Source organism: Acinetobacter sp. YH12218, from assembly GCF_013417925.1.
Taxonomy (GTDB): Bacteria; Pseudomonadota; Gammaproteobacteria; order Pseudomonadales; family Moraxellaceae; genus Acinetobacter; species Acinetobacter amyesii.
In genome coordinates this window covers 1-42,489 of the sequence record NZ_VPDB01000029.1, presented here as the reverse complement: position 1 = coordinate 42,489, position 42,489 = coordinate 1, and the positions used below count along the sequence as shown (strand labels likewise).

39 protein-coding genes are annotated in these 42,489 nt (G+C 37.9%); 9 read left to right on the top strand and 30 right to left on the bottom strand.

Annotated features, from left to right (window positions below; all coding sequences use genetic code 11):
- The 5 genes from FTV03_RS09775 to FTV03_RS09755 all read left to right on the top strand — a co-directional run.
- A partial coding sequence (locus FTV03_RS09775) for an IS3 family transposase (RefSeq protein WP_032049021.1) occupies positions 1–488 on the top strand: 488 nt, incomplete at its 5' end.
- Between the two features lie 132 nt (positions 489–620).
- On the top strand, positions 621–1,130 hold the full coding sequence (locus FTV03_RS09770; protein ID WP_257220731.1) for a hypothetical protein: 510 nt from the start codon (positions 621–623) through the stop codon (positions 1,128–1,130).
- A 25-nt stretch (positions 1,131–1,155) separates the two neighbouring features.
- Positions 1,156–2,697 (top strand): TnsD family Tn7-like transposition protein, encoded by a 1,542-nt coding sequence (locus tag FTV03_RS09765; protein WP_180041275.1) that lies wholly within the window; start codon positions 1,156–1,158, stop codon positions 2,695–2,697.
- The gene (locus FTV03_RS09760; protein WP_180041273.1) at positions 2,690–4,279 is read left to right on the top strand and encodes a Tn7-like element transposition protein TnsE; all 1,590 of its coding nucleotides are present in this window, start codon (positions 2,690–2,692) and stop codon (positions 4,277–4,279) included. Before FTV03_RS09765 ends, FTV03_RS09760 begins: the two co-directional genes overlap by 8 nt.
- An 88-nt stretch (positions 4,280–4,367) precedes the next feature.
- Complete coding sequence (locus FTV03_RS09755) at positions 4,368–5,738, top strand: phosphomannomutase CpsG (protein WP_180041271.1); 1,371 nt, start codon at positions 4,368–4,370, stop codon at positions 5,736–5,738.
- Between the two features lie 102 nt (positions 5,739–5,840).
- On the opposite strand, the gene FTV03_RS09750 is transcribed toward FTV03_RS09755, so the two are convergent.
- From FTV03_RS09750 to tviB, 30 genes are all read right to left on the bottom strand, one after another.
- Positions 5,841–7,283, bottom strand: coding sequence for a capsule assembly Wzi family protein (locus FTV03_RS09750; protein WP_180041269.1), 1,443 nt, complete (start codon positions 7,281–7,283; stop codon positions 5,841–5,843).
- A gap of 183 nt (positions 7,284–7,466) precedes the next feature.
- Entirely contained in the window at positions 7,467–8,483 is a 1,017-nt protein-coding gene (gene galE, locus FTV03_RS09745) for a UDP-glucose 4-epimerase GalE (RefSeq protein WP_180041267.1), read from the bottom strand.
- Positions 8,476–10,143, bottom strand: coding sequence for a glucose-6-phosphate isomerase (gene pgi, locus FTV03_RS09740; protein ID WP_373685133.1), 1,668 nt, complete (start codon positions 10,141–10,143; stop codon positions 8,476–8,478). Before pgi ends, galE begins: the two co-directional genes overlap by 8 nt.
- Before the next feature lie 5 nt (positions 10,144–10,148).
- A complete protein-coding gene (locus FTV03_RS09735) occupies positions 10,149–11,402 on the bottom strand; it encodes a nucleotide sugar dehydrogenase (RefSeq protein ID WP_180041263.1) in 1,254 nt (417 codons plus the stop codon).
- A 12-nt stretch (positions 11,403–11,414) separates the two neighbouring features.
- Positions 11,415–12,290 (bottom strand): UTP--glucose-1-phosphate uridylyltransferase GalU, encoded by an 876-nt coding sequence (galU, locus tag FTV03_RS09730; RefSeq protein WP_180041261.1) that lies wholly within the window; start codon positions 12,288–12,290, stop codon positions 11,415–11,417.
- A gap of 24 nt (positions 12,291–12,314) precedes the next feature.
- Entirely contained in the window at positions 12,315–12,935 is a 621-nt protein-coding gene (locus tag FTV03_RS09725) for a sugar transferase (RefSeq protein WP_180041259.1), read from the bottom strand.
- Between the two features lie 17 nt (positions 12,936–12,952).
- Complete coding sequence (locus FTV03_RS09720) at positions 12,953–13,780, bottom strand: glycosyltransferase (protein WP_180041258.1); 828 nt, start codon at positions 13,778–13,780, stop codon at positions 12,953–12,955.
- A gap of 4 nt (positions 13,781–13,784) precedes the next feature.
- Positions 13,785–14,822 (bottom strand): glycosyltransferase family 4 protein, encoded by a 1,038-nt coding sequence (locus tag FTV03_RS09715; protein WP_180041279.1) that lies wholly within the window; start codon positions 14,820–14,822, stop codon positions 13,785–13,787.
- 5 nt (positions 14,823–14,827) lie between these two features.
- Complete coding sequence (locus FTV03_RS09710) at positions 14,828–15,862, bottom strand: EpsG family protein (RefSeq protein WP_180041256.1); 1,035 nt, start codon at positions 15,860–15,862, stop codon at positions 14,828–14,830.
- 5 nt (positions 15,863–15,867) lie between these two features.
- Positions 15,868–16,530, bottom strand: coding sequence for a glycosyltransferase family 32 protein (locus FTV03_RS09705; protein WP_180041254.1), 663 nt, complete (start codon positions 16,528–16,530; stop codon positions 15,868–15,870).
- A 9-nt stretch (positions 16,531–16,539) separates the two neighbouring features.
- Entirely contained in the window at positions 16,540–17,430 is an 891-nt protein-coding gene (locus FTV03_RS09700; RefSeq protein WP_180041252.1) for a glycosyltransferase, read from the bottom strand.
- Positions 17,427–18,380: a glycosyltransferase family 2 protein gene (locus FTV03_RS09695; protein WP_180041250.1), complete on the bottom strand. Its 954-nt coding sequence runs from the start codon at positions 18,378–18,380 to the stop codon at positions 17,427–17,429. The genes FTV03_RS09700 and FTV03_RS09695 overlap by 4 nt, the downstream gene beginning before the upstream one ends.
- A gap of 1 nt (position 18,381) precedes the next feature.
- Positions 18,382–19,638, bottom strand: a complete 1,257-nt coding sequence (locus tag FTV03_RS09690) for an O-antigen translocase (RefSeq protein ID WP_180041248.1) — start codon at positions 19,636–19,638, stop codon at positions 18,382–18,384.
- A gap of 1 nt (position 19,639) precedes the next feature.
- Entirely contained in the window at positions 19,640–20,755 is a 1,116-nt protein-coding gene (locus FTV03_RS09685) for a DegT/DnrJ/EryC1/StrS aminotransferase family protein (RefSeq protein ID WP_180041246.1), read from the bottom strand.
- 2 nt (positions 20,756–20,757) lie between these two features.
- Positions 20,758–21,609 (bottom strand): WxcM-like domain-containing protein, encoded by an 852-nt coding sequence (locus tag FTV03_RS09680; RefSeq protein WP_180041244.1) that lies wholly within the window; start codon positions 21,607–21,609, stop codon positions 20,758–20,760.
- A 1-nt stretch (position 21,610) separates the two neighbouring features.
- A complete protein-coding gene (rfbA, locus tag FTV03_RS09675; RefSeq protein WP_180041242.1) occupies positions 21,611–22,483 on the bottom strand; it encodes a glucose-1-phosphate thymidylyltransferase RfbA in 873 nt (290 codons plus the stop codon).
- The gene (gene rfbB / locus FTV03_RS09670) at positions 22,483–23,541 is read right to left on the bottom strand and encodes a dTDP-glucose 4,6-dehydratase (RefSeq protein WP_180041240.1); all 1,059 of its coding nucleotides are present in this window, start codon (positions 23,539–23,541) and stop codon (positions 22,483–22,485) included. The genes rfbA and rfbB overlap by 1 nt, the downstream gene beginning before the upstream one ends.
- Positions 23,542–23,645: 104 nt before the next feature.
- On the bottom strand, positions 23,646–25,505 hold the full coding sequence (locus tag FTV03_RS09665; protein WP_180041238.1) for a nucleoside-diphosphate sugar epimerase/dehydratase: 1,860 nt from the start codon (positions 25,503–25,505) through the stop codon (positions 23,646–23,648).
- A 61-nt stretch (positions 25,506–25,566) separates the two neighbouring features.
- Entirely contained in the window at positions 25,567–26,736 is a 1,170-nt protein-coding gene (locus tag FTV03_RS09660) for a DegT/DnrJ/EryC1/StrS aminotransferase family protein (protein ID WP_180041236.1), read from the bottom strand.
- Between the two features lie 19 nt (positions 26,737–26,755).
- Positions 26,756–27,415, bottom strand: a complete 660-nt coding sequence (locus tag FTV03_RS09655; RefSeq protein WP_180041234.1) for an acetyltransferase — start codon at positions 27,413–27,415, stop codon at positions 26,756–26,758.
- Positions 27,408–28,016, bottom strand: a complete 609-nt coding sequence (locus FTV03_RS09650; RefSeq protein ID WP_180041232.1) for a sugar transferase — start codon at positions 28,014–28,016, stop codon at positions 27,408–27,410. Before FTV03_RS09650 ends, FTV03_RS09655 begins: the two co-directional genes overlap by 8 nt.
- Before the next feature lie 153 nt (positions 28,017–28,169).
- Positions 28,170–28,709 carry a serine O-acetyltransferase gene (locus FTV03_RS09645; RefSeq protein ID WP_180003610.1) on the bottom strand — a complete coding sequence of 180 codons (540 nt, stop codon included), beginning with the start codon at positions 28,707–28,709 and terminating at the stop codon, positions 28,170–28,172.
- A 32-nt stretch (positions 28,710–28,741) separates the two neighbouring features.
- On the bottom strand, positions 28,742–29,881 hold the full coding sequence (locus FTV03_RS09640) for a glycosyltransferase family 4 protein (protein WP_180041230.1): 1,140 nt from the start codon (positions 29,879–29,881) through the stop codon (positions 28,742–28,744).
- On the bottom strand, positions 29,878–30,972 hold the full coding sequence (locus FTV03_RS09635; protein ID WP_180041228.1) for a glycosyltransferase: 1,095 nt from the start codon (positions 30,970–30,972) through the stop codon (positions 29,878–29,880). The genes FTV03_RS09640 and FTV03_RS09635 overlap by 4 nt, the downstream gene beginning before the upstream one ends.
- Entirely contained in the window at positions 30,969–32,087 is a 1,119-nt protein-coding gene (locus tag FTV03_RS09630; protein ID WP_180041226.1) for a glycosyltransferase, read from the bottom strand. Before FTV03_RS09630 ends, FTV03_RS09635 begins: the two co-directional genes overlap by 4 nt.
- Before the next feature lie 31 nt (positions 32,088–32,118).
- Complete coding sequence (locus tag FTV03_RS09625; protein WP_180041224.1) at positions 32,119–32,667, bottom strand: acyltransferase; 549 nt, start codon at positions 32,665–32,667, stop codon at positions 32,119–32,121.
- A gap of 120 nt (positions 32,668–32,787) precedes the next feature.
- Positions 32,788–33,381 carry a DapH/DapD/GlmU-related protein gene (locus FTV03_RS09620; RefSeq protein WP_180003620.1) on the bottom strand — a complete coding sequence of 198 codons (594 nt, stop codon included), beginning with the start codon at positions 33,379–33,381 and terminating at the stop codon, positions 32,788–32,790.
- Positions 33,381–34,553 (bottom strand): oligosaccharide flippase family protein, encoded by a 1,173-nt coding sequence (locus tag FTV03_RS09615; RefSeq protein ID WP_180041222.1) that lies wholly within the window; start codon positions 34,551–34,553, stop codon positions 33,381–33,383. The genes FTV03_RS09620 and FTV03_RS09615 overlap by 1 nt, the downstream gene beginning before the upstream one ends.
- Before the next feature lie 10 nt (positions 34,554–34,563).
- Positions 34,564–35,586, bottom strand: coding sequence for an NAD-dependent epimerase/dehydratase family protein (locus tag FTV03_RS09610; RefSeq protein ID WP_180041220.1), 1,023 nt, complete (start codon positions 35,584–35,586; stop codon positions 34,564–34,566).
- Between the two features lie 15 nt (positions 35,587–35,601).
- Positions 35,602–36,879 (bottom strand): Vi polysaccharide biosynthesis UDP-N-acetylglucosamine C-6 dehydrogenase TviB, encoded by a 1,278-nt coding sequence (tviB, locus tag FTV03_RS09605; RefSeq protein ID WP_180041218.1) that lies wholly within the window; start codon positions 36,877–36,879, stop codon positions 35,602–35,604.
- A gap of 409 nt (positions 36,880–37,288) precedes the next feature.
- On the opposite strand from tviB, the gene FTV03_RS09600 reads away from it, so the two are divergent.
- From FTV03_RS09600 to FTV03_RS09585, 4 genes are all read left to right on the top strand, one after another.
- The gene (locus FTV03_RS09600; RefSeq protein WP_218950641.1) at positions 37,289–38,365 is read left to right on the top strand and encodes a polysaccharide biosynthesis/export family protein; all 1,077 of its coding nucleotides are present in this window, start codon (positions 37,289–37,291) and stop codon (positions 38,363–38,365) included.
- Positions 38,366–38,451: 86 nt separating this feature from the next.
- The gene (locus tag FTV03_RS09595; RefSeq protein ID WP_180041216.1) at positions 38,452–40,590 is read left to right on the top strand and encodes a polysaccharide biosynthesis tyrosine autokinase; all 2,139 of its coding nucleotides are present in this window, start codon (positions 38,452–38,454) and stop codon (positions 40,588–40,590) included.
- Between the two features lie 186 nt (positions 40,591–40,776).
- Entirely contained in the window at positions 40,777–41,490 is a 714-nt protein-coding gene (locus tag FTV03_RS09590) for an FKBP-type peptidyl-prolyl cis-trans isomerase (RefSeq protein ID WP_180041214.1), read from the top strand.
- 54 nt (positions 41,491–41,544) lie between these two features.
- Entirely contained in the window at positions 41,545–42,237 is a 693-nt protein-coding gene (locus tag FTV03_RS09585) for an FKBP-type peptidyl-prolyl cis-trans isomerase (protein ID WP_180011068.1), read from the top strand.
- Positions 42,238–42,489 lie beyond the last annotated feature (252 nt).

The following is a 42,489-nucleotide window of genomic DNA, read 5'->3' as shown; positions in this document are numbered from 1 at the left end:
CGTATATTCAAACTCATTCAGGCTGGGTCTATACCGCCTTTATTATTGATGTGTTTTCACGAGCAATTGTTGGATGGAAAGTATCTACACGGATGAATACAGATATGGTGCTCGATGCATTGGAGCAAGCATTGCATGATCGCGGCATGCCAAAGAATGTGATTCATCATTCCGACAGAGGTGTGCAATATCTTTCCATTCGCTATACCAATCGTTTAGAAGCAGCAAATTTACGAGCATCAGTCGGTACGACTGGTGATTCATACGATAATGCTTTGGCTGAAACGGTGAATGGCTTATACAAAACAGAGGTAATTGAATATCTAAAAGCAGATTGGCAAGGTTTAGCAGATGTACAACTTGCGACACTAAACTGGGTAGATTGGTTCAATAAAAAGCGTGTACACAGTGCACTGGGTTATGTATCGCCTTTTGAGTTTGAAGCAATGTACTATGATAAGATTAACCCGTTAGGTCAGGTGGCCTAACTTAAATAAAAAAGTCTCCGACAAACCCGGTACGGTTCACAGATTCATGCAATCACCATTGGTCTGGAAAAAATTACATCTGAACTTTTTAAAAAAGTCTACGAAGAACAATTACAGCCAGTCCACGATATTTTGGATGCACTCCGCTCAGGCAACCCCACACGTATTGCACGGTATTCTGACTTAACTATCCCTCAAGTTCAAATTGAGGAATATGTTGAACAACACCGTTTAAAAGCTGCATTAAAAACGGAAATACAGCGTAAAGATCTAGGACCACATTATTCCACACTTATAGGTATGCTAACGGCCTTAGGTCACCCCGCTGCTACAATAGATCTGCATGTCACTTCTGCATTAAAAAAATATCCAAACGAGAACTTACAGGTACTACTCCAGCATATTTTGGAAGTATTAGACGGCTCTGTAGCAAAAGATAAATTGGACCAGCCTCAGACCACAACTTCGGTAAGAAAACCAAGAACATCACGCAAAGTCATGAAAGCAGAAGAATGGAAGAGCACTGAAGCCAATGACTTACGGAATTTTTTCAGTCAAGCACAAGAAAAGGAAGTAGATGTTTATGAGCTATTAAAATCATCTCACTATTTGTTTGATCCCACCTCTCCTGTGTTGCATTAAACAAAAAATAGAGAGTAAGTGTATTATGATTTCAAATTTTCCAATACCATATCCAGATGAGTTAATTTACAGTGTGATTGCACGTTATGCTATTCACAATGGAATTTTAAGTCCCAAATACCTTACTGAAGAATTATTCAATAATAGAAATTTGACGCCAACTTACGATTTACCATCTCATATAGGAAAATTGGCTAGTTATTTACCCGATTGCTATGATGCACTCTATTTAATCAACCACCACACCTTATTACCAATTTATCAACCATTTCAACCTGATACAGTGATGCGTTATGCTGTACATGTATTACAGGGTGAACAGTATCAATCATTACATACCAAGTTGGGAAAAAATGCGTCGCGAATCAAATCTGTGAATTTTTTTCGGTTCTGTCCGCATTGTTGGCAAGAACAGATGGAACAATATGGTGAAGTGTATTGGAAACGTAGCTGGCAGATTACAGGATATGAATATTGCATAAAGCATGAATCTGCCCTTTTTGTCAGCTCTGTTCCTTGCAATGGGCTAGACCGAAGATTTTATAATGCTCATTTAAATGTCCTTATTGACTCCTCACAACTTTTTATTAATTCACAAGACTTAAAGCGTCATCTAGAGTTAGCAAAAATAATCGAGGATCTACTTATTCAATCTAGCCATAATGCAGTACAAGATGTTTCGATTTTATCAAATGCCTACTTCAATCTATTGAAAGACAGAGACTTACTGTCAGGTCAAAAAAATATCAATTACGAAAAAGTCCGTCAGCTTGTTGTCGATTATTGGGGCGAAAGTTTTCTTCAATATTATCAATTAGGTGATCTGAGCTCTGAGAACTGCTGGCTCAAGAATATCTGTAGAAAACATCGTAAAGCATTTTCTTATCTTGAGCATCTCATCGTATTAAAGGCACTTGTTCCCGAACAAAGTCCTATTTATACATACCAACAGTATTTGGATCTAGCGACAGTAGGTATAGAGGAACAAGCCATTCCTGTCACTGTAAAACACAAAACTTACCAAGTCCTGTCAGATGATCAACTGAAATGGATACAATTGATTCAGGATATGTCAGTCAAACTAGCTCGTAAACATGATGGTGCACTGTACGCACGTTTATATCGCAATCATAAAGATTGGCTGTTACAAATCAATCAAACCGCTATCATGACACCACTCTCTCTACCCAAACCACGTGTCGATTGGAGTATTCGGGATCGTCAGTTTATGAAACAATTGATTAAAATACGTGATGAATTATTAGAAGACTTAGACTCCCCACAATGGACCAAAAAGTTTTTAATTAAACAACTTGGGCATGTCAGCCTAATTGAAAAAAACTGGCATTTTCTGCCGTTGACCAAAGCATTTTTGGAGCGCTACGCTGAGTCGGTGGATTGTTATCAAATACGTCGTCTGACACGAACATATATTCGTCAACAAACTGAGAATAAATACTATCCACCGAGTGTTTTTTTACGTGTATCAGGATTAAGTGAGCAGCGATTAACGCCAGAAGCACGTCGATTTTTTAATAATATTTGGGAAGAAATAAAAAATGAGTGATTGTTCAACCGACTTTTTACCAAAAGAGATGATTTACTATACTGCGACAAAAATTAGTCGACGCGGTCAAACTCGGTTTGATATTGATACTCATTTGTTTAACCCTATTATTAACCGTCCTATTCAACTTAAATTACCGATTGAGAGTGTTCTTCTATACCGCTATAGAACCCAAATTGATGCCTCTCCTACAAAATTATTCACTCACACACTTGAACATGTAAATTTCACAACATTTAGAACTATTATTTTACCGGAGGGTGAGGATCAAAAAATACATGAAGGCCGGATATGTTTTGAATTTAATTACTACTCAACAGTTTTAAAGAAAAATATTACTATTCAAATACCTAAGCTTATCTTGGCCCGCGATTTATTTTTCTCTCATCCTTATTTAATTCGGGCGGCACTTTTTGCAGAAAATTATTCAACCGATGTTTTAGTGGATAGAAATGATGAAAAGGCTATTCATATTAATATAGCAAAAAACAAAAAAATTATGAACGCAGATGTCTCTGATCCTCATTTTTTGAAGAAGCTCGCTTTAATTTTATTACAGCCTGATTTAAATAAAGCCTTCCTTAGTATTTATCAGAAAACAATTATTGATCAAAAAGGCGCTAAAAGTTTTAATTTTGACATGGAAGTGCCTGATCTTAAAAATATTGATCTAACAGTAGATGGAATTTATGATAAAGAAACAGGTATTTACAGAATTGAGCGCATTACATCTTTCAAAAATCTTGATACAGCTATCAACCGTCCTATTCAATTTCATTTCACTTCAAAAAAAATCATACAACAGGTCAAAAATGCTCAAGGGCAAGGTTCAAACAAACCAAAACCAGCGAGTCAACCTAAAGAGAAATTGAATAAAAATGCTGAGGCAGATATCGATAAACTACTGGCCAAGCTAAGAAACCTACCTGGAGAAATTTATACAATTGAAGAATTAAAAATTTCTTTAGAGACACCTCCTGCTAAAACTGTAGTACGTAAAAGACGAAAGCAAATGGATAAAGATCAAAATCAAGAAGAAGGATTTGCTGGTGGAGAAGGAGATATAGAGGGTACAGTGTCTGGATTTACAACAGAATCAGAAATTCAACTAGAGCGAGTCACTTATAAAGACTTGATTAAACTATTGGAGCAAATTGAAGAAAAGGGATATAAAACCAAAGAAATCAAGAACTCACCTTTTAAAATATATAAACGTTTCAGAGGCCATAAGTTTGCAAACAATCAATTACGCTACTTTTATGTCTATAAAATTTTTAACATAGAAAATAACCATCAATTTTATTTGTGTGAAATTGATACTTCAGATGGTAAAAAAAATATCTCCACCTTATTACTCCCATATGAAGAAAAAACTCAACGATTAATTGAGACAGATTTGGATATATTAAACAATTCGATACTGTCTCAATCACTCAGTTGGCCTAAAAAGTTTCTATCTGAGATAAGAGGTATTACTGCCTTTACTACAATTAATCATCCTTCTAAACAGAAACAACTAGAAGATGTAAATTATTACGCTGACTGGGCTCAACGAATCTTAGCAAAGGTAAAATCAATATAAAGGTTAAACAGTATCTTGGCATATAGGAGCGATTTTCCTTCTATAATCATACCTTCCTTACTTCGCAGGAATTATTTCGAGAATTTAGATGACACAACTTACTTGTTTTAAAGCCTATGACATTCGCGGCAAACTTGGTACAGAACTCAATGAAGAGATTGCTTATAAAATTGGCCGTGCCTATGGGCAAATTTATCAACCTAAAACAGTGGTTGTGGGCTGCGACATCCGTCTCAGCAGTGAAGATTTAAAACAAGCCACCATCAAAGGTCTGAATGATGCGGGTGTTGATGTATTAGATTTAGGTATGACGGGGACTGAAGAAGTCTATTTCGGTGCCTTTCATCTAGATGTTCAAGGTGGGATCGAAATCACGGCAAGCCACAACCCGATGGACTATAACGGCATGAAATTGGTCCGCGAAAATGCACGTCCGATTGGAGCCGATTCAGGGTTAAAAGAAATTCGCTTATTGGCTGAATCAGGCAACTTTAATGAAGTTATCACTAAAGGCAAAACTGAAAAATACAATATTCTTCCTGAATATATTGATCATTTAATGTCTTATATTGATCCTGCCAAAATTCGCCCACTCAAATTAGTCATGAATGCTGGTAATGGTGCTGCGGGCCATGTGGTCGATGCCATTGAAGTAAAGTTCAAACAACTTAACATTCCTGTTGAATTTGTGAAAATTCACAATGATGCTGATGGTACTTTCCCGAATGGTATTCCCAACCCGATTTTAGTTGAAAACCGTGACAGCACCCGTAATGCGGTGATTGACCATCATGCAGATATGGGTATCGCGTGGGATGGTGACTTTGACCGCTGCTTCTTATTTGATGAAAAAGGTCAATTCATTGAAGGCTATTATATTGTCGGTCTATTGGCACAAGCGTTCTTACTGAAACAAGCTGGTGAGAAAATTGTGCATGACCCTCGTCTGGTTTGGAATACCTTTGATGTGATTGAACAATACCAAGGTGAAGCGATTCAGTCTAAATCAGGGCATTCATACATTAAAGAAAAAATGCGTGAGCACAATGCAGTGTATGGCGGTGAAATGTCAGCACATCATTACTTCCGTGATTTCTCTTATTGTGATAGCGGTATGATTCCTTGGTTATTGGCAATTTCTGTACTCTCAGAAACCCAGCAAACATTGTCTTCACTGGTTGAAGGTATGATTGAAAAGTTCCCTTGTTCGGGTGAAATCAATTTTAAAGTTGCGGATACTCAAGCCACCATTCAAAAGATTTTTGATCACTTTGCCGATCAAAATCCTGCGATTGATGAAACAGATGGTGTCAGCCTAAATTTTGGTGCATGGCGTCTAAATGTACGTGCTTCCAATACTGAACCTTTATTACGTCTCAACATTGAAAGCCGTAAAGACCAAAATCCAAAACCAATGCAAGACTATGTGGATGAATTAACACAGTTGATTCAAGGGTAAATTTTTCTGCATGCTAATAAAACTATTCAACTTATCATATAGGTTGAATGGTTTTATTTTTTAGCTGAATTCCAGATGGGTTCTCTAAAAACTGACAGCGTATTAAAATAATGAGCGATCCAATGGAATTTCGACTCCGATAGACACTCCCGCATCTTGACCATAGACATCAGAATCACTCACCCATCCATTGATTTTCAATGGCGCATTCGGTTTTAAGTAATGTGTCCAAGTAAGATCTAAAGCTTTAATTTCATCTTTTTGAGTAAATGCATGATTATTTATCGAGTTTGATTGATTAACTTTTGCCACCATTACTCGCCCATTTAAGCGATTCATAACATCAAAGCGAATGTCTCCACCGAGACTTAGCATTTGACCATCCCCGCCCATGGCATGCCCTAACGGGAAGCCGTGTTGATAATAGCCATCTTGATAAATATAGTGATTATAGGAAATACCTTGTACGTCTCCATTGGTTCGAGTATCAGCCCATTCTGCATACACCTGCAGAGGTAAATTATTCAATTGTGAAGAATAATCGACACCAGCTAAATACATTTTTTTTGAAGGAAGAAGCCCAGCTTCATCTTCACCTACATATTGCCCATAAAGGCTAATCGGGACACCACTCCAGTGGTTTAAATTAAGGCGTGCATCAAAACCCGCAATTTGATTAGACTTATCTAGATCGCCATCATAAAAGTTGTCATTACCTTTAATTGCATTCCATAATGAGTCAAAACTTTCTGAGCGCCCCTCACCTCCCCATTGAAGAATTCGAGAAGCGCCTAGCTCCAAGTAAGGCAATGGCTGTGCAGTTAGACGCAGCCCTAATAGTTTGGCATCTGGAATCGCACTGTAGTCATCTAATTGACCTGCAAAAGCTTGATATTGCCAAGGTCCAATCCAAGACAACCACTTTGTTTCAAAGGCCTGTTGTTCCGCTCTTTGCATAGTAAAACCATAAACAGGGCGACTCGCATCACCACGGATTAGGCTTCCTTCATGTCCAGGTCCCCAATATGTTGGGATTTGTCCCGCAATCAACCATTGATTCCACAATTTTCCTGCAATATAAGAACCTTCTAAATTGACATCATGTCCATGGTCAATGATTGGATCTTTTTCAGCATTGACTCGCAGTCTTGCATCCCACAGCTTTCCACCTGCATTCAATTCAAGTGCGGCTTGATATTGCGATTTTTGCTCATCTGCAAATTTTTGCGGGATGTTTTGTGGATCTGTTTCAGCAAATAAAGCGAGCTTAATAGAGGTATTTTCTGCTTCTAAATTTGCCATAACCGAATTGACAACTTTCTGCTGAGCATTATTTTCAATTTTGGCAGTAGATAATGCACGCTGAATTTCTTCACCACTCAATGGCCAAGTCGAAGTGCTGATTTGAATCACACCTTGTTGGTTCAGCCAATTTAGATCTGTACGTAGACCATCATTATTCAAAATGATCCCTTGAGCGTAAACCGGCAGAGCTAGAGAAGAAAAAATGGCAAATGATAAAACCCTAAGAGATTGATATTTCATATATTATTTCAGTCAATTTATCTTTCACATATGATAACGATTTTTTTCAAACAAAAGATAAGATCTATCATCATTTTTGCACAATCAATACATGATTCAATACTTAAGTTAAATAGTTAGAAGTATGACAAATACAAAATTTGCCATACTGTCTTTAATGAATTTACACACTAAATTTAAATCTTAGTTGTATCCATTTGGATTTTGCTTTTGCCAGTTCCAGCTATCCTTCAACATATCTTCTAAACCATATTGAGGCTGCCAATCTAACTCTGCGACAGCACGGGCATTATCAGCAAATGAAGTTGCAACATCACCTTCTCGACGAGGTACATATTCAAAAGGTATCTCAACACCATTCACTTTTTCAAAAGTATCCCGAATTTGTTTTACTGAAATCCCATTGCCTGTACCAATATTCCAAGCGCGGCATCCTTGCGTTTTTAAACGATGATTCAATGCGCATAAATGTGCATTGGCCAAATCAACCACGTGAATATAATCACGCACACCTGTACCATCTACCGTGTCATAATCATTGCCAAAAATTGACAACTTATCACGACGGCCGACTGCCACCTGTGTGACATAAGGCATCAAATTATTGGGTATCCCTTGTGGGTCTTCACCCATTTGACCACTTTGATGTGCCCCTACTGGGTTAAAATAACGCAGCAAAGCGATTGACCAACGCTCATCTGCAGCTGCTAATTTTTCTAGTAATTGCTCGACAATCAGTTTGGTATAGCCATAGTTATTACTTGGCATACCTGTAGGCATGGTTTCATTTAAAGGCGAAATATTGGCTTCATCATAAACTGTTGCCGATGAACTAAAGACCAACTTAAAGACTTGAGCACGCTCCATCGCTTTAACTAAGCTAATAGAACCTGAGATATTATTTTCAAAATATTTTAGAGGCTCTTTTTGGCTTTCACCCACAGCTTTTAAACCTGCAAAGTGAATCACAGCATCAATAGAATGATGCTGAAAAATTTGATCTAAAATTTGCTGATCGAGAATATCACCTTCAACAAAATCTAATTTTTTAGCTGCCAACGCTTGAACACGTGCTAAAGATTCGACAGAACTGTTGGATAAATTGTCCAGTACAACAACGTCATGCCCTGCGCTCAAAAGTTGAATACAAGTATGTGAACCAATATAACCTGCACCACCTGTTACTAAAATTTTAGCCATTGGTTTTTCCTAATAATATTTGTAGTAAGCCTTGCGTTGAACCATCTAAATCCGCAATATCCTTTCGATCACCATTTAATATTGGAAGTAGCTGATTGGCAATTTCTTTGCCTTTTTCTACACCCCATTGATCAAACGGGTTAATGTTCCAAAGCACCGACTGTACAAAAACTTTATGTTCATACATTGCAATCAACATGCCCAAACTATATGGATTTAGCTCTTGCAATAAAATGGTTGAACTTGGTTGATTGCCTTCATATTGTTTATATTCCGGCAAATCTTGTACTTCTTGTTGATTTAAAGCTTGATTACCAAATGCCAGTAAGCGCGATTGAGCCAAACAATTGGATAAGGCCAAATGATGCTGTTCCACCAGCGCCTCTGCATTATCGACATAGGTAAATTGTTGGGCCTGATAACGCTGCACTGGCGCAATAAAATCACAACTCACTGCTTGACTGCCTTGATGCAGCAATTGGTAAAAAGCATGCTGCGCATTTGGTCCCACTTCCCCCCATATAATCGGGCAAGTATCCCAGTCCACTTTTTGACCATTACGCTGAATCGATTTACCATTCGACTCCATTTCCAACTGCTGTAAATAAGAGGCGAAATATTTCAAACGCCCATCATAGGGCAGCACTGCATGAGTCTGAATATCAAGGAAATTATTATTCCACGCACCCAATAAGCCCATTAATACAGGAATATTGTGTTCGAAAGGTGCCGTCTGAAAATGCTGGTCTACCGCATATGCGCCAGCTAACAGTTGTTTAAAGCCATCAACTCCAATTGTCAGTGCAATCGGTAAACCGATACATGACCAAAGTGAATAGCGACCGCCGACCCAATCCCAGAGCAAAAATTGGTTTTCGGCTGCAATACCCCATTCTGTCATTTTATCTGCTTTGGTAGATACGCCAATAAAATGATGCTTTAAAATTTGTGATTCTTGTCCAAGTGCTTTTTCGAGCCATAATCGCACCGTTTGCGCATTGGATAAAGTATCAATGGTCCCGAACGATTTTGAAGAAATAATAAATAGCGTGGTTTCGGGGCGAAGTTGATGCAATAAATCTGAAAGCTGGCTACCATCAATGGTCGAAACAAAATGTACATCGAGTGGCTTATATGTGGATTTTTTGAAATCAGATAAGGCATGGCTCACCATCAGTGGTCCTAAATCTGACCCTCCGACACCAATATTGACCACATCTTGAATGACTTCACCAGTTGCGCCGCGGCACTGGCCAGCATGAATTTTTTCTACCAAAGCATACATACGCTCAAGTTGTGTATGCACTTGTTCTGCTAATTCAGGATGAGACTGATCATCTTTAGGTAACCGTAGCGCCCAATGCATGGCTGCACGCTGTTCGGTATAGTTAATTTCTTCAGTAGAAAATAAACGCTTTATCCACGACGTTAAATCTTGTGTCTGTGCCCACTGGACTAGATTTTTGACAACGGGCTGATTGACTCTATGTTTACTAAAATCAAAAACCACCGGCTCTAAAGGCACAGAGAATTTTTCGAATCGCTGAGGGTCTTCAGCAAAGAGTTCTGTTAAATGCTTATTTTCAAATTCAGTTTTCAAACTATGAAGACTGCCTAAAACTGAATCTAAATGTTCGACCATATAGGGTTGAGTTTTCATAGCCATTAACGTCCTACCCCCATATATACAAAACCTTGAGACTTCACATATGCTGGATCATAAATATTGCGCCCATCCAAAATAAGCGGATGCTGCATGGTTTTAAGCAATTCGGTATAATTTGGACTCCAATATTGTTTCCATGCAGTCAATAAACACAAAGCATGTGCATCTTGCACTGCCTCATATTGCTCTATGCAATATATAAGATCAGGTCGCTCACCATATATTTTTTTAATTTCTTCCAAGGCTTGAGGGTCGTGTAATTTAACTTTTACACCTTGAGCCCATAGTGCTGCCAACATGGCATGAATAGGAGATTGTTTCGTACTAGACGTTTTTTCTTTAAATGCAGCACCCCATATCGCAACAGTTTTCCCTTTTAAATCACCATGATAATAATTCCACAATTTGCGGAATAAAACTTCTTTTTGCTGCTCATTAATATCCCAAACTTGAGCAAGGAGCTGGCTATTTGCGCCCACACCTGACACCGTATGCGTTAGGGTCTGAATATCATGTGAAAAGTTTTCTCCACCAAAGCCTGCCCCCGGATAGAGATAAGATCCTCCAATACGATTATCCGCAGCCATCCCCTGACGAACTGACTCAATATCAATGCCTAATTTCTCAGCAACCATTGCCAAGTCATTGATATAACTAATTCGTGTCGCCAACATGCCAGAGATACTCAACTTGGTAAATTCAGCATCTAAAATGGGCATAAATAAATATTGCTGCTGACGTGGGAATAAAGGGCGTAAGAGTTCCTTAATTTTAATTTGAGCAACATCCGATGCAGCCCCAACAATCAACTGCTTGGCTTGGGCAAAGCTTTGTAAAGCGTTTCCTTCCTGAATCATGTCGGGTAAATAGACCCACTCATCTTCATGCAAAATTTTTGCAAATTTTTCTGTCCCATGCAGTCCTAGAGTAGACGCATTAATCATCAGTTTGGGGTGAATAATGGGGCGTTGCTTGATTACCTTGAGAATTTCGATACATTGCTCTTCTTCGGCAGGGTTAAAACTGAAGAAATAGGCATCTGCATCTAATGGAATATCATTAAAGTCGCAGTATTTTAAAAAACTACTTTGTTGTTTGTTGAGTAGATTTTTTACAGCTTCATCTTGCATATACATTTGTTCGCTTTCATACGTTTTCAGTGGTTCATACCAAAAAACGTGATGACCGCATTCTGCTAGCAAAGCAGCAAATACACCTGAAAAAAGTGTTTGTCCAAATACTGCAACCTTCATATCAATCTCTTTTTATAGTTTTAGTTCTTTGATCAGCGCTTTAAATTCCTCACCTAATTTTGGATGGTCTACACCATAATGTAAAACTGCTTTGAGATAGCCCAGTTTACTGCCGCAATCAAAAGTTTGACCTTTCATCCGATAGGCTTCCACCGTATCGGTCGCTTGCAAAGCTGCAATTGCATCGGTCAGCTGAATCTCATTACCTGCACCTTTAGGCGTATTTTCGAGCAATTGCATGATTTTAGCCGGTAAGATATAACGTCCAACGACGGATAAATTGGATGGCGCAGTGCCGACTGCCGGTTTTTCGACAATGCCTTGCATGACGATGCTATGCCCTTCTTCAGGTGTAGAAGCAACATCTACAATACCGTATTGATCTACCATGTGATCTGGTACAGCTTCCACCATAATTTGTGATGCATGGGTTTCATCAAAACGTTGAATCATGAGACTTAGATCATTATTTTCAGATGGATCTTTGACTAAAACATCTGGCAATAGCACAGCAAAATCATCATTACCCACGACAGATTTTGCACAAAGGACAGCATGACCTAAACCAAGCGGTTGAGGCTGACGTACACTGATTACACTCACATGGGGAGGTAAAATCTCGGTAATTTCTTTAAGCAAATCAAATTTCTTTTTATGTTCTAGAGTGGTTTCCAGCTCAAAGTTACGATCAAAATAGTTTTCAATGGATGCTTTTGAGGAATGGGTAACCAGAATAATCTGTTCAATACCAGCAGCAATTGCTTCTTTAATTACATATTCAATCGCTGGTCGGTCAACCACGGTGACCATTTCTTTAGGAATAGATTTACTGGCAGGTAAAAAACGCGTACCTAAACCTGCAACTGGGAGAATGGCTTTTTTGATCATTACAAATAGTTCACTAATAAAAAATTATGACTTAATTTCATCTTTAATTTTTTCAGGATCATTTCCTTGAAATAAAGAAGGGCCAACATGACCCGGTGCATTAATACCTTCGCGTTTGGTCATCACACCGACTGTTTTGAACATGATTTTAAAGTCAACCAAAGTATTATGGTTATCCACATACCAAACGTCGCATTTAAAACGTTCTTCATAATCAAGTTCATTTCGACCACTCACCTGTGCTAGGCCTGTCATCCCAGGCTTAACTTCCAAGCGACGAGCTTGTTCTGGTGAATATAATGCTACAAAGTCTTTAAGCATAGGACGTGGACCAACAATACTCATATCCCCTTTTAAGACGTTTATGAGTTGTGGCATTTCATCTAAACTTGTAGAACGAAGTTTTTGTCCAAAAGGTGTTATACGCTGTTCATCTGGTAATGGATTGCCTTCTTTATCCACTGCATCTTTCATCGACCGGAACTTAATCATTTTAAAAAGCTTGCCGTCTTTACCAGGACGTTCTTGCAGAAAAAATATTGGAGAACCTAAGTTTTTACGGACCTTAAAAGCAACCCAACAAAAAATTGGTGATAAAAGGACGAGTGCTATTAGTGCGATAACAAAATCAACTAAACGTTTCATAATTAAAAATACCACTCTTATTTATGAACTTTTTTTCGTAGAAAAGTATTATAAATTTTACCTAGCAATGAACTAGGCATCAGCCTAAAAGCAGACCTTATTAGGAAGAGAATATTAGCATGTATTGGGTTTTGAATTTTGAGTTCTTTTTTTAAATTTAGTAATTGTTTTTCACTTTTAATATATTCGTAACCTTTACGGCGCGCATGCATTCCATTGTCAATTCGCGCATAAACGAGTACATCAGGCAAATTCTGAACTTTATAGCCTTTAGCAATGACTCTAAGAAATAAATTATAATCTTCCATCCAAAGATGATGTTGATAACCGCCAACTTCAATAATTTTAGGCCTTCTATATGCAATAGTCATGTTATTAAATGGACTTTGCTTTTTTGCATATTCCCTTAAAGCCAAATTATCCAAAGGAACAATACGCATACCTGATGGGGATGTTATATCATCGACAAATTCGGTAATTTGCCCCCCTAAAATGACCAACTCACTGTCTGCTTCAAAACATTTAATCTGTTTCTCAAAACGATCAGATACACTTATATCATCAGTATCAACTATAGATACAATTTCGTATTGGCAATTTTGAAGACCGATATTTTTTGCTTTCCCAGTACCTACATTATCTTGGAGCTTAATTATTCGTAAAGTTTGTTGTAAACGCGCCGACCATAGCGCAATTGACTCATATAGCTCAGTTGTTAGAGGGCCATCTTCCACCAAAACAATTTCTGTTGGTTTTAAAGTTTGCTGATCCCATATACTTTTCATACAAGCATTAAAATGTTCAGGCTTTTCTTTATAGTAAATAGATATTAAAACCGAGAACATACAATTAACCTTTAAAAATTTGTTCCGACCAAAGATGTAAGATTTTTTCAGGTTGATAATTTTCTGCGTTCTTTAAAGAATTCTGTGAAAATTTAACCAAATCCAATGGAGAACTAGCAAGTAAAAGAATACGATCTGCTAGTTGATCTATATTTTGATCCTCAACCAAATAACCATTCACTTTATCTTTAATAATATCACTTGGTCCATTAGGACAATCGTAAGAAACAATAGGCAAACCGAAACTTTGGGCTTCAATCAAAACCATAGGTAAACCTTCATATTTTGATGACATCACAAAAAAACTAGATGCTTCATAAACACTCCTTATATCAGAGGTAGCTCTTTTTAAATGAACATTTCCAATCGCATTTGACTGAATATATTCATCCAACAAAGCTTCATGCTCACCCTCACCAAAAATAGAGAGCTGCCACTCAGGAAGTTGATCGAATATTTTCCCCCATGCTTTTAGCAAATGGACATAGTTTTTTTGATCAGTTAATCGCCCTATTGCAACTATTTGCTTTTGTGTTCGATTTACCGTATTAACGACTGGAAAAGGTGAAAAGTTTGGTATAACCACTACATTGCCATGAAACTCATTAAAGTAGTCTTTATCTCTATTTGTTAAAGTGACAACTTGATGTATTCGCTTGTAAAACATTTTGCTTACGATCTGAACAATTTTAGGCCTACTAATGAAGGATACATGTTCTAATGTTACAAGCTTTTTGACATTAGGAATAAGTGCGCAGAGTAGAGACAACTTACCCATATTATGAACAATGACTGAATCTGGTTTTTCCTGTGCAATAAAGCTCACAAGCCCCTTATAAAATTGGTATCGCGAACCCGATATTTTTTTCACTTTTATCTGTGGATTAAGTGCATAAGCAACTTCACTATAATCAGCATCTCTGTTAATAATAGTGACTTCATATTTAAGCTCTTCAACTAGTTGATTTGCAAGTATACAAGCCACTCTCTCACTACCAGAACGATTTTTGAGTGAGTTGATAATAAAATTAACCCTAACCATTGTATTCAACTTAAAACTCTTAGATATGAACTAGAAAGGTGTTCAGAAGCTTGGAAAAACCATGTTATATACGCTATGAAAATAAAATATAAAAGCATAGATGCATAATATAATCCTCTACTCAACCTCGCCATCAAAATTATAGGTAAAATAAAAACTTCCGTATATAGGAAAACATTTGAGAGTCTCCCACTTACGATTGCGAAATCATAAAAGCCTAGTCTCAATGTCAGCCCAACTGTAAACATATAAATCAAGAAAACATATAACTTATTATGGAGCAAGCCTTTATCTGTGAAAAATAAAAAAAATAAAAAAAGAAGGTAACCTTTTAAATTTGAGAGTGACAGAAACCCGACTTCACCTCCATATTCAACTGTTTCGGAATATGATTCTAGGCGATCAAAACTATTTACCATATAGCCCTTAAGAAAAACACGTATAAAAATAAAACCGAGTATTAAAATCAATAAGTTTAAGAGTCTAAATTTAAACAATGATGCTGAAATATCAATTTTTTTGATTAAAAAATAATATAACAATGCAACGATTGAGAAAGCAAAAGAAATTTGATGAAATAAAATTGCAGTTGCAAATAAAATTAGTGAAGTAATTTTTTTATTACTTAATAAAAGTAAAGAGGCGTAAACCGCCAAAGAAACAGCAAGTGCTTGTCTTATTTGCATAAATTGCTGCATAAAAAAGTAACCTGTCGGCAAATAAAAAGCCATTACATGCAAATAATTGATATTAAGCAATCTAGATGTTTTATAAATAATAAAGAAGATTATTAATGAAAATAATGAAAATAATATAACATCACTCTGAGTGAAAAGTGACACTATTTTTGAAAACAACCCCCAACCTAATTCGACACCAGTCTGCTCATAATAACCTGTATAACTTGTCAAGTCATAAAAATCAACCGTCTTAAACAGTCGATAATATACAGCTGAATCTGGCGTATCCCCCCTCACTCCGACAATAAAAGCCAAGGGAATTAGTACAATAAAATAAAATAGATTCCTATTTATTTTCATAATCTTCAATACTCATTACTGAAATAGTATTTTTTTATTTTGTTAATAACTCTATCAAAAAATGAAAACTTCCAAGAATATCCCCAATGATGTATGCCATATGTTTCATCTACGATTTGATTAAACATAAGCTGTTTTACCGGCTTTGATTCATCAAATGGATTATAAGGATAAAATGAATCTGATTTTAATATTTTAAAGTTAGAAAACTTTGAATCATTGTAAATTTTTCCTAAAATTTGAGGCATTGCAATATACATCGTACTATTTTGATCATAATATTTTAACATTTTATACATCAAAATATTTCCCTTGAGTGATCCAATAGCGCCACAACTCACCTTACTCTTGTCTGAATCTTCATAAGCAGAAAAAAAGTCATATATCAACAAAGGACTTAAATCCCGAATTATTTCCATGTCCGTATCTAAATAAACTCCACCATATTCATAAAGTGCATAACAACGAACATAGTCAGCTGCAAAAGCATATTTTTTATCTTGTAATGCTTTTTTTACAAATGGGTGGTCAATAGGAGAGTTCAATTCATTCCACTCTTTAATTTCCCAATCTGGCAAATATTTTTTCCAACTTAAGATGCATGCTTGGATTAATGCTGATTTTTCTTGATCACCAAACCAACAAAAATGAATCACTTTAGGTATCATATATACCTCCTAAAACCAATCTTTCATTTTCACAAAAAAATATTTGCAGTAAACCAGAAACCCTCTATTAAAAATTACTGAAGGATTTTCCATTATATATTCCAATAAAAGCTTTAAGGATAAAGCTTTATTCTGCTGCCCTGTCCAAACGATATAAGTCCATCTTAGCTTGCTATATGCTTTATCATATAAATTATGTCCTTTATAAAAACTCAGCGTCTTCATATTGTTATCATAAATAAATTTAGAGTTCTTGGTGGTATTATTGGAGTGTATTCTATAATTTGCAAATGTGTCTGATAAACAATACACACTTCCTTTCTCTGCCATTTTCAACCACATATACCAGTCCTCAACCAATATATCAGGATTATAGCCACCGACTTCATCTAAAGTCGACTTTCTCATTAGCTGAGTTGGTGCATAGAATTGACATTCATTCAAAAATATTTTATCAAAAGCATATTCTTGCTGCTTCAATTTATCTAATTTTTTAATATTATTATTTTCATCAATATAATTTGCACTACCAAAAACTGCTGTAGTTTTTGGATTTTCTTCCATATATTTGACCTGCAAGTTAATTTTATTTTTTAAAATAATATCATCTGAAGCCAATGCTGCAAAATATTTACCTTTACTCCAAGCAATAGATTCATTTAAAGTTGCGCTCAATCCTTGATTAGGGCGATTTCTAAACTCAAATCGAACGAAACGTTGCTCACAAGCAGGGAGCATTTTTTCAATAATTTCAACAGAACTATCTTTAGAACCATCATCAATAATAATGAGCTCAATATTTTGATAAGTCTGGTCAATCACACTTTGAATGCTGTCTCGAACAAATTGTTCGTGGTTATAACAAGGAATAATAATAGAAACTAACGGAAAATTACTCACTGTACAAAATACCTCATTATCACTAATATTAGAAACTGAATTCTACGTTTTGAACTCAAATCACCAAATAAACTATTTCTCCAAATAAATTTAGTTGCATCGCTAATTGCGGACTTCCAATTTTCGATATTCTTCAGCGATTTACGGTTAAAAAATAAATATTTTCCTGCTTCCCATGCATATACAATAATAACTGCAGGACTTACCTCACTTTTATCTTTCGAGGAAAGTATTTTATACAAAATTATTGAATTAAAAATTTTCTTATATAATTCTTTATTGATTCTCTTAGTGGTAGACTGTAGATTATTATTATAAAAATATATACCATCTGAAACTTTTATGAGACGCGAATAATAGAATGCTAAACGTGTTATCACCTCATCATTATTTATATAGTTTTTGGTATTCTTTTCTTCATAATCTATGTATGCACACATTAAAATATCTTTTCTATATACTCCTAGCCCATGTACTCCCCACCTTTCTAAGGAGTTCTTTAGTGCATCCCGACCACAAAAAAATGATTTACTCGTATAATAGATAAAATCATTTAAAACTACCTCTCCATTAACTTCACTTTTATACTTCAAGTTGAAAAGAACTATGTCTACTTCAGTATTGAAATTAGTCATGGCTTCGTTTATAGCATCTTTAGAAAGCTCATCATCACAATCCAGTATTGCAATAAAATTTCCTGATGCGTGCATCACACCGTTCTTTCTAGCGCTAGCAGCCCCTTGATTTTCCTGATTTATTAGTCTAATTTTTAGATCTGGATATTTCGCAGCAATCTGAACAATTATATTCTTAGAGTTATCCGTAGAACCATCATTTACAAAAATAGCTTCTATAGCTTTATAAGTTTGACTTTGAATAACATCAAAACATTTCTCAATATTTTTCTCTTCATTATAGACTGGAATAATGATTGAACATAATTGATTCACATTAATACTCCATACTCTTAAGTTTAATGTTTGAAAATAAACCGCATACTAGCCAGTACATCAAACAATTTATAAAAAATGCAATTGCAATACCTTCAAAGCCAAAATATAAAATCGATAAGTAAGTTATTGGAAGTATACTTAGAGCAAACACTGTTTCTGTAATAACAAACAACCCCGTCATCGCTTTACTTAGCATCATGAAGCTAATAATCCAACTTGCAATTTTAGTCACATCACCAACTAACTGCCATGTTAACAATTCAAGCATTGGCATAAATTCATCTGTAAACAAAAACTTAACAACTATTTCTTTAAAAAGATAAATGAGAATAGACGATATAATCGCAACAGGTAAAATAACCTGATAACCTAAAAACACTTCCTTTTTAACCTCTTCATATTTTTTTAGTTCAGACAGTCTAGGTAGGTAATACACACCGAGGATCGTAGAGGCAAATAACAAGTAACCATTACTTAATCTTGTCATTGCATCCCAATACCCTGCATAAACTAAACCAAATTGCTCAATAACCATGTTTCTAAGCAATATTTGTGCAATATTGCCAAAAAACACACTTACAAAAGCCATTAATGCAAATGCTGCTAACTTCTTAGCTATATTCTTCTCGACTTTCCCAAAAAAACTTTTTAGATTAAACCACTCCAACTTAGAGCATAAAAACATCGTTACTAAAAAAGCGAGTGATTGATAAATTGACAGTGCGATCAATGCGCCATATAACTGATAATAAATCGCTAAGAGGCTTGTGATAATAAGTGAAAAGATACTCCCCGCAATATTAGCTACCACCATCTTTTTTACTTCTTTTACGCCATTCAGAATTGCCAAAAAGAAAGAGTTGAACGTAAAAAATACTAGAAAAATTGCAAACCAAACTAATACTTTAGAGTATTCATTAGAATGAAAAATATAAATGGCTATCTGATTTTTAAAAATCAAAATCAATAGCGCTGAAACTGTACTAAAAATTAGGATTAAAGTCCCTGAGGTTCGCCAAACTTCTATTTGCTTTGTTTTTTCTTCATGATATTCAGCTGTATATTTTATTATAGCGGTATTAATTGCACTTCCAGCAAAGGTTGTTATCATTTGAATAAAATTTTGGAATTGACCAATAGCAGCATAACCAGCAGGTCCGACGTATACGGCTAATATTTTATTCAATAAAAACATTGTGGCTGTTTTGATTAAAACAGCCACTCCATTTAGCACACTGGTCTTAAGCAAATTCATTTTAGGCGTTAAAACTATTACAAAGCTGAATTACTTTTTCTACATCTTCCAAACTCAGCGTTGGCCCCATAGGTAAGCTTATTACTTCATCATGAATCTTCTCGGAGATCGGATAACTCAAATTATTCCATTCTTTATAAGCCTGTTGCTTGTGTGGGGGAATTGGATAATGGATTAACGTTTGTACGCCATTTTCTGCTAAATATTGCTGTAATGCTTCTCGATTTCTTGAACGAACGACAAATAAATGCCAAACATGTTGGTCATATTGAGACACATCTATATCAGACAAAGGCAAGCTCAATTCAGGGTTTTTAATCCCCTCAAGATACATTTTTGCAATTGTACGACGATGTTTCACTTCTGCATCTAAATGTTTTAATTTGACATCAAGCATCGCTGCTTGAATTTCATCTAGTCGACTATTCACACCTGGAACTAAATTTTTATACTTTTCATGCGAGCCATAGTTACGCAATGCTTTTAACATGTTCGCTAATTCTGCATCATTCGTAGTAACTGCACCTGCATCACCCAATGCACCTAAATTTTTTCCAGGATAAAAACTAAAACCTGAAGCATCGCCCCAGTTTCCTGCTTTTTTACCTTGTATTTGTGCCCCATGACTTTGTGCGGAGTCTTCTAAAACCAATAAATTGTATTGTTTAGCAATTTGCATAATTTCTGGCATTTCTGCCAATTGACCATATAAATGGACAGGTAAAATCACTTTAGTTTTAGTCGTTATTGCTTCTTTTATTTTTATAGGATCAATATTGTAGGTAGAAATATTTGGCTCAACTAAAATTGCAGTCAAGTTATTTGCTGTAATCGCAAGAATACTAGCAATATAGGTATTTGAAGGAACAATCACTTCATCACCATCATGAAGCTTACCCAGCTCTTTCCAAGCACGTAAGGTTAAAATTAATGCATCTAAACCATTGGCCACGCCAATTGCAAATTTAACCCCGCAATAGTTTGCAAAATTTTGTTCAAACTGTTCTAGCTCATTTCCACCAATATACCACCCAGAATCAATAACTCTCGTGCAAGCCGTAATTAACTCTTCACGATACTGCTGATTAATATTTTTTAAATCTAAAAAGGTAATCATTCTTATATATAACCTTTAATTATTGCAGGGTTGCCTATCACTATTGCATTTGCGGGAACATCTTTAGTCACCACAGCACCAGCACCAATCAGTGCATTTTGGCCAATACGAATTCCAGGTAAAATGGTGGCATTGGCCCCAATGCTCGCACCCTTTTCAACAATCGTTTGAGAAAACTCTTCTGGATACTGCTTTGAACGGGGTTTTTTATCATTTGTAAACGTAACAGATGGGCCAATAAAGACGTTATCTTCTAGTGTGATCCCATCCCATACATAGACGCCTGATTTTATGGTGACATTGTTACCAACGATGACATCATTTTCAATGAGAGTATGCGCACAAATATTACAATTTTCACCAATTACAGCATGCTGTAGAATGACGCTAAACTGCCAAACTTTGGTTTTCTGTCCAATTCTTTGGGATTTCACGTCTGATAAAGGATGAATAAAAGGTTTATGTACTTCTTTTAAAAATTCTTGATAATCACGAATATAATCAGATTCAGTAAAATGCTCACTTGCCAAAACAAGTAGAACACAGTCCTCAGAAAAATCATGCATTTCCCGCCAGATCAATCCTTCAATAACCAAACCTTGGGTCGGGTTATCTAAAATAACTTCTTCTTTATTAGAGCCATTTTCCAGAATAAATCTGCAACTACCTTTTAAACATATTGCAACTTGTTTGAGATCAATATGAGCATGAAATCCACGAGGTTTATCTACTGTATTAAAAATATAATATAAACGCTTAACTTCAAAGGGAATGGACTGATTGGACTCAATAGCCACTAACCCACCACGGTCATCACCAAAGTTCGGTAAGTCAATTAATTCTACAAGACTCATCTTATTCAGCTACCAAAGAAATCAAATATTGACCATAGTCATTTTTACTCATGCTTTGCCCAATTTTTAACACTTGCTCTTTACTCAACCAACCTTGATTAAAAGCAATTTCTTCAAGACAAGCTACTTTATAACCTTGGCGTTTTTCTAAGGTCTCTACAAATTGTGCTGCTTCAAGCAAACTTGCATGTGTACCTGTATCGAGCCATGCAAAGCCTCGACCCAATAGCTCAACACTTAAGTCACCCCTCTCCAAATACATTTGGTTCACTGTCGTAATTTCTAATTCGCCACGCTCTGAAGGTTTAACTTCTTTTGCAATTTGAATCACATCATTGTCATAAAAATATAAACCTGTCACTGCAAAATTTGATTTTGGTTGCTTAGGTTTTTCTTCTAATGAAATTGCGCGTTTATGCTCATCAAACTCAACTACACCAAAACGCTCAGGGTCTTTTACTTGATAGCCAAAAACTGTAGCGCCTTTTTGGCGAGCTACAGCCTGCTTCAGCATTGGTGTAAAGCCCTGACCATAGAAAATATTATCGCCAAGTACCAAGCACACATTGCTATCACCAATAAATTCTTCGCCGATAATAAACGCTTGAGCCAACCCATCCGGACTAGGTTGAATGGCATACTGCAAACGAACACCAAACTGTGAACCATCACCAAGCAGGCGTTCAAAGCTCTCTTTATCCTCAGCTGTCGTAATAATCAGAATATCCTGAATGCCTGCCAACATAAGTACAGAAATTGGATAATAAATCATTGGCTTGTCGTAAATTGGGAGTAGTTGTTTAGATACACCCTTTGTAATTGGGTATAAACGTGTACCCGATCCACCTGCGAGAATAATACCTTTTGTATTCATTATGCATTCACACCTAATCTTTCACGTTGGTAACTGCCATCTTGAACACGACGACACCACTCTAAATTATTCAAATACCATTCAACTGTTTTTCGAATACCTGTATCAAACGTTTCTTCAGGTTTCCAGCCTAATTCATGGCCAATTTTTGTTGCATCAATGGCATATCGCAAATCATGACCAGGGCGATCTTGTACAAATGTGATCAGTGAATCATAAGCTTGTCCATTCGACTGGGGCTTTAACTCATCTAAAATCTTACAAATCTTTTTTACGACTTCAATGTTTTGTTTTTCATTGTGTCCACCAATGTTGTACGTCTCTCCCACAATGCCTTCAGTCACCACTTTATATAATGCTCTAGCGTGGTCTTCTACATATAACCAATCGCGAATTTGATCACCTTTACCATAAATTGGAAGTGCCTTACCTTCTAAAGCATTCAAAATCACTAAAGGAATCAATTTTTCAGGGAAATGATAAGGACCATAATTATTTGAACAATTGGTAATCATTGTTGGTAGTCCATAAGTTCGATGCCAAGCTCGAACTAAATGATCTGAACTGGCCTTACTTGCCGAATATGGCGAACTCGGAGCATAGGGTGTTGTCTCCAGGAACAAGTCATCTGTACCTTCTAAGTCACCATAAACCTCATCTGTTGAAATATGGTGAAAACGAAATGCTTGTTTTTTATTTTGATTTAAACCGTTCCAATAATGACGGGTAGCTTCCAGCAAGTGATATGTACCAATAATATTGGTTTCAATAAATGCAGCCGAACCTGTAATTGAGCGATCTACATGGGACTCTGCTGCCAAATGCATCACAGCATCTGGTTGAAAACTTTCAAAGATTTGATCTAATGCAATACGATCGCAAATATCAGTTTGAGAAAACTGATAACGCTCACTATCAGCAATACTTTCTAAAGATTCTAAATTGCCAGCATAAGTCAGCTTATCAATATTTAATACTTCATTATTAGTATGATTAATAATATGTCGAATCACGGCAGAACCAATAAAACCTGCTCCACCTGTTACTATAATCTTCATAAATATCCTAAATTTTAAAATTCACTGTATTAAGGTATAGCTTTAATTTTGTTATCCTTAATTATATCATCCAGTTAAATTAAATTTTAATACTACTATTAAAATTACTTATCTATAGATGCTGAGCAATAACCATCCACATATTTTTTTAGTATCGTAAATAATTCATTTAAATCATCACGATGCTTGTAACTTTTAAGCTGTATAAATATTTCAGCAACCTCTAAATATCCATAATATTTTTCATAAGACTTTAATATCCGTTCATGATCCGTTTTTTTTACATTTTCAGCATCAATTAACAACTCTTCATATAACTTTTCACCCGGACGTAGACCTGTAAATTGTATCTCAATATCACCTATACCATTTTCATCGATTGCTCGAAAACCACTCAAACGAATCATTTGTTTTGCCAAATCTATAATTTTGACTGGTTCACCCATATCAAGCAGAAATACATCACCGCCAGTCCCCATCGCACCTGCCTGAATCACAAGCTGAGCTGCCTCAGGAATCGTCATAAAATAACGCGTGACTTCTGGGTGCGTTACTGTAACAGGCCCGCCTTGAGCAATCTGCTTTTTAAACAAAGGGACGACAGAACCTGACGAACCAAGTACATTGCCAAAGCGTACAATACTAATTTGCGTTTTTGGATTCGTCGACGCTAGGCCCTGACAATACAATTCTGCCATGCGTTTAGACGCCCCCATCACATTGGTTGGACGTACCGCTTTATCGGTTGAAATTAAAACAAAAGTTTCAACATTTTGATTCACCGCTGCATCTACACTACGCTGTGTGCCAATGGACGTATTATAAATACCTTCAAATGGGTTTGCTTCAACAAGTGGTACATGTTTATAAGCTGCGGCGTGATAAACTGTTTGCACTTTGTACTCTTGAATAATACGTTCTAATTTTTGCTGATTGGTGACAGAACCTAGCACTGGAATAATTTGTATATCAGAAGCCTGCAATTCACGATCAATTGAATACAAAGCAAATTCAGACATTTCAAACAGCACTAACATTTTAGGCTGATGCTTCACAATCTGACGACATAACTCAGAGCCGATCGAACCGCCCGCCCCTGTCACCATGACCACTTTATGTTTAATATTTTTTTCTAACAGTTCAGGTTTCGGCGGTACAGGATCACGGCCTAATAAGTCAATAATATCCACTTCACGGATATCTGAAACTTGGACTTGCCCATCCACCAGTTGCGTTACCCCTGGCAGTTCCATAATTTTGACATCTGCTGAATCAAAAGACTCAATAATCTCTTTTTTCCGTGCACGACCAACGGAAGGCATGGCAAGTAATACTTCTTCAATGCCAAATTTTCCAAGTTTTGCTTGCGCTTTTTTGGGTGAATAAATTTTTAAACCACTCAGTGACTGACCTTGTAAGGAGCGCTTATCGTCAATAAAACACACGGGCAAATAATCATCTGAGCGGTTTAAAGCTGCTGCAATTTGTTGTCCTGCCAGCCCTGCGCCATAAATTGCCACACGTTTACGGCTTTGCTTTTTGGCAAAAGTTTTAAGAGTAGCGTAGCGAATGACTGCACGGCTCCACCACATGTATGAAAACAGCATAAAGCCATACATGAGCGGAATACTCATGGGAATAAATGCAACATTCAATTTTTTGATCGTGTATAAGGCCACGATTTGAATAAATGTCCCGATTAAAATTCGCAGCAGATAGTCTTCATTAAATGAACGCACAATTGCGCGGTAAATTCCGAGCAAAGCAAAAATAGCAATGCCAAAAATACCGACATAAATATACCAAGCATCCAGTCCTTGCATGACCTGTACATTGGGACGCGCCAAACGTATGGCATAAGCAAGCCACATCATTAACGGTAAAACACAAATATCCATCAGCACCAAAACGATTTGTTTTTGGCGACGCGGTAATGATGCTATAGAACGGATAAAGTCTTTCACAAGATGCTCAAATAGGGTCAATAAAGCGAATGAGAGCGCATATTATACGCTCTTTTCAGGTTTAGATTTTTGCGATCACCGCTTGGATCGCATCCACGGTTTTTTGTAGGCTGTGCTCGGACAAGGTTGGGTGTACAAGGAACATTAAGCTTGTTGCACCTAGCTGTTTAGCTTGCGGTAAAGACTGCGCAGGACGCCAAGGCGTACCATCAAATGCTTTTTCTAAATACACTTCTGAACACGAGCCGCTAAAACAAGGCACATTCAATGCATTGATTTCTGCCATGATTCGGTCACGCGACCAGTCTACAGGCAAGGCTGAAGTATTCACTTGCACATAGCATTTATAGGCTGCATGCACATATTCAACAGACGGTTTTACTACAGTAAAATACGGACTATTTTCAAATGCCGCTTGGATAAGCGCCATATTGGCATTACGTTTTGCCGTCCATTCAGGCATTTGTTTGAGTTGCAGGCGACCAATCACGGCTTGCATTTCCATCATGCGCCAGTTGGTGCCAAATGAGTCGTGTAACCAACGGAAGCCCGGTGGATGTTGCTTGTTATACACGCTATCAAAGTTTTTACCGTGATCTTTATACGACCACATTTTTTTCCACAGACTTTCATCATTGGTGGTGACCATACCGCCTTCACCGCCAGTGGTCATAATCTTGTCTTGGCAAAACGACCATGCACCAATATGACCAATTGAACCTGCGGATTTACCTTTATACATCGCACCATGCGCTTGAGCACAATCCTCAATCACGAAGATGCCTTTCTCCTCTGCCAATTGCATGATTGGATCCATATCACACATCCAACCCGCCAAATGCACACAAATAATCGCTTTGGTATTCGGTGTAAGCACCGCTTCAATAGTACGACGTGAGATGTTTTGTGAATCGAGTTCCACATCAGCAAAAATCGGATTAGCACCTGCAGTCACAATCGAACTTGCTGAAGCCAAGAAGGTACGTGAAGTGACAATCACATCATTCCCTGCACCGATGCCGAGGGCTTTTAGGGCTAAATCGAGTGCCACGGTGCCATTGGCTACGGCAACTGCATGCTTGGTTCCTGCAAACTGTGCAAATTCCTTTTCAAATTCACGGCATTCCTGCCCTGTCCAATAATTCACTTTATTGGACAAAAGAACTTTTGACACCGCATCGGCTTCTGCTTGGGTAAAGCTTGGCCAAGGCTCAAATGCACTGTTTAACATGGAATTTTCCTAAAACGTATTACTGTGAAGTCGTGACAATCCGCGCAGGATTACCCACCACTGTTGCGCCCGCAGGGACACTTTTGGTGACTACGGCGCCCATACCGACAATCGCGCCTTTACCAATCACCAAAGGCTGATCGGGGGTGCCTTGCTTAATCATGGCCCCTGCGCCAATATAAGCATGGTCGTGAATATGAATATTACCGTTGCATTTTACGCCTGGCGCAAAGGTAACGAAATCCCCAATCACACAATCATGCTCGACATAGCTATATAAATTGGCGTGGAAGCATTTTCCGATTTTAATATTGGAGGTAATGGTGACAAATGGACTGAGTGCTGAACCTTCTGCAATTTGTACTTCATCCATGAAAATGACGTTGTCAGCACAGATTGACCAAAGCTGAATACCATCCACTTCTAAACGCTGGGCAATTTTTTCGCGTACACGACTATTGGCAATCGCAATTTGCACGTATTTTCTTGATGCTGATTCATTTAAAAATGCTGAATAATTCATGGCACGATGACCATTCACCTCACCCATCTCTGTTAAGGCATCATCAATAAAGACAATTTCAGAACTGTCTTGTTCACGGGCTAATTGCTGCCGTGCCACCGGCATGAGACTACGCCCACAGCCCGATGCCCCATAAATCGCAAACAGTTTAGTCATTTTTATGTTCCGCAGAGCCGGTAAATTTGCTCATGGTTGCCTCACCTTCCGCGCTGATATCATCTTTGGCAATCACTTTTTTTATGGTTTTCAGCATGATTTTAAAATCGAGCCACAATGATTGGTTTTCAACATACCATGTATCGAGTTCGAATTTCTTTTCCCATGAAATGGCATTGCGACCATTCACTTGCGCATAACCCGTGATACCCGGACGCACGTTGTGACGTTTGGCTTGCTCGCTATTATATAAAGGTAGATATTCCATCAGTAATGGACGTGGACCAACAATACTCATGTCACCTTTAATCACGTTCCACAATTCAGGCATTTCATCGAGACTGGTGGCACGGAGCATTTTACCAAATGGGGTGAGACGTTCACTGTCGGGTAATGGGTTGCCCTCAGCATCCAGCGCATCTTTCATAGTGCGGAACTTAATCATTTCAAATGGTTTGCCATGTAAGCCCGGACGCACCTGACGAAATAGCACTGGCGAACCTAAATTCTTTTTCACCTTATGAGCCACCAAAGCATAAACAGGAGACAGCAGCACCAGCGCAGATGATGCGATCACAATATCCAATAAGCGCTTTAACATGGTTCACTCTTAAGATTAGATGAAGATGGGGAAATGGTATCCATTTCTAGCAATGATTATACCCTGTTCGAGACCATCAGATTTGTAAAATATTTCAACCGTCAAAGGGACTCAAGTAGTGCCCATTCCAAAAGATCCCGAAAATATAGTCGTTTAGAGATCGGTCCAACGACGATTGACTGCATGACCCGGGTTATTCATGCTGATCACCTTCGCGTAGTTTCCTACCGCAGTTGCATTTTCAGGAATGTCTTTCGTCACAACGCTGCCCGCACCGATAGTGGCATTATTGCCAATTTTTACATGCTCAATAATGCAGACATTTGGCCCAATATAAACATTGTCACCAATTTCTGCTGCTTGACGGCCGCCATTGGCACCAATCGTTGTAAATTGCGATAAATTTACATTATTGCCAAGCACAGTCGTAGGGTTAACAACCAGCGGCCCGCCATGACCAATAAACAGACCATATCCAATTTGAGTTGTGGTATGAATATCTATGCCGTACTGCTTTTTTTTATAATAATAAATGGGATAAGCCAACTTTGCCCAAAATGATTTTGCACTGGCCAAACGCAGCCAAAATGAAAAATTAAAACCACGATTGAAAAAATAAGTTTTCAAAAATGATTTAAAACCAAGATTGCCCGTATAACGGTATAAATCACTTTTTATATATTTTAAAGTCATCTGGATCGCCTCTTAAATTGGGTGAATCGCCTTTAATGGATACCCATTTCAGCCAGCAAATGCTTATTCACTTGATGCACATCATATTTATTCAGCGCAATTTCTCGCGAACGCTGTCCCATATACTCAATCAGTTTTGGATCTTCAATAAAGTATTGCATGCATTGCACCAAATCATCTACAGACTTCACTCCGACCAAATAACCATTCACACCGTGCGATACCGTTTCACGACAACCTGGTGCATCGGTGGTAATAATCGCCCGTCCCATAGCCATCGCCTCTAATACCGTACGTGGCGTGCCTTCACGGTAGGAGGGCAACACGTAGACCGAGCTTTCCGCAATTGCAGGACGTACATCACTCAGTTTACCCCAATAGTTGAGGCGACCATCGGCAATCCATTCATCAAGTTCGGCTTTAGAAATAGCTGATGGATTATCATCAATCCAACCGACCAAATGAAACTCTGTTGCTGGGTGTTTTGCTTTGATGATCCGCGCGGCTTCGGCATATTCACGTACGCCTTTATCACCAAGCAAACGTGCAATCAGTAAGAATGAAGCTTTGACTATCCCCGCATCATTTTGCGGTAAAGGCAATACATCAAAGTCTTGTACATTGACACCCGAACCATTCACCACCACCGTCGGCTTTTCGGCATCAAGCAAATGCATCTCTTGAAATAATTTGAGATCATCCGGATTTTGGAAAAAGACTTTGTCGCTATGTTTTAAAGCCTGTGCATATAAACCATGCACCAGTTTTTGAAACAGACTGCGTTTGCCCGATTCTACATTTTGGAAGGCATAACCTAGACCGGTAATTAAAGCAAAACGATGTGGTACTTTTGCAAGCCATCCAGCCAGCGTGCCGTAAATGACTGGTTTAATGGTATAAGACAGCACATAGTCAGGCTGAATTTGACGGATTTGCTGATAAAGATGTTTTAACAGTTTTAAATCTGCCAGTGGATTGGTGCCTGTGCGCTGCATGGGAATATCATGTACGGTGTATCCGAGCGACTGCAACTGTTGATATTCGTCAGGGAACGTACTCAGCTCAGGTGCCATGATGTGAATCTCATAGCCTTGATTTGCAATCGCTTCTAACAGCTTGCCACGGAAGTTCAGTGCAGAGGGCAAATAACTGCATATCATTAAAAACTTCATGCCTGTTGGCTCCACACCTGCATATATTGACTGCTGACCGTTTCGATACTGAAATTCTGTTCAACCCGTTCACGCGTTGCTTGTTTTAAAGCGTGTTTTTCTGCTTCTGTTTTTTGCACATACACCAAAATTGCATCTGCCAAAGCTTGTGCATTGCGTGGCGGTACAATTGCACCTAAGTCCTGCACAATGTATTTAGCATCGCCAACATTGGTACTAATACATGGCACCCCTGATGCCATCGCTTCCACCAAAACATTCGGAAAACCTTCGGTAATTGAAGTCATGAGGAATGCATCAATCGATTGATAAAAAGCAGGCATATCTGAGATTTGATCAAGCAAATACACTTTTTGAGCATCTAGCTGATACTGCTCGAACATAGTTTTCACTTCATGATTCTCTAGGCTTGCACCGCTGCCTGCAATTTTAAAGATGATGTTTTTATCTTTCAGCAAACCCATAGCTTCAAACAAATAGGGATAGCCTTTGGCCGTATGGTAACGCCCTGCAAAACCAATCACGGTTGGTTCATGCAATTGGGGATTAGGCTGAAACTTATCGAGAAATACGCCATTGGCAATCACTTGGCTATTGCCATTTTTAAAGCCGAAGGCCTGATGCTGCTGCATAGACGAATGCGCACAATAAATAATAGCACTAGGTTGCTGTGACAGTATTTTGCTTATGCCCAAGGCAATCTTGGTGCTGATTGATTCATCTTTAGGAGAAGCAAGAGAATGATGAATACCCCATACGACCTTTGGTTTTTTCGCTAAACCAATAACACTCAGACTGGTCAATGCATTGGCATGGTACATCCAGCATTGCACCGTTGCGGGCTGTAGATTTTTGAGTAATGCGCGCAGCTGACTCACCGTACTCAGCGTATTTAAACCATTCCAACCGAGCGCATAATGCGACTGACAACGCTCTAAAGTACTTTGATACACCTTGGAAGTTTTCATCAGTGCAATGATCACGTGCTGATAGTCATGTTCAGTTTGCTGAATTAAGCGTGCCAACATCATTTCGGCACCACCCACGCCTGCAAAGTTGGTGATCACATGTACCATCAAAGGTTTGCTCATGCCGCCGACTCCATCATTCGCAAATACTGCTTGAGCACGGTTTGCTTATGAAACTGCTGAATATGTGATTCAAAATCAGCATCTTGATATTGCACATAATCTGCAAATATCGCTTGCTGCATCGCTTGGGTTAAACCTGCCTGATCATTACATTCAACCAATAAACCAAACTTAGAGTTTTCTAGAATTTCCATTGGTCCACTTGGACAGTTGGTACTCACCACTTTCACTTTAGAGGCTAAGGCTTGAATAAGTACACCCGGCAAGCCTTCCCAATTCGAGCTTAAAACAAATAGCGATGCATATTTAAAATAAGCGTATGGATTGGCATCAAAGCCCGGCAAATCCACCACGTCTTTTAAACCCAAGTCGGCAACTAGAACTTCAAACTCTGCACGCAATTCACCCTCACCTAAAATCAATAATCGGGTTTCAGGATGCTGATCATGCAAGGCTTTAAAAGAGCGAATCAGAAAACCAAAGTTTTTTGCTTCAGTCAGGCGACCTACCGCCAAAATCACTTTATTGTCATTATTAAAAAAGCGATGTGTGACAGATACTTTCAGTTTTTCAAAATAGGTATCATCCAGTACAGGGTTATAAATGGTGCTCAGATTATTATTTTTATAGCCATAATATTCACGAAAATCGGCTTCAACCCCTTTGGAAACACAGACCACTTGCTGTGCCATGGGATAAGTCCAATTCACCAAAGTTTTCAGCAAAAATTTGGCAAGACCTTGCAATTTTAAGTTTTTGGACGGCGTAGATACTTCACGGAAGATTAATCGCGTTTTAACACCTGCGAGTTTTTTCGCAATACCTGCCACAATATTGGTGTGGGTTTGTGTTGCGACTAAGCAGTCGTATTGCTCAGCTTTCATTTTTATTTTTAAAGGCGTGATGCTATTCATCACCCGACCGCAATTAAAATTCACCAATTGAATTTTCGGGCTGACTTCAGGCAAGAGTTTGGCTTTATCACCTGTGACATTACACACGCCCAAATGAATATTTAGACCTTGTTCCGCAAAGCTGTTGGCGAGTTGAATGACTGTACGTTCTGCACCGCCACCGCCCAAGCTCGGCAAAAAGAACATGACTTTATTCAACATATGCAGACCTAAATTTTAAAATGGGAGAATATTAATGCAGTGTTTTTGAGGCTTGAATCGCCATGGCACGCTCAACACGCTCACGATAATCCGTGATGCCAGTAAGCTCACTGTCACTGGCACAGGTGCTTTGAATTTTGGCTTGATAATCAGCAAAACTGGATACCACTTTGGCAGGCACACCAATCGCCACGCTATGATCAGGAATATCTTTTGTCACCACTGAGCCTGCACCAATCACCACATTTGAGCCAATGCTCACGCCTGGCATTACAATGGTATTGACCCCAATAAACACATGCGAACCAACTTGAATTGGGGCAAAGCGTTGATAGCGCTTCCCTTGCTCATCTTTGACTAGACAGGTACTGCCATCATGGGTAATAAATTTCACCCCTGAAGTGACCGTCACATGGTCGCCAATGCTAACCAAGAACGGTTCTGAGCCCCAACTTTTAATATAGATTCGGCAGTTTTCACCGACTTTCACACCTTTTTTACGTGCATAAGCCACACTGCCCTTCGCCATAAAATAAGCAAGATCAAACAGCTGTCGAAAAGCAGAAACCATAAATGCCATACGCATGACCTATGTCAGGATCAGAAAATCAAAAGGGAGAAAATTAAGCTGAATATTTTACGCTGAAAATCTACTTTACGATATGGAAACCGCAGTCACGATACAGGATGAAAAAAAAGATCAGAGCGATTTGATTTTTTTAACAGGACTACCGACATAGATACCTGATTCATCCAAAGGTTTCGAGACGAGGCTACACGCGCCAATCACCGAATCACTTGGAATTTTCACACCATCAAGTACCGTCACCCGTGCACCAAGCCAAATATTTTCACCCAAACTCACGCCTTGTTTGGTAATCGCATCTTTCACCAACACATCAGGTTCACCAAATTTATGATTACTGGCAATAATGATGCTTTGCGTGCCAATGCGGGTGTTGTCTCCAATGCTGACACCGCCACAGCCATTGATAAATGACTTCGAGTTAATGCTGACATCTTTACCAATCGACACCTTGCCACCAAAGCATTTGATATAACAACTTTCACCAATAAAACTGTTATCCGCGATTTCTAAAATTGCACCTTGCTCGACGATTAAACTGACATGATCGCCAATATAAACATTGTTGCCGATCTTCACTTGTCCGCTAATATCGACCGTACAGGCTTTGCCGAAATAACGAAATTTGGTGCCAAAAGCCACATTATAAAATTGCTGACGGCATTGTGCAGTGAACCAATTTATCAGTTTTAACAGTTTAAAAAACATCAGCTTTTGTTTCTCCACACCACATATAAAATGGCAAAATTATAAATGATCAGTGCTACAGGCACCGCAAGCAACATATATACCTTATCAGCAAAGACTGCATAGAAGCCTGCAAATAAAGCGAACTTAATCATGAGTTCTACGATTTGCAACTTAAACAGCACTTGGCTATTGCGCTTAGCAATCAGAAAAGCTGAGCTTGGCGGATTACAGAAAATCGCCCAATAGCCCAAAGCTAAAATTTGGAAATAGCTCGAAATACCCACCCATTCACTGCCAAAAACCCATAAATATAAAGATTCAGGCAATACAAAGACCAAAGCAAATAATGGCAGTGAAACCAGACTGAGTAGTACACTCGCCTTTAAAGCACTTTGATTGGAATCCGTGGTTTTAAATTTGCGAATAAAGAACTGACGCAAGGTTTGCGAAATCAGGTTGATCGGCACACGTAAAGTCCGCTCGACAATGGCATAGAAACCCATCGCCTGCACACCGACAAAATGCGACACCACATAATACGGCAAGTTATGCGAAAAACTATTCAGCAAGGCATGCGGGGTATTGGCATAAATAAAATCTTGATAATGTTTAAATGCCTGCCAACTGACTTGATAGAGCTGATACTTCAATAGGTAGAGCAACATCGCCACGATCATCAGGATCGAGCTGACATTGTAGCTATTGACCAGACTGATCTGCATGAACAGTGGCAAACTCAGTTGTACTACAACGACGATCGCACTTCTAAAAATATTTAGACCTGCACAAAAATATTCTTTATGTACAGCAAATTGATAATTATAAACGCTCTGAATCAGCGTATTGGCAAGCACACCCGTTGCAACAGCAAACGCCATTTCAATATTTAAAATCAAGCTGATAACAATGCTACTCATCACAGCGATTACTGTTGAGAATATAGCCCCTTCAAAGATCAGGCTTTTTTTATCTTGTTCCTCAGCGACCAATAGCGCTTGATCCAAACGCAAATTGGCTACTGTTGAAAGCACACTGACAATCGCCAAAGCAATGCCATACGCGCCAAAGTCAGCAACAGAATACAGACGTGTTAAAACAGGAAGTGCGATAAATGTCATTATCGCACCTGCCAGTAAACTTAAGGTAATCAGTCCAATGGACTGATACTTTGCGAAGAGTTTCGCAATCATCGGTTCAAGATCATTTTAAGTTATTGACGTACCAACGCATGGCCAATTGAATGCCTTCGGCAATTTTAAACTGCGGTGCATAACCCAAACCTTGCTCAATTTTGGCAATGCTGGCTTGTGAATGACGTACATCACCCGCACGGAACTCACGGTACACAGGATCACGCTCAAAGTTCACCGCATTTTCAGCAAGTGCCACCTGAATGGCACGATATAACTCATTCAACGTAGTACGGTCACCCACAGCCACGTTATACACTTGGTTTTTAGCGTCATCAGATGCAGTTGCCGCCAAAATATTGGCTTGAACCGTGTTATCGATAAAGCAGAAATCACGGCTGGTTTCACCGTCACCATTGATGAAGACATCTTCGCCAGCGATCATTGATGCCGTCCATTTCGGAATCACCGCAGCATAAGCACCGTTTGGATCTTGGCGCTGACCAAACACGTTGAAATAACGCAAACCAATCGCTTTAAACCCGTATGTACGTGCAAATACATCGGCATACAATTCATTCACGTATTTGGTCACTGCATACGGTGAAAGCGGATTACCAATATTTTCTTCGACTTTTGGCAATGCAGGATGATCGCCATAGGTTGAACTGCTGGCGGCGTATGTGAAGCTGGCAACACCTGCATCACGCGCAGAAGTAAGCATATTTAAGAAACCGCTGATATTGGTATCATTGGTCGTGATCGGATCGGCAATCGAACGCGGCACAGAACCTAAAGCAGCTTCATGCAAGACATAATCCACACCGGCACAGGCTTTTTTGCAGTCGGCAAACTGGCGAATATCACCTTCAATAAAACTGAATTTTGCCCATTGCTCAGCAGTCACTAAACTTTGCACTTCATCCAAATTATGCTGATGACCTGTAGCAAAGTTATCTAAACCCACTACGGTTTGGTTGAGCTTGAGCAATGTTTCGAGAAGATTCGAGCCGATAAAGCCCGCAACACCTGTGACCAGCCATGTTTTAGGCGCTGTTTTAAGGTTTTCACATACCTGTTGATATTGATTCATTTTGGTATGCCCCTCTTACAAACGAAGATCAGATTCAGCTTGAGATAACACGTATTTCAAGTCATACAGCACATGATCAGCTTTACCCAACGCACGGATCGCATCTAAGCCCATGTCTTTAAACTGGTGATGCGCAACCGCTAAAATTACAGCATCATACTTGCCATTTTCCAGCGCCTGCACAGGGCTAATGCCGTACTCATGTTCAGCCTCAGCTCCATCGACCCAAGGATCATAGACATCAGCATCAATATGGTATTCTTTCAGCTCATTCACAATATCAATAATGCGGGTATTGCGGATATCCGGACAGTTTTCTTTAAAGCTTAAACCTAAAATTAAGACTTTGGCATCTTCTACTTGAATGCGTTTTTTCAGCATAGCTTTCACCAACTGAGTGACCACATAAGCCCCCATACCATCATTTAAACGGCGGCCCGCTAAAATAATTTCTGGGTTATAACCAATCGCTTGCGCTTTATGGGTTAAATAGTACGGATCAACACCGATACAGTGACCGCCAACCAAACCCGGGCGGAACGGCAGGAAATTCCACTTAGTACCTGCCGCTTGTAATACCGCTTCAGTATCAATGCCCATTTTATTAAAAATCAATGCCAATTCATTAATTAAGGCAATATTCACATCGCGCTGAGTGTTTTCAATGACTTTCGCCGCTTCGGCAACTTTAATGCTGGCTGCTTTGTGTGTGCCTGCTTCAATAATTAAATTATAAACTTGATCCACATAATCAGCGACTTCAGGCGTAGAACCTGAGGTGATTTTTAAAATATTCGTCACGCGGTGCAGTTTATCACCCGGGTTAATACGCTCAGGGCTATAGCCTGCATAAAAATCCTGATTAAATACTAAGCCTGAATTTTTCTCTAAAACAGGGATACACACTTCTTCAGTTGCACCCGGGTATACCGTCGATTCATACACCACGATATCGCCTTTTTTCAGCACTTTTGCAATGCTTTCTGAGGCTTTCACCAACGGGGTTAAATCCGGCTGCTTATATTCATCAATCGGGGTTGGCACTGTGACAATAAAGAAATTACAGTCTTTTAAATCTTCTAAATTTGCGCTGTAACTTAACTGAGCCGATTGTGCTAACTCTTCAGGAGAGACTTCTAAAGTATGATCACGTCCGCTACGTAATTCATCAATACGCTTCTGATGAATATCAAAGCCCACCACGGGAACTTTTTTTCCAAACTCAACAGCTAGCGGTAAACCGACATAACCTAATCCGATTATGGCAATTTTTAATTCGGAGAGTTGTAACATACTGAAGCCTATGTCATCGATGAATCATCAATCATCGTTATGTTGTAAATAGCGTTAAATTATATCAGAAAATCAAATTTCGATTGTGTAATGATGTTCTATGTCGACTGTAATTTTAACCAAAAAAGATTTATAGGATTAAACGATTCACCCTATAAGACCAACATTGCTCATCTCAAGAAAATTTAAATAACAATAAGATCTTTAAGATCTTTAAAAGATATTCATCCATGCATGTGTTGACTAAACACACGAATTAAAACAAATGTTAAGCTATATTCTGCAAAGTGAATAGTATAAACTTAGTAATCTAAAATGAGTAATTTGGGTGCTTTAGCCCGCATTTTAATGATTCAAATATTTTATAAATAGGATTTGTATTCGAGTGAGTTACTATCGTTATAGCTGCATGTTAGCTTTGAGTCTAAGTATGACGGGTTGTGCCATTACTTCAGGCTTACAAACCTATGACCTTCCTAAAGAAGGCACATTTCAAACTGATTTAGGTTCGACAGTTAATGTTATTAAACTAACTCAAGAAAATTTAGCTGCTGTTCAACCCGCTCAGGTTAACCAACAAAATTTTGCTCACTTATTTAATCAACATCAAAAGAGCTACCTCTTAAGTTCAGGCGATATCCTCACGATTTATTTATGGGCTTACCCAGAAATCACCCCACCTAATAATACAGTAAATAATAATGATGCTTCCCAAGCAAATGGTTATCAAATTGATCAAAGTGGTTACATTCAGTTTCCGATTATTGGTCGTTATAAAGCTGCAGGCAAGCCACTCACTCAAGTCAATCAGGAATTGCGTAGTCAACTCGCTCGTTACTTGAAAACCCCAGATGTGATTGTTCGCGTCCTTTCCTATCAAGGTCAACGTTACTCTGTCCAAGGTAACGTAATGAAAGGTGGTCAATTTAATCTGACCGACCAACCTACCAGCGTATATACTGCACTTGGTCTTGCTGGCGGCGTAAATACGCAATTTGGCGACAATACGTCTATTACCTTGGTACGCCACGGACAAACCTATACGTTAAATACTATCCAATTAGAACAGGCTGGCTATTCACTACATAATCTTCTCATCCAACCAAATGACACAATTTATGTCAACTCACGTGAAAACCAAAAAATTTATGTGATGGGAGAGTCTGGCAAAAACCAATCTTTACCAATGCGTGAACAAGGCATGAGCCTCAGTGATGTCCTTGGTGAAAGCCTAGGGCTTAACTCACTCTCAGCGAGTCGTAGCAAAATTTATGTAGTTCGTAGTGATATGAATAGCTCAATGACTGAAATTTACAATTTAGATTTAACCAGTATTGGTGACTTTGGGCTCGCAAACCAGTTCAAAATGCGTAGCAATGATATTGTATATGTTGATGCAACTGGTTTAGCTCGCTGGCAACGTGTGGTTAACCAAGTCATTCCTTTTTCAAATATGATTTATAATTTAGATAGGTTTGGTCAGTAAAGTTTTATATTATTAAAATGTCTTTTTAAGTCATTAAATATTTTCCCTAATTACCAATCTCATTCTTATTCTTTAGCAGTAAATACATGAACACAGAATCAAACTTGCAAGATGACACAATAGATTTAAAAGAGTTATTTTTTACACTTATTGCACAGTGGAAATTAATTATACTTTGTACATTTTTCACTTTTATTTGTGCAATTTTATATTTACGCAGTAGTGACGCTATTTATCAAACTGATGCATTAGTACAAATTAAATCAAATAGTACAAGTCCCTTGGCCAAACTAAGCTCTGAAATGGCAGCTATGGCAAGTTTTGCTGGCTTAGGTGGAGCAGGCGGAAATTCAACACAAAGTGAAATTGAATTATTAAAATCACGTGCGATTTTTGGCCAAGCAATCCAAAATTTAAATTTAGATCTATCTATTCATCCGCAAGAAAATATTCTACATAAAGTTTTTTATAATGATGAGTCTAGTTTAGATTACAATCAAAAAGGCATTATATTTTCATCAAATACAAATAATAATCAACTAAAATTTACTCAGTTCATTACACCTAAAGAATATGAAAATAAAACTTTAGTTTTAAAAATTAATAATGACCAATACTCAATTTTTGATGAAGAAACAAATAATTTATTAATTAAAGGAGAGCTTAATCATATTTTAAATCATACAGGTTGGAAAATTAACATTTCTGGCTCAGTCGTATCTGAACAAATATTCAATATTCAAAAGCACTCCTTACCTGCGGCTATGTCTAAAGTACTCAATGATTTTAATGTTGAAGAAAAAGGTAAAGGTACTGGCATATTAGAACTTACTTATCAAGGTATTAACAAAACCAATATTCCTGAAGTTCTTAATACAGTCCTTAATATCTATAAAGCGCAAGATATTGATCGCAGTGTAGCTGATAAAAATCAACAAGTTGCATTTTTAGAAAAGCAACTACCTGAATTAAAAAATGATTTAGATAATTCAGAGCGACAATTCAACCAATTCAGAGAAAAATTCGGAACAATTGATGTTAAAGAAGAATCTGAGCTATATCTAAAACAAAGTATGGAGCTTGAAACTCAAAAAATTCTACTTCAACAAAAACAAGCTGAATTAAGCGCTCAATACACATCTGAACATCCAGCAATGCAAGCCATTGGTGCTCAATTAGCAACAATTAGCTCTAAAATCACTGAAATTAATGGAAAAGTTAAAAAACTTCCAGAAATACAACGCTTATATTTGCAATATTATCGTGATGTTGAAATTAAAAACAAACTGTATACTAATTTATTAGGTACCTACCAAACTTTAAATGTAGCGAAAGCAGGTGAATTAGGTAAAGTAGATATTATTGACTTTGCTGTTGAACCCGTTAAACCAATAAAACCACGAAAACTTATTGTACTTATTGCTTCAATTCTAGTTGGAGGTTTCATCGGTGTATTCATTGCCCTTCTTCGCAACTTGATGAATACAGGTATCCGAAATCTTAGTCTTATTGTACGTGAGCATGATATTAAGAATTTTGGTGAAATTTCACAATCAGACCAACTCAATAGTAAATCAAAAAATTATTTACCTACTTTAGCCATTAATCACCCAACTGAAAAAATTGTTGAACAAATACGCCAAGCAGCTAATGCAATTTATTCTACAACTCAACTTAAACAAAAACCGATCTTTCAAATTATAGGTACTTCTAAAAATATTGGTACAACAACTTTAGCTGCGAACATTTCAATTGTACTAGCGCAGCTCAATTTAAAAGTGGTACTTGTTGATACTAATCTAAGAAATGGTCATCTTCACGAATATTTCAATATAAATAATCAAGCTGGCTTAAGCGACTACTTAGAATCTAAAGTAGAGTCAAATACCATCATCGTGCCTACCCAACAAATAAACTTAGACATAATTATTTGTGGTAATAAAGTGCCTAACCCAATTTCAACTCTCAGTAACGATAAACTCACTACCCTGCTTGAAACACTAACCCAAAAGTATGATTTAGTGATTTTAAATAGTTCACCAATCATTGATTTTTCTGATAGTGTAATATTAGCTAAACACATAGATACTCATGTATTAGTCTCTCATTCAAGTTTAACTACAACAAATGAATTAGAAAAAGCTTTAGAGTATTTTAAAAATTCAGGTTTTAAATTTGATGGCGTGATTTTGAATGGTGTTCCAAAAATCCCTTTTTTAGTTTAAAAAACTAATCTTTTCAATACCGCTCTTTCTAATCCAATAAGAGCGGTATATTCAATCATTTCAAAAACTTAAATACAAAACACTATTACTGTTATTATTTTATTAATTATAATACTGGTTTGTTTAAGCTATGATAAGCTTGTATACGATTACTTATTTTGACTATTAAAATATTTTGGAACAACTATGAGTAAAGCCTTACCAATTGCTGTTGCTGCTATTTTAGGTGGTGCTGCATTAATTCCTGTTTACATTGCAACTAAAACACCTGCTACGCAATCAGCAACATCAACTCAACCAGCTGCCAATGCTTCTGCTGTCGCTAAAATCAGTTATGCACTTGGTTATGAAGTTGCCCATCAAACGCCTCCAGAATTAGATATTGATAGCTTTGTCACGGGCGTTCGTGCGGGTCATGCTCGTGCAAAACCTGCATATACTGAAGAAGAATTACAAAAAGCATATGCTGAGTTCCAACAAGAAATGCAAAATAAGCAGCTCGAAAGCAATAAGCAAGCACAAAGTAGCAGTGATAATTTCTTAACGGAAAACAAAAGCAAAGCTGGGGTTAAAACCACTGCTTCTGGTTTACAGTACCTAACAACGAAAGAAGGTACAGGTAAACAACCGCAAGCAACATCGGTTGTAAAAGTTCACTACACAGGTAAGTTAGTGGATGGCACAGTATTTGATAGTTCAGTGCAGCGCGGCGAGCCAATTGAATTCCCGTTGAACCAAGTGATTCCAGGTTGGACTGAAGGTCTACAGTTAATGAAAGAAGGTGGCAAAGCCACTTTGTATATTCCTTCAAACCTAGGTTATGGTGCTCAAGGTGTTCCGGGAACGATTCCACCGAACAGTACTTTAATTTTTGATGTAGAACTCATTGAAGTTAAATAATAAAACCGGTACAGGAGAGCTTTTCGCTCTCCTGCTTTATTTTGAGACTCGGTCATGAAATTACAGATCAGTATGTTGTGTTTGGCACTCTGCTCAAGCACTGTATTTGCCAAAGATGTCAGTAATAAAAGTAGTGCTGCAGAACAAGTCGGTTATAGTTTTGGTTATTTAATGGGACGCAGTAATGCTGAATCCATTAAGGACTTAGATATTGATGCTTTTGTTGCAGGTTTAAAGGCAGCATCTAAAGGTCAAGCCTCGTCACTAACAGATGAAGAAATGACCCGTGCCTTAACTCAATATAAAAAGCAAACCGAAGCGAAACAACTGATTGAACTGAAGCAAAAAGCGGATGCGAATGCCACCATTGGTTCAGCTTTCCTTGCTGAAAATGCCAAAAAACCGGGCATTCAGGTCACGAAATCTGGCCTGCAGTATCAAGTCATTCAAGCTGGCAAAGGTAAGTCACCTAAAGCCAATTCAACAGTGAAAGTTCACTATGAAGGTCGCTTAATTGATGGCACTGTTTTTGATAGTTCAATTGCACGTAACCAACCTGCGATGTTCCAAGTGAGCCAAGTCATTCAGGGTTGGACGGAAGGTCTACAGTTGATGAAAGAAGGTGCAAAATATCGCTTCTTCATTCCTGCAAATTTAGGCTATGGTCAAATTGGTTCAGCAGACGTCATTGAGCCAAATAGCACGCTGATTTTTGATGTAGAGCTCATTGAAGTTCTCCCGAAATAACTACTCCCTTCAGGAGCATCGACAAATCTCGGTGCTCCTCAATATTTCATCGTTCCATTATTTTCTTTTACAATTTTTTTGATTGATTTGACTTAAAATTCACATTGATATCTTATATTTATTTCCTCTGTACACGACAAATTTCATAGGATCCTTGTCCTATCAGGCTTTTTCTTTCTTAAAATTGCTAGCACTTTCTTAAATTCTTCTTTTTTTCCAAAACCAATCAAACGTAGAATAGCCATTTGAACA

Bases quoted from the DNA above. Each gene is read 5' to 3' on its own strand.
- rfbB (WP_180041240.1), bottom strand. From the start codon at position 23,541: ATGAAGATTATAGTAACAGGTGGAGCAGGTTTTATTGGTTCTGCCGTG.
- FTV03_RS09720 (WP_180041258.1), bottom strand. From the start codon at position 13,780: ATGTTCTCGGTTTTAATATCTATTTACTATAAAGAAAAGCCTGAACAT.
- tviB (WP_180041218.1), bottom strand. From the start codon at position 36,879: ATGTTACAACTCTCCGAATTAAAAATTGCCATAATCGGATTAGGTTAT.
- FTV03_RS09615 (WP_180041222.1), bottom strand. From the start codon at position 34,553: ATGATTGCGAAACTCTTCGCAAAGTATCAGTCCATTGGACTGATTACC.
- FTV03_RS09650 (WP_180041232.1), bottom strand. From the start codon at position 28,016: ATGTTAAAGCGCTTATTGGATATTGTGATCGCATCATCTGCGCTGGTG.
- FTV03_RS09620 (WP_180003620.1), bottom strand. From the start codon at position 33,381: ATGTTTTTTAAACTGTTAAAACTGATAAATTGGTTCACTGCACAATGC.
- galE (WP_180041267.1), bottom strand. From the start codon at position 8,483: ATGGCTAAAATTTTAGTAACAGGTGGTGCAGGTTATATTGGTTCACAT.
- FTV03_RS09625 (WP_180041224.1), bottom strand. From the start codon at position 32,667: ATGGCATTTATGGTTTCTGCTTTTCGACAGCTGTTTGATCTTGCTTAT.
- FTV03_RS09630 (WP_180041226.1), bottom strand. From the start codon at position 32,087: ATGTTGAATAAAGTCATGTTCTTTTTGCCGAGCTTGGGCGGTGGCGGT.
- FTV03_RS09645 (WP_180003610.1), bottom strand. From the start codon at position 28,709: ATGACTTTAAAATATATAAAAAGTGATTTATACCGTTATACGGGCAAT.
- FTV03_RS09680 (WP_180041244.1), bottom strand. From the start codon at position 21,609: ATGAGTCTTGTAGAATTAATTGACTTACCGAACTTTGGTGATGACCGT.
- FTV03_RS09585 (WP_180011068.1), top strand. From the start codon at position 41,545: ATGAAATTACAGATCAGTATGTTGTGTTTGGCACTCTGCTCAAGCACT.
- FTV03_RS09715 (WP_180041279.1), bottom strand. From the start codon at position 14,822: ATGGTTAGGGTTAATTTTATTATCAACTCACTCAAAAATCGTTCTGGT.
- pgi (WP_373685133.1), bottom strand. From the start codon at position 10,143: ATGAAAACTCAACCCTATATGGTCGAACATTTAGATTCAGTTTTAGGC.
- FTV03_RS09755 (WP_180041271.1), top strand. From the start codon at position 4,368: ATGACACAACTTACTTGTTTTAAAGCCTATGACATTCGCGGCAAACTT.
- FTV03_RS09765 (WP_180041275.1), top strand. From the start codon at position 1,156: ATGATTTCAAATTTTCCAATACCATATCCAGATGAGTTAATTTACAGT.
- FTV03_RS09750 (WP_180041269.1), bottom strand. From the start codon at position 7,283: ATGAAATATCAATCTCTTAGGGTTTTATCATTTGCCATTTTTTCTTCT.
- FTV03_RS09655 (WP_180041234.1), bottom strand. From the start codon at position 27,415: ATGACTAAACTGTTTGCGATTTATGGGGCATCGGGCTGTGGGCGTAGT.
- FTV03_RS09760 (WP_180041273.1), top strand. From the start codon at position 2,690: ATGAGTGATTGTTCAACCGACTTTTTACCAAAAGAGATGATTTACTAT.
- FTV03_RS09590 (WP_180041214.1), top strand. From the start codon at position 40,777: ATGAGTAAAGCCTTACCAATTGCTGTTGCTGCTATTTTAGGTGGTGCT.
- FTV03_RS09685 (WP_180041246.1), bottom strand. From the start codon at position 20,755: ATGATTACCTTTTTAGATTTAAAAAATATTAATCAGCAGTATCGTGAA.
- FTV03_RS09600 (WP_218950641.1), top strand. From the start codon at position 37,289: ATGTTAGCTTTGAGTCTAAGTATGACGGGTTGTGCCATTACTTCAGGC.
- FTV03_RS09710 (WP_180041256.1), bottom strand. From the start codon at position 15,862: ATGAAAATAAATAGGAATCTATTTTATTTTATTGTACTAATTCCCTTG.
- FTV03_RS09610 (WP_180041220.1), bottom strand. From the start codon at position 35,586: ATGAATCAATATCAACAGGTATGTGAAAACCTTAAAACAGCGCCTAAA.
- FTV03_RS09725 (WP_180041259.1), bottom strand. From the start codon at position 12,935: ATGAAACGTTTAGTTGATTTTGTTATCGCACTAATAGCACTCGTCCTT.
- rfbA (WP_180041242.1), bottom strand. From the start codon at position 22,483: ATGAATACAAAAGGTATTATTCTCGCAGGTGGATCGGGTACACGTTTA.
- galU (WP_180041261.1), bottom strand. From the start codon at position 12,290: ATGATCAAAAAAGCCATTCTCCCAGTTGCAGGTTTAGGTACGCGTTTT.
- FTV03_RS09635 (WP_180041228.1), bottom strand. From the start codon at position 30,972: ATGAGCAAACCTTTGATGGTACATGTGATCACCAACTTTGCAGGCGTG.
- FTV03_RS09660 (WP_180041236.1), bottom strand. From the start codon at position 26,736: ATGTTAAACAGTGCATTTGAGCCTTGGCCAAGCTTTACCCAAGCAGAA.
- FTV03_RS09705 (WP_180041254.1), bottom strand. From the start codon at position 16,530: ATGATACCTAAAGTGATTCATTTTTGTTGGTTTGGTGATCAAGAAAAA.
- FTV03_RS09640 (WP_180041230.1), bottom strand. From the start codon at position 29,881: ATGAAGTTTTTAATGATATGCAGTTATTTGCCCTCTGCACTGAACTTC.
- FTV03_RS09690 (WP_180041248.1), bottom strand. From the start codon at position 19,638: ATGAATTTGCTTAAGACCAGTGTGCTAAATGGAGTGGCTGTTTTAATC.
- FTV03_RS09735 (WP_180041263.1), bottom strand. From the start codon at position 11,402: ATGAAGGTTGCAGTATTTGGACAAACACTTTTTTCAGGTGTATTTGCT.
- FTV03_RS09595 (WP_180041216.1), top strand. From the start codon at position 38,452: ATGAACACAGAATCAAACTTGCAAGATGACACAATAGATTTAAAAGAG.